The 57,671-nt window shown below is 53.4% G+C and carries 49 protein-coding genes and 1 pseudogene (2 of these 50 cut by a window edge); 13 read left to right on the plus strand and 37 right to left on the minus strand.

From position 1 onward, the window contains the following. Positions 1-1,501, plus strand: partial view of a PAS domain-containing sensor histidine kinase gene (locus A8O25_RS00235; protein ID WP_241498893.1) — the 3' portion only. 656 nt of this gene lie to the left of the window's left edge; 1,501 of the gene's 2,157 nt are visible here — the last part of the coding sequence; the start codon falls outside the window, past its left edge; the stop codon is at positions 1,499-1,501. Between the two features lie 52 nt (positions 1,502-1,553). Here the strand turns inward: A8O25_RS00235 and A8O25_RS00240 are convergent, their stop codons facing one another. From A8O25_RS00240 to A8O25_RS00260, 6 genes and pseudogenes are all read right to left on the minus strand, one after another. Continuing rightward, positions 1,554-2,285 (minus strand): YqjF family protein, encoded by a 732-nt coding sequence (locus A8O25_RS00240; protein WP_066829225.1) that lies wholly within the window; start codon positions 2,283-2,285, stop codon positions 1,554-1,556. Between the two features lie 15 nt (positions 2,286-2,300). Continuing rightward, positions 2,301-2,801 (minus strand): annotated as a pseudogene (locus A8O25_RS23445) (class I SAM-dependent methyltransferase); the annotation flags it as partial. A gap of 18 nt (positions 2,802-2,819) precedes the next feature. Then, the gene (locus A8O25_RS23450; RefSeq protein ID WP_206598632.1) at positions 2,820-2,963 is read right to left on the minus strand and encodes a class I SAM-dependent methyltransferase; all 144 of its coding nucleotides are present in this window, start codon (positions 2,961-2,963) and stop codon (positions 2,820-2,822) included. An 89-nt stretch (positions 2,964-3,052) separates the two neighbouring features. Further along, complete coding sequence (locus A8O25_RS00250) at positions 3,053-4,036, minus strand: SRPBCC family protein (protein ID WP_066829227.1); 984 nt, start codon at positions 4,034-4,036, stop codon at positions 3,053-3,055. A gap of 12 nt (positions 4,037-4,048) precedes the next feature. Then, on the minus strand, positions 4,049-5,062 hold the full coding sequence (locus tag A8O25_RS00255) for a TIGR01777 family oxidoreductase (protein ID WP_066829228.1): 1,014 nt from the start codon (positions 5,060-5,062) through the stop codon (positions 4,049-4,051). A 74-nt stretch (positions 5,063-5,136) separates the two neighbouring features. Then, complete coding sequence (locus tag A8O25_RS00260; protein ID WP_066829229.1) at positions 5,137-5,643, minus strand: GbsR/MarR family transcriptional regulator; 507 nt, start codon at positions 5,641-5,643, stop codon at positions 5,137-5,139. A 492-nt stretch (positions 5,644-6,135) separates the two neighbouring features. Between A8O25_RS00260 and A8O25_RS00265 the strand changes: the two genes are divergently transcribed. Then, the gene (locus A8O25_RS00265; RefSeq protein WP_066829231.1) at positions 6,136-6,936 is read left to right on the plus strand and encodes an SDR family NAD(P)-dependent oxidoreductase; all 801 of its coding nucleotides are present in this window, start codon (positions 6,136-6,138) and stop codon (positions 6,934-6,936) included. Between the two features lie 689 nt (positions 6,937-7,625). On the opposite strand, the gene A8O25_RS00270 is transcribed toward A8O25_RS00265, so the two are convergent. Then, complete coding sequence (locus A8O25_RS00270; RefSeq protein ID WP_066829233.1) at positions 7,626-8,162, minus strand: dihydrofolate reductase family protein; 537 nt, start codon at positions 8,160-8,162, stop codon at positions 7,626-7,628. Between the two features lie 225 nt (positions 8,163-8,387). On the opposite strand from A8O25_RS00270, the gene A8O25_RS00275 reads away from it, so the two are divergent. Both A8O25_RS00275 and A8O25_RS00280 read left to right on the plus strand, forming a co-directional pair. Next, positions 8,388-9,308, plus strand: coding sequence for a M90 family metallopeptidase (locus tag A8O25_RS00275; protein WP_066829237.1), 921 nt, complete (start codon positions 8,388-8,390; stop codon positions 9,306-9,308). A gap of 370 nt (positions 9,309-9,678) precedes the next feature. Next, positions 9,679-10,854 (plus strand): T9SS type A sorting domain-containing protein, encoded by a 1,176-nt coding sequence (locus A8O25_RS00280; RefSeq protein WP_066829241.1) that lies wholly within the window; start codon positions 9,679-9,681, stop codon positions 10,852-10,854. Between the two features lie 140 nt (positions 10,855-10,994). On the opposite strand, the gene A8O25_RS00285 is transcribed toward A8O25_RS00280, so the two are convergent. The 3 genes from A8O25_RS00285 to A8O25_RS00295 all read right to left on the minus strand — a co-directional run bounded on the left by A8O25_RS00285 (position 10,995) and on the right by A8O25_RS00295 (position 13,871). After that, positions 10,995-12,389, minus strand: coding sequence for an MATE family efflux transporter (locus A8O25_RS00285; protein ID WP_066829244.1), 1,395 nt, complete (start codon positions 12,387-12,389; stop codon positions 10,995-10,997). Between the two features lie 432 nt (positions 12,390-12,821). Beyond that, a complete protein-coding gene (locus A8O25_RS00290) occupies positions 12,822-13,313 on the minus strand; it encodes a VOC family protein (RefSeq protein WP_066829246.1) in 492 nt (163 codons plus the stop codon). Between the two features lie 153 nt (positions 13,314-13,466). Further along, the gene (locus tag A8O25_RS00295; protein WP_066829253.1) at positions 13,467-13,871 is read right to left on the minus strand and encodes a DUF1801 domain-containing protein; all 405 of its coding nucleotides are present in this window, start codon (positions 13,869-13,871) and stop codon (positions 13,467-13,469) included. A gap of 509 nt (positions 13,872-14,380) precedes the next feature. Here A8O25_RS00295 and A8O25_RS00305 point away from each other — a divergent pair. Then, a complete protein-coding gene (locus A8O25_RS00305) occupies positions 14,381-16,204 on the plus strand; it encodes a glycoside hydrolase family 15 protein (protein ID WP_066829259.1) in 1,824 nt (607 codons plus the stop codon). A gap of 24 nt (positions 16,205-16,228) precedes the next feature. After that, positions 16,229-17,032, plus strand: a complete 804-nt coding sequence (locus tag A8O25_RS00310; RefSeq protein ID WP_066829262.1) for an SDR family oxidoreductase — start codon at positions 16,229-16,231, stop codon at positions 17,030-17,032. A 166-nt stretch (positions 17,033-17,198) separates the two neighbouring features. Here the strand turns inward: A8O25_RS00310 and A8O25_RS24180 are convergent, their stop codons facing one another. The 18 genes from A8O25_RS24180 to A8O25_RS00400 form a co-directional block, all read right to left on the minus strand. Then, positions 17,199-17,435, minus strand: a complete 237-nt coding sequence (locus A8O25_RS24180) for a TM2 domain-containing protein (RefSeq protein ID WP_066829264.1) — start codon at positions 17,433-17,435, stop codon at positions 17,199-17,201. A gap of 314 nt (positions 17,436-17,749) precedes the next feature. Then, positions 17,750-18,325: a YdeI/OmpD-associated family protein gene (locus A8O25_RS00320; protein ID WP_066829267.1), complete on the minus strand. Its 576-nt coding sequence runs from the start codon at positions 18,323-18,325 to the stop codon at positions 17,750-17,752. After that, on the minus strand, positions 18,326-18,718 hold the full coding sequence (locus A8O25_RS00325) for a RidA family protein (protein WP_066829270.1): 393 nt from the start codon (positions 18,716-18,718) through the stop codon (positions 18,326-18,328). 77 nt (positions 18,719-18,795) lie between these two features. After that, complete coding sequence (locus A8O25_RS00330) at positions 18,796-19,488, minus strand: helix-turn-helix transcriptional regulator (RefSeq protein ID WP_066829273.1); 693 nt, start codon at positions 19,486-19,488, stop codon at positions 18,796-18,798. Positions 19,489-19,633: 145 nt separating this feature from the next. Continuing rightward, entirely contained in the window at positions 19,634-20,740 is a 1,107-nt protein-coding gene (locus A8O25_RS23455) for an SEC-C metal-binding domain-containing protein (RefSeq protein ID WP_206598633.1), read from the minus strand. Positions 20,741-20,777: 37 nt separating this feature from the next. Then, the gene (locus A8O25_RS23460) at positions 20,778-21,776 is read right to left on the minus strand and encodes a hypothetical protein (protein ID WP_206598634.1); all 999 of its coding nucleotides are present in this window, start codon (positions 21,774-21,776) and stop codon (positions 20,778-20,780) included. 265 nt (positions 21,777-22,041) lie between these two features. After that, entirely contained in the window at positions 22,042-22,899 is an 858-nt protein-coding gene (locus A8O25_RS00340; RefSeq protein WP_066829557.1) for an oxidoreductase, read from the minus strand. A gap of 248 nt (positions 22,900-23,147) precedes the next feature. Next, positions 23,148-24,041, minus strand: coding sequence for a helix-turn-helix domain-containing protein (locus A8O25_RS00345; protein WP_066829276.1), 894 nt, complete (start codon positions 24,039-24,041; stop codon positions 23,148-23,150). 677 nt (positions 24,042-24,718) lie between these two features. Continuing rightward, positions 24,719-24,967, minus strand: coding sequence for an Atu4866 domain-containing protein (locus A8O25_RS00350; RefSeq protein ID WP_066829279.1), 249 nt, complete (start codon positions 24,965-24,967; stop codon positions 24,719-24,721). Between the two features lie 271 nt (positions 24,968-25,238). After that, positions 25,239-25,691: a NanQ anomerase/TabA/YiaL family protein gene (locus tag A8O25_RS00355; RefSeq protein WP_066829282.1), complete on the minus strand. Its 453-nt coding sequence runs from the start codon at positions 25,689-25,691 to the stop codon at positions 25,239-25,241. A 175-nt stretch (positions 25,692-25,866) separates the two neighbouring features. Beyond that, positions 25,867-26,829, minus strand: coding sequence for a hypothetical protein (locus A8O25_RS00360; RefSeq protein WP_066829285.1), 963 nt, complete (start codon positions 26,827-26,829; stop codon positions 25,867-25,869). Positions 26,830-27,137: 308 nt separating this feature from the next. Then, positions 27,138-27,614 (minus strand): helix-turn-helix domain-containing protein, encoded by a 477-nt coding sequence (locus tag A8O25_RS00365; RefSeq protein ID WP_066829288.1) that lies wholly within the window; start codon positions 27,612-27,614, stop codon positions 27,138-27,140. Between the two features lie 238 nt (positions 27,615-27,852). Continuing rightward, on the minus strand, positions 27,853-28,845 hold the full coding sequence (locus tag A8O25_RS00370; RefSeq protein WP_066829558.1) for a PDDEXK nuclease domain-containing protein: 993 nt from the start codon (positions 28,843-28,845) through the stop codon (positions 27,853-27,855). Positions 28,846-29,153: 308 nt separating this feature from the next. Continuing rightward, a complete protein-coding gene (locus A8O25_RS00375) occupies positions 29,154-30,482 on the minus strand; it encodes an FG-GAP-like repeat-containing protein (RefSeq protein ID WP_338152719.1) in 1,329 nt (442 codons plus the stop codon). Next, positions 30,377-31,828, minus strand: a complete 1,452-nt coding sequence (locus A8O25_RS00380; protein ID WP_066829296.1) for a LamG-like jellyroll fold domain-containing protein — start codon at positions 31,826-31,828, stop codon at positions 30,377-30,379. The genes A8O25_RS00375 and A8O25_RS00380 overlap by 106 nt, the downstream gene beginning before the upstream one ends. Before the next feature lie 306 nt (positions 31,829-32,134). Continuing rightward, positions 32,135-33,538: an NAD(P)(+) transhydrogenase (Re/Si-specific) subunit beta gene (locus tag A8O25_RS00390; protein ID WP_066829302.1), complete on the minus strand. Its 1,404-nt coding sequence runs from the start codon at positions 33,536-33,538 to the stop codon at positions 32,135-32,137. A 12-nt stretch (positions 33,539-33,550) separates the two neighbouring features. Continuing rightward, the gene (locus A8O25_RS00395) at positions 33,551-33,838 is read right to left on the minus strand and encodes an NAD(P) transhydrogenase subunit alpha part 2 (protein ID WP_066829305.1); all 288 of its coding nucleotides are present in this window, start codon (positions 33,836-33,838) and stop codon (positions 33,551-33,553) included. 262 nt (positions 33,839-34,100) lie between these two features. Next, positions 34,101-35,234 (minus strand): Re/Si-specific NAD(P)(+) transhydrogenase subunit alpha, encoded by a 1,134-nt coding sequence (locus A8O25_RS00400; protein ID WP_066829308.1) that lies wholly within the window; start codon positions 35,232-35,234, stop codon positions 34,101-34,103. Positions 35,235-35,695: 461 nt separating this feature from the next. Here A8O25_RS00400 and A8O25_RS00405 point away from each other — a divergent pair, with 461 nt between their 5' ends. From A8O25_RS00405 to hemB, 3 genes are all read left to right on the plus strand, one after another. Beyond that, on the plus strand, positions 35,696-38,329 hold the full coding sequence (locus tag A8O25_RS00405; RefSeq protein WP_066829311.1) for a glycoside hydrolase family 3 protein: 2,634 nt from the start codon (positions 35,696-35,698) through the stop codon (positions 38,327-38,329). A 1,254-nt stretch (positions 38,330-39,583) separates the two neighbouring features. Further along, positions 39,584-40,825, plus strand: coding sequence for an ornithine--oxo-acid transaminase (gene rocD, locus A8O25_RS00410; RefSeq protein ID WP_066829314.1), 1,242 nt, complete (start codon positions 39,584-39,586; stop codon positions 40,823-40,825). Positions 40,826-41,645: 820 nt separating this feature from the next. Next, positions 41,646-42,626, plus strand: coding sequence for a porphobilinogen synthase (gene hemB, locus A8O25_RS00420; protein WP_066829320.1), 981 nt, complete (start codon positions 41,646-41,648; stop codon positions 42,624-42,626). Positions 42,627-42,722: 96 nt separating this feature from the next. Here the strand turns inward: hemB and A8O25_RS00425 are convergent, their stop codons facing one another. Beyond that, positions 42,723-45,596 carry a T9SS type A sorting domain-containing protein gene (locus A8O25_RS00425; protein WP_066829322.1) on the minus strand — a complete coding sequence of 958 codons (2,874 nt, stop codon included), beginning with the start codon at positions 45,594-45,596 and terminating at the stop codon, positions 42,723-42,725. A gap of 211 nt (positions 45,597-45,807) precedes the next feature. After that, a complete protein-coding gene (locus A8O25_RS00430; protein ID WP_153042534.1) occupies positions 45,808-46,140 on the minus strand; it encodes a hypothetical protein in 333 nt (110 codons plus the stop codon). 315 nt (positions 46,141-46,455) lie between these two features. Here A8O25_RS00430 and A8O25_RS00435 point away from each other — a divergent pair, with 315 nt between their 5' ends. The 3 genes from A8O25_RS00435 (at position 46,456) to A8O25_RS00445 (ending at position 48,562) form a co-directional block, all read left to right on the plus strand. Continuing rightward, the gene (locus A8O25_RS00435) at positions 46,456-47,268 is read left to right on the plus strand and encodes a metallophosphoesterase family protein (protein ID WP_082893366.1); all 813 of its coding nucleotides are present in this window, start codon (positions 46,456-46,458) and stop codon (positions 47,266-47,268) included. 5 nt (positions 47,269-47,273) lie between these two features. Beyond that, on the plus strand, positions 47,274-47,900 hold the full coding sequence (locus A8O25_RS00440) for a hypothetical protein (protein ID WP_066829326.1): 627 nt from the start codon (positions 47,274-47,276) through the stop codon (positions 47,898-47,900). A 134-nt stretch (positions 47,901-48,034) separates the two neighbouring features. Continuing rightward, entirely contained in the window at positions 48,035-48,562 is a 528-nt protein-coding gene (locus tag A8O25_RS00445; RefSeq protein ID WP_066829328.1) for a CopD family protein, read from the plus strand. 223 nt (positions 48,563-48,785) lie between these two features. Here the strand turns inward: A8O25_RS00445 and hemN are convergent, their stop codons facing one another. After that, positions 48,786-50,183: an oxygen-independent coproporphyrinogen III oxidase gene (hemN, locus tag A8O25_RS00450; protein ID WP_066829331.1), complete on the minus strand. Its 1,398-nt coding sequence runs from the start codon at positions 50,181-50,183 to the stop codon at positions 48,786-48,788. 98 nt (positions 50,184-50,281) lie between these two features. Here hemN and A8O25_RS22800 point away from each other — a divergent pair, with 98 nt between their 5' ends. After that, positions 50,282-50,629 (plus strand): hypothetical protein, encoded by a 348-nt coding sequence (locus A8O25_RS22800; RefSeq protein WP_153042535.1) that lies wholly within the window; start codon positions 50,282-50,284, stop codon positions 50,627-50,629. A gap of 459 nt (positions 50,630-51,088) precedes the next feature. Here A8O25_RS22800 and A8O25_RS00460 read toward each other — a convergent pair whose 3' ends face one another. The 6 genes from A8O25_RS00460 to A8O25_RS00490 all read right to left on the minus strand — a co-directional run. Further along, positions 51,089-51,469, minus strand: a complete 381-nt coding sequence (locus A8O25_RS00460; protein WP_066829336.1) for a co-chaperone GroES — start codon at positions 51,467-51,469, stop codon at positions 51,089-51,091. A 340-nt stretch (positions 51,470-51,809) separates the two neighbouring features. Beyond that, complete coding sequence (locus A8O25_RS00465; protein ID WP_066829339.1) at positions 51,810-53,009, minus strand: homogentisate 1,2-dioxygenase; 1,200 nt, start codon at positions 53,007-53,009, stop codon at positions 51,810-51,812. Positions 53,010-54,149: 1,140 nt separating this feature from the next. Continuing rightward, complete coding sequence (locus tag A8O25_RS00475) at positions 54,150-55,802, minus strand: S41 family peptidase (protein WP_066829568.1); 1,653 nt, start codon at positions 55,800-55,802, stop codon at positions 54,150-54,152. Between the two features lie 125 nt (positions 55,803-55,927). Next, positions 55,928-56,644 (minus strand): hypothetical protein, encoded by a 717-nt coding sequence (locus A8O25_RS00480; RefSeq protein WP_066829345.1) that lies wholly within the window; start codon positions 56,642-56,644, stop codon positions 55,928-55,930. Between the two features lie 72 nt (positions 56,645-56,716). Then, positions 56,717-57,445 (minus strand): hypothetical protein, encoded by a 729-nt coding sequence (locus tag A8O25_RS00485; RefSeq protein ID WP_066829348.1) that lies wholly within the window; start codon positions 57,443-57,445, stop codon positions 56,717-56,719. A 100-nt stretch (positions 57,446-57,545) separates the two neighbouring features. After that, positions 57,546-57,671 carry the end of a zinc dependent phospholipase C family protein gene (locus A8O25_RS00490; RefSeq protein WP_066829351.1) on the minus strand. 840 nt of this gene lie beyond the right edge of the window, so the window shows 126 of its 966 coding nt (coding positions 841-966); its start codon lies off the right edge, out of view — the gene reads right to left on this strand; it ends in the stop codon at positions 57,546-57,548.

Here is a 57,671-nt window from a genome sequence, read left to right on the forward strand (position 1 = left end):
TACCAAGGCCACGCTCTTCGGCCATTCGGGCCAGGTTGCCCGGCCGCTGGCGCAGGAAATTGAACTGCAGGGGCAAACGCCAACCCCTGAATGGCCGCTCTGGCAGGTGCTGCAGTCTAAAAGCATGCTCCTCACCGGTAACCAGCCGGGGGAGCCGCAGCGTGTACCAGAAACAGTGGCCGGTTCGCAGCAGCAGCAGCAGCAGCAGCAGCAGCAGCAGCAGCAGGCGGTGATTTTGCCCATCTTCCACCCGGGGCAGGAGCAGCTGTTGGGCTTTTTTGTTTCGGGCGTGAGCCCGAAGCTGGAATATGACCGGGATTACCAGAATTTTCATGAACTGGTAACTGGCCAGATTGCCACCTCTATTGCCAGCGTGCGGGCCCGGCAGGAAGCCCGGCGGCAGCAGGAGGAGCTGGAGAACCTCTTTGAGCAGGCCCCCGTGGCCATCTGCATTCTGCAGGGGCCGGAGCATGTGGTGGAGCTGGCAAACCCTGGTATCTGTGCCCTGTGGGGGAAAAAGCAGGAAGATGTGCTGGGGAAGCCCCTGCTGGCGGCTCTCCCTGAGGTAAAAGACCAGGGCATCAAAGAACTGCTGGACAGGGTGTTTCTCACGGGCGTACCGTATGTGAACAGTGAGATGGAAGTCCTGCTGGAGCACAACGGCAAGCTGGAACCTATTTTCTTCAGTTTTGTGTACCAGCCCATGCGTGACGCAAAAGGCACCATCACGGGGGTGATTGCCGTGGCCATCAGTGTCAACGCGCAGGTAGAGGCCCGGCAGGAGATTGAGGCCATGAACAGTGAGCTCCGGGCCATCAATGTGGATCTGGATAACTTTGTCTACTCCGCTTCGCATGACCTGAAAGCCCCCATCTCTAACATTGAAGGGCTGGTGGATACCCTGGTGGAACAGCTTCCCCCTGAAACGCGGCAACAGGAGGTGATACAGCGGGTGCTCAGCATGATTCAAACGTCTATCACCCGTTTCAAGCGGGCCGTGGCCGACCTGACGGAGGTGACCAAGATTCAGCGGGAGAACAATGAAGATGTGGCCGCCATTGATTTGAATGACGTGGTGGCAGATGTGCAGCTAGACCTGGAGAACATGATTCAAAGCGTGGGGGCCAAGGTGGTCACCGCGTTTACCCCGGCGTCAACGGTGAAATTCTCGGCCAAGAACGTGCGCAGCATTGTCTATAACCTGTTCAGCAACGCGCTCAAGTACCGCTCGCCAGAGCGGGCTCCGGTGGTCACCATCCAGACCCAGGCCGTGCCCGGGTTCCTGGTCTTCTCCGTGACAGACAACGGGCTGGGCATTGAGCCAGAGGCGCGGGGCAAGATCTTTACCATGTTCAAGCGGCTGCATGACCACGTAGAGGGTACCGGCATTGGGCTCTACATTGTAAAACGCATAGTAGAAAACGCCGGCGGACGTATTGTGGTGGAAAGCGAAGCCGGCAAAGGCTCTACCTTCAAAGTCTACTTTAAACAGGAGGGGTAAACAGGCACCAGGTACAGCCGGGCGTTTTAGAGCTGTTTTTCTGAAACCAGGCCTAAAACGCCTTGCTGCGCCAGGCAAGCGGAACGCCCTCCCTGACTTGCACAGGAGAGCCTTCGGCCAGAAAGACGGATTCCGGCGGCCTCTGGGTTAAAAAAGAGAAGGGTGCGCCGTAGACTTCCGCAAAATCAACCTGAACCTCAGCTTCCTGCACCGGATACACTTTCCACTGGGGGTGAACTACCTCATATGAGTTTGTTTTAGCGGCTGTAACCCGGGTGTAGCCCCAGTAATGTTCAGTGATAAACTCTTCTTCGCTGCCGGGGGCAATGGGCACCGGAGTATTGGCGGCAGTGGCTTGCAGGTGGTGCCAGATGTTCTTTTTCCAGCTGTACCGCACGGTGAGAGCATCTTTAGAGGTGTGCCAGGAGTGCCGCATGGGCAGCGCCTCATACGCTTCTTTATACACGGCATTGGCCACCTGCGCCAGGGCGGGCTTGGGAACAATTTCCTTAAGGAACACCACCCCGCGTTTACATTGGCCCTGCTCCAGGTACGTCACATAAAACCGCAGGTTGACTTCCTCAAAATTCCGGTGGAAAGGCACCGGGATGCCTTTGAGTCTGGTATTCATAAACATGAAGCCCACCAGGCTTACATAGCAGGTGCCGTTCCAGAGGTCAAGCTCCGTACCCGCCGGGAGGTAAGGGAGGAGGAGGTCCGGGGAAACGGCATAGTTGGCAATGAGAAGCTTGCGCCATTCAGCAGTGAGAAAAGTCTTTTTCATAAACGGGGTTGTGGCTTATGGTTTTGTGCCGTAGAAGCCCGTTGCGCAGCCTTTGAACAGTTGCTGGTACGTAACGGCAAGACCCTCAGACTTAAAAATCTCAGCGGCTTCTTCAGCGTTCCTGAAGGCGTGCGTATAGTAACTCAGCATCTGGTAGTGGTGGTAGTCTTGGGCGAAACAGTAGCCTATGAGGGGAATAAGGTGTTTTAGGTAAAACAGGTACAAAGCCTGTAGCCACCCTGGTGCCGGTTCTGAGATTTCAACAAACGCAAAATGACCCCCGGGCTTCAGCAGCCGCTTAGTTTCTCTGGCCAGGCAGAGGAGCTGCTCCCTGGAGAGGGTTTTCAACCCGAACGCGCAGGTGACCACATCATAAGACATAGAGGGCAGGGGAGACCGCAAGGCATCTGCCTTGATCAGCTGGACCCGGTTGGCAAACGTGCGCCTGTTCTTGCGGGCCGCGCACTGCAGCATGCCCTCAGAGAAATCCAGCGCCTCTACCTGGGCACGCGGCCACTTGGCAAAAAGATGGGGCTACATCTCGCCCATGCCGGTCATGAGGTCTGCCACTTTCACGGCACCTTGCAAAGACGGCAGAGGCTGGAGGAACTGCCTGCGCCAGACGTACGAAAAGCCAAACGAGGTGAGGTAGTTCATGCCCTCATACGAGCTCGCCATTCCGTTGAAGAGGCTGACCAAGTATGGCTGCTGGTAATAGCGGGCCTGTTGCTTGTCTGCTGGCCGGGGCAAAGGGACGGCGGGAAACGCTAACCTGCTGCACATAGGCGGCGAGATGAGAGGTGGGGGGCTTTTTCGCTTCGGGTTTTGATTATTTCTAAGATCATCTCGTGCAGGTCATCCATCAGAAAATCTGCCCACCAGATACAGTAGAAATTGAAGGTGGTGGTGACCCGGTAGGTAGAGGTGAGGGTGAGCAGGCTTTTTGCCGGGGACAGGGCTTTGATGCGGTAGCTGCCGCTCACCACGTCAAAAAACGCGCCGCCCACCATCACGTGCTCATCTAAGGTGTTGGGCGGAATAGAATGCCCGTCCAGGTTGACCCGGTAGGTGAAGCCTTCCCCTTCATGCCACTCCTGAATATCAAACCTGAACTGGATGCCTTTGTCCCAGGAGATGGAGCGGGTAGCGTCTGCGCCTTCTTTATCTAAATAGCCGTGCAGGGGTTTGGGCACGTGAATGAGGTGGGTAAAATGTGTCTGAATCTCTTCTGGCCGCACGTCTTTCACATGTTTCACGTGCTGCCAGACAGTTGCCTGCGGGGCGTTGACCTCAAGTGTAGTGGTAACGGTATGGAAGGCGTCTGCGGGCGTCATGTTCTGCTCCGCCACCATTATGATCAGGGGAAGCAGCAGGGAGGAATACAGCGGGGTTTTGGGCCCTTTGTAGTGCTGCCGAACCAACTGTACCACAAAGGCGGCCAGCGTGCCCAGCAGGATAAAGGGCGCCACAATAATCACCAGGCAGATGATCCCCTCCAGCTTCAGGGCGAAAGCCAGCAGCACAAACAAAAAAATACTGCCCCACGGAATTAAAATGAGGGACTTGAAGGAGAGCATTTGCTCCCGGGTGCTGAACAGGACCGGAATAGTGCCAATGAGGAGCGGCAGAATGAACACATAGGAAATAGAGACCAGCGTGTGGTGCTCAGAGATGATGCAGAGCGTGACAATGCCATACAGCGCGGCAAGCACAACGGCATAGGTTTTCCGGAGGTTGGGTTTGCTTTCCATGGGGCGGGTGGGCTACGCTTGCTGTTGAAACCGTTGGCCCAGGCCTTGAAAAGAACCAGACTGGGCGTTTCTGGCCTGTTTTTCAGAAAACGGCTCCAAAACAGGCGCGGCTTTGGGCGGAAGGCACAAGGCTACCGCCTCTTCAATGGTGTCCACCTGGAACCGGTAGCCCGCCTGCAACAGCCGGGCGGGGGCCACCCACCGGCTTTTCAGGAGCAGTTCCGTCTCGGTTCGCAGGAGCCAGGCCCCCACCTCCAGCATCCATTTTCTGGCCCGCAACCCAAAGCCCCGCCCCAAAGCGTTCCGGACGGTCTGCATGAAGAGGTGGTTGGGCACCGGCCGCGGGGCGGCGAGGTTGAAATCGCCTTCCAGCTCTTCGTGCTGAATCAGGAACTCCAGGCTGTTGATCAGGTCCTGGGCGTGAATCCAGCTGAAGCACTGCAGGCCGTTGCCCTGCCTTCCACCTAAACCAAAACGGGCCAGGTTCAGGTAGTACGGCATCACGCCGCCGCCTTGGGCCAGCACTATGGCCAGGCGCAGCCCAATCTTGCGGGTGCCGGGGGTATGCTGGGAGTAGAACGCGTTTTCCCATTTGGTGCAGACCTCCACAGAGAAACCGGTGCCCACTTCCCCGGTCAGTTCGTCCTGCGGACCGTCTAGGGCATGGCGGTAAATGGTGGCAGAGGCTGCGTTGACCCAGAGCGGGGGCGGGCTTTGCAGTTGCCGAACGGCCTCGCCCAGCACCTGCGTGGCATTTACCCGGGAAGAGATGATGGCGCGCCTGTTCTTCTGGGTATAGCGGCAGTTCACGCTCTTGCCGGTGAGGTTGATCAGGACATCTGCCTTCTCCAGATGCTGCACCCAGGGGCCCAGGTGGGTGGCATCCCACTGCACGTGCCGCGCCGGGGTCTGCCGGGCAGAGGGTTTTCTGGTGAGAAGGATGACCTCATCTCCTTTGCCGGTGAAATGCTGGGAGAGCAACTGACCTATAAAGCCGCTGCCGCCCGCTATTATGATCTTGGCCATACGGGTATGAATTAAGTGTTGTAATGTTTTGAACTTTCAGAAAACAATGAAACATAAAAGGCAAAAAAATAGCGCTACTTGAACAGCTTGAAAATAGACCCGAAGAACCAGTTCTCCTCGGCTTTCAGCATGGTCTCCAGGGTTTTGTCCACGTTGGTGGCTAGTTTGTTAATATCGGTCACAGAGGTTTTAAAGGTTTTGTATTCTGGGTCCTGCTCGTCACCCTCTACCGCCTGCAGCTGGTTCAGGAGCTTGAGCACCGGTTCCAGTTCGCGGCGCTTGCGCTCTTTGGCCACCTGGCGGGCAATGTACCACACGTCTTTCTCGGCGTAGAAATATTCCTTGCGCTCGCCGCTGCGGTGCTGCTTCTCCACCAGGCCCCAGTTTATCAGATCACGCAGGGTCATGTTGGCGTTGCCGCGCGAAATCTGCAGCTGCTCCATGACCTGCTCAGTGGTCAAGGCCTCCGGCGAAATCAGGAGCAGGGCGTGCACCTGGGCCATGGTGCGGTTAATACCCCACTCAGACCCCAGCTTGCCCCAGGCTTCAATGAATTTCTGTTTGGCCTCTGCTAATTCCATGGCCCAAAGGTATAGAAGTTTTTAAACTTTCAAAATTTATTGAAATATACTTTTGCAGTAAGTAAAAGGTTGCGGCTGCGCCGAATTTTTCCGGAACTATTTTATAAGCCGTTCCTGGCCTCATGCTTGTGCACGGGCGTTTTTAGGCTGTTTTCCGGAAAACAGCCTAAAAAAACGCAAAAGCGGTGTTCCTTCTCCATAGGGAGAAGGGTAGGATGAGGGAGAGGCGGTTCAAGTAGTAAGGGCTACGGCTACTGGCGCAGACCCTGGCAGGTCTGGGAGACACTGCGAAGTCTTGTGAGCGCGCTAGACAGCAGAGGCAAAAGCAACGGGGGCTACCTTCCCCCGGAGGGGGATCTCTGTTTTTTGCCTGTTTTTCTGAAAACAGCAAAAAGCGGCGCTAGGCGGTGAAAGCCGGTTTTTTAGAGGGAAAACAGAAAACCGCGCCCACCTCTTTCCGTTAGAAAGAACTCACCGTTAATAATTTACACAATGGCAGCTACTTCAAATTACGCACTCATCACGGGCGGAACCGTGGGCATTGGCTATGAGTTGGCCAATATCTTCGCCCAGAACGGGTACCACCTCATCTTGGTGGCCCGAGACCAAACCGAACTGGACCAGCGCGCGGCAGAGTTCCGGCAGAAGCACGGCGTGGAGGTGGTCACCCTGGCCAAGGACCTGTTCCAGCGGCAGGCGCCCTTTGAGGTCTATGACGAGGTAAAGGCGAAAGGTCTGCCGGTAGAGGTGCTGGTGAACAACGCCGGGCAAGGCCAGTACGGCGAGTTTGTAGACACTGACATCAACCGCGAGCTGGACATTGTGCAGCTGAACATTGGTGCCTACATCACCCTCACCAAACTCTACCTCCAAGAAATGGTGGCCCGCAACAGCGGAAAAATCCTGATGGTGTCTTCTATTGGGGGCGAGCTGCCGGGGCCGTTGCAGGCGGTGTACCACGCCACCAAAGCCTTTGTCTCTACTTTCACAGAAGCCCTGCAGAACGAAGTGAAAGATACCAACATCACCATCACCAAGCTGCTGCCCGGCCCTACTGAGACAGATTTCTTCCGCAAGGCAGACATGGAGAACGCCAAGATGATCAAAGAAGGCGACTTGGCAGATGCCGCCAAAGTAGCCCAAGATGGTTATGACGCCCTCATGGCGGGTAAGCTGGAAATCATTTCAGGTTTCAAGAACAAAGCCATGGTGGCCGCCAGCAAAGTCATGCCAGACAGCCTGGTAGCCGAAGCCATGCACCAACAAGCCAAACCCAGCGACGAAGGCAAGTAAGCCTTTAGATCAACCCCAAACTACCAATCCGTTTTTGGCCTGTTTTAAGAAAAACAGACCGAAAACGGATTTATTTTCATCTAAAGTTTCTTGCCAGAAGCTTCACCGTCTTTTCACCAATGGTGCAGCGATATGAATACAAACCACACCTCCTTTTCGTCACCTGCGGGAGCGGGCAACGCAGTGCCGCAAGGCACGAAGGCGCTTAGCGGGAGCACGGACAGACGGTTAAGGCTAGCAGTGGCCACGGTAGCTATGGAAGAAACAGCGGTTGCCAGGTGCTAAATTAACTGAAGCCCCTTTTGTCTGAGCGGCAGCGAGTCAGGGGCTTCTTGATTCTTTTGGTTACTTTTCTCATCAAGGAGAAAAGTGTCATACATGAATAGAAAGTAATGCAGCTGGAGGTTAGGCAGGAACGGCGGTGGGAGCAACTTTATCAATTTTCGTTAGATTCTAAGACAAGCTCAGAATGGCTATCAATGCGTAGAACCCACCCCAACCCCTCCCAGGAGGGGAATTATCTGGAATGCGTGGACTGGCATATGTAACCCCCTTCGCCCCCTTCAAAGGGGGAGTATCAGCAAGCATTAAAAAAAACACCAGCAAAACCAGCTGGTGTTTTTGGGCTGCTTTCTTGAAAACGGCTCTAAAACAGAAAGAAGAGCGCCTGTAAACGTCTGGGAGAAAGGCTACCGCACCCGGTCATACCACAGCTGCACCAGGCTGGAGGAGGGGAACGTCAACGTCTTTTTCAGGGAGAGATGCTGCTCCGGCCTGCCGTCCCGGAACAGCCGGATGCCGCTGCCCAGCAAATGCGGAATGATGGAGACAATGAGCCGGTCAATGAGGTCTTCCTGCAAGAGGGCCGCCACAATCTCGCCGCCGCCGTCACAGTAAATGTCTTTGCCGGGCTGCTGTTTGAGAGTAGCTATCAATTCTTTCAGGTTGCCGCCGTAGAACTGCACGTGGCCTTCCCGGCCGGTTTTGCTGCGCGAGAGCACGTACACGTTCTTGTCTTTGTGCAGGTACTGGGTGTCGCCAAAGGTTAACACTTTTTCATAGGTTCTGCGGCCCCAGATGAGGGTGTCAACGGTGTGCTGGAAATCGGCGTAGCCGAAGTCTTCGCCGGGGCGTTCTACCAAAGAAAGGAAATCCAGGTTGTCGTCTTCTTTGGCAATGTAGCCGTCAAGGCTCATGGCAATGTAGAGTACTACTTTTCTGCTCATTGGTTTGGGGATTATGTGTAGGGGACAGATACCGGGCAAAGGTAAAAAGTTGCACCACCTAGCCAAAAAGACAGAACCGCCCTGGCTACCAGGTACCCGTTAGATAGCTGTTTTGGCGGTATTTTCTGAAAAACAGGCCAAAAACGCAGCGGTTGGTGATTGCGCAGTATCTTTACCCATACAGCCGGCACATCTTTTGGCCAGCGCACACGTTAAGAAAGCCCCATGGGAGTTGCAGCGTTTCTTGTATTTGTGGCAGTCATTGCCTTTTCTTTCTACCGCTGGGCCACCCGCAAGGGCAGGCGGCGCAAACAGGTGCTGGCGCAGGAGTTTCCCGCCGTCTGGCGGAAAATATTAGAGGACCGGGTAGGCTTTTACCACACGCTGCAAACGCCATCTGAGAAACAGCGCTTTGAGAAAATGCTGCAGCTGTTCTTGTCTGAGAAACGCATCACGGGCATTGAGGTGGAAATTGATGACACCGTGAAAGTGCTGGTGGCGGCCAGCGCCATTATCCCCATCTTCGGCTTCGCCGACTGGGAGTACCCGCACCTGGGCGAGGTGCTGGTGTTCCCCGGCAGCCTGGAGCGGTTCCAGCATGAAGACTCTGAGGCCGTGTCTGAGGTGCTGGGCCGCGTGAATCCGTTCCAGAACGACCACTACGTGACCCTCTCCAAACCAGCGCTGGAACGCGGCTTCAACAACATGGCCGACCGCCAGAACGTGGGCATACACGAGTTCGCGCACCTACTGGACCAGGCCGACGGCGAGATTGACGGCAAGCCGCATGCGTATCTGCCCGAAGAGTTGTATAAGCCCTGGGAGGAACTCATGTACCGCAAAATAAAGCAGATCAGGCGCGGCGAAAGTGACATCAACCCCTACGGCGCCACCAATGAGGCTGAGTTCTTCGCGGTAGCTACTGAATATTTCTTTGAGAAGCCCGGCCAGTTGGCCGAAAAGCACCCCGGGCTGTACCAGATGCTCACCCAGATTTTCAAGCAGAACCCCAAACGCCGCTTCGGGCTTAATTTTCAGGAACTGCTCAACCCGTTTGGCAAGCACCTGGGCCGCAACGAGCCCTGCCCCTGCGGCAGCGGGCAAAAGTACAAGCACTGCTGCCTCCCCAAGAAAACCGCCGCCTGATCTGCCCCGCCAGAAACGGCACGGCCTCCTGTTTTGGGCCTGTTTTCCCAAAAACAGGCCCAAAACAGAAAAGATATCACCTGCTTCGCCGGGGGCTACTTGATTAGGTGCCAGATTTTCATGTATTTGAAACCAATAGTGAAGAAGTACCAGGGCAGAAATCCCTTCACCAGTTTTGTCATCCTGGCAAGGTCTTTTGGCCAAACCGGTACAGCGCCTGTTTTCCCGCTCCTGCCGTTCGCAACCAGGGTCCTTCAGGGTGACAATACCAAAGCAGAGCAAAGTAATTCTGCCCCCATATTTAGCTGTATACTGATTACATCATCCTCACAAGGAATACCAGATTCTATTATACCAAACCCGCCTTCGCATGAAATCCACCCTTCTTTTTTGTCTGTGTCTGTTGGTGGCCGTTGCCCCCAAGGTGCAGGCGCAGCCCGGTTCTCCGCAGAAAACGAACGCAGTCCACCGGCTGGCCCAGCTGGTAGACTCTTTTGATAAAATACAGTACCGGCACCTCTTCACCTATGACCGCCAGGGCCGGCCAGCGACCCACCAACTGGACTATTCTAAAGACGGGAAATTAGTCTCTACCGGAATCCTGAACTATGCCTATGACCCTGCCACAGGGAAACTACTCTCCAAAACCAGTGATAAAACCAAATATCTCTGTTTCTACAACAGCCAGGGGGCGTTAGAGAAAATTACGCAGGAAGTCCTGTTCAAAGACAAGTGGGTGCTGTGTGAAGAAACGCTCCTGCAGGAGAAGGCGCACCCCTCTGGTAACGGGAAAATGGTGCTGTTTACGCTGCTCAAAAGCACCCCCTTGCCCGGGAACAGCGGCAAGATGAGTGCCCTTGAACTCTACCTGCAGAAGGAGTACGTGCTTGACAAAAGCAACAATATTCAGCGGGCCAAGACGCTGGTGACCAATTACAAAACTCTGGAGCAACCTTACTGGACTGAGTTCTACCATGATGCTAAACCCAACCCGTTCCAGAACATGTTTGTGGAGCGGTGGTACCAGTTTGATCTGGAAAACGGCGGTCTTACCAACGTCAACCGGAAAAGGGTCAATGGCCAGATCATAGAAGACCGGGTCTATGACTACAATGAGCTGGGGTATCCGGTAAAGTGCACCATCAATGACAAGCGCACCAAAGTCTACTCGTATGAACTGGTAGAGGTGCCCGTGACAGAAAAGCCGGCAGAGGTGCTGGCCGCCGAAGAGAAAGCCTCTGCCGCAGTGGCGGGTAAAACCTCTGGGAGCATTGCCAAAACAGAGGGGCCAGACAAGCCTTTTGTGCTGCTGTACCCTAACCCGGCAACGGTCAACTTTACGGTAAAAGCCAACCAGTTAGGCAAAGGAGATGCTGTGCTGCGGGTGTATGACTACTTTAGTATGCGGGTGGTCTATGAAGTAAATTACCAGGTAGACGGCCAGATGGAGGCGCTCATCACCACAGATGCTATGCCGCCCAGTCTGTATATTGTGGAGCTAACATCTCCGGCGGGCAAGAACAGGCAACGGCTACTGGTGAAGTAAGCAGGCGCTTTCTGGGATACGGCAAACCGCAGAGGCAATGCCGCCGCCTGTCTTAGGGTCTGGCTGGTGTGTTCCCAACAGCTGTTTTGGGGCTGTTTTCCCAAAAACAGGCCCAAAACAGAAAAACCCAGAAGAAGGCCTTACACCTGCACCGTTTTCCATCTCCCTTTCCTGAACAGCCACCAGCTGATGAGGGCGTGCAGGGAATGGCTGCAGGCAATGGTGGCAAAGATGCCCGTGATGCCATAACCCAGGTGCAGCGCCAACAGGTACGCCAGCGGGATTTCAATGATCCAGAGCACCAGAATGTTGATCAGGGTAGGGGTTCTGGTGTCACCGGCCCCGTTAAAAGCCTGTACCATCACCATGCCCAGGCCAAAGAACACATAGCCCAGGGTTATGATCTTCAGCCCTTCAGAGGCAATGGCAACCACCTGTTGCTCCTGGGAGAAAAAGGCGGCCAGATGCTTGCCAAACAGAAAGAAGGCCACGGTGACCACACCCAGGAAAATCATGTTGTAACGCGCGGTGATCAAGACAGAGAGTTCAGCGCGGCGCGGTTTGCCCGCCCCCAGATTCTGGCCCACCAGGGTGGCTGCCGCCGAAGACAAGCCCCATGCCGGCAGGAGGGTGAACATGATCACCCGGAAGGCAATGGTGTAACCGGCCAGGGCACTGCTTCCAGACTCTGCCACAATCCGGGTCAGGAAGATCCAGCTGGCAGACTCAATCATGAACTGGCCCATGCCGCCCGCAGAAACCTTCAGAATCTTTGCCACCGTCTTGAGGCGTAACACCAGGTTTTCCTGCGTGATTTTGAGCAGGTGCCTGCCGTTGAACAAGTGGTAGAGCTGGTAGAGAACGCCAATGCTTCTGCCGGTGGTGGTGGCCCAGGCAGCCCCCTCCAGCCCCAGGCCGGTAAAATTCCCCACCCCGAAGATCAGGAGCGGGTCCAGTACTAAATTGGCCGCGTTGGAGATCCAGAGCGCCCGCATGGCCAGGTGCGGCTGACCGGCCCCCCTAAAGGCGCCGTTGATCAGGAACAGCAGAATAATCACCAGGTTGCCCGCAAAGATGATGCGCGCGTACCCAACCCCTGTCTGGATAATCTCTGGCGTGGCCCCCATGAGGCGCAGGATTTCCTCTGCAAACAGGAACGTCACCAGCCCCATGAGCAGGGCCAGAACCGTGCCTGTGGCCAGCAGCTGAAAGGTGGTGCTCCCGGCCTGTTTAAACTTCTTTTCGCCCACCCGCCGCGCCACCATGGCGGTACCGGCCATGCTAATGCCCATGCCCACTGAGTACACAATCATGAGCACAGATTCAGTCAAACCCACGGTAGCCAGCGCCGCCGGGCCCAGCCTGCCCACAAAGAAAATGTCTACCACCGCAAAGAGCGACTCCATGAGCATCTCCAGAATCATAGGCGTGGCCAGCAGCACAATAGATCTCTTCAGGCTCAGGCGGGTATAGTCCTGCTCCTGTCCTTTCACAGCAGCCCAGATCAGGCGGAGCAGTTTACGTTGCGAACGCATGGTTTTAAAGGTAAAAGCTGGTGGTTGATGAGGCAAAATATTGAAAAAAACGCAGTAGGTGGTAGCTGTTTTCGCATTAATCTCCCTTGGAGGCCTGCATTTTGAACCGGGGGCGGGGCCAAAGAGACACCCGGCAGGGGCTGCTGTCCCCCTTGTTTGGTCAAGGGGCGAGGCCGGGGAGCCATGGTGGCAAGGGGCCAAACCTGTGAGAGCACAGCGGCAGTTTGCAACCGTAATCTGTTCTGCTTGGCTTGCGGTCCTTCCCCGTTCTGGTGCAGATGCTTTGTGCCTCAGCGGGAAATGCCGGAAGGAGAGACGTTTCATCCCTCCCCCTCCGCAAGAGCAATGTCTGGTTTCGGCCTGCTTTTAGAAAAACAGGTCAAAAACGGCAGGCGCTGAAAATCTATTGGTGCTACTCCAGTGCAACCGGGGCTATCCCGCATGCGCCCGCTCCAGGGTGGCAATGTCAATCTTTGTCATCTGGAGCATGGCATGCAGCACGCGGCCTGCTTTATCTGGGTCTGGGGTGTGCAGGAGCTGGGCCAGCTGTCTGGGAATAATCTGCCAGGAAAGGCCGTATCGGTCCTGCAACCAGCCGCACTGGTCTTCGCGGCCGCCGGCCGAAAGTTTATCCCACAGCTCATCTACCTCGGCCTGGTCTTCACAGTGCACAAAAAAGGAGACGGCTGGCGTGAAAGAAGGGGCGGGGCTACCGTTCAGGGCCATAAATTTCTGCCCTTCCAGCTCAAAGGTGCAGGACAGGACGGTTCCCGCGGGCATAGTGCCGTTGGCGGGGTAGCGCTGCACGCTGCCTATGCGGGAGTGCTTAAAGATGGATGTGTAGAAGAGCATGGCCTCTTCGGCGGTGCCATTGAACCAGAGAAAGGGCGTGATTTTGGGCTGGGCGTTTGGCGTGATTTCCATAGGTTGAAACTGAACATTGACGTGCCCAAAGGTACCGGAGCCAGCGCAAACCCAGGCGGTGCCGCTCCGACAATAACGGGGGGATTTGCGACGGTGCTCTCTCCCGTTGCGGCGCGGGCAACTTTTAATGGACCAGCCTGTCTGCTTGAACTGTTACGGAGCGGGCTGGGTGACCGCCAGCCACTGTTGCACCAGTGCCGTAAGCACGGCTTCCCTGGCCCGTACATCTGCCATCTCCCCAAACGTGGCTACTGCCCTGTCATTGGCCGGCCAGGAAAGCCAACCGCTGGGGTCATGCAGTAGAGGTGCCTGCGGAGGGATTGGATTGCCTTTGGCGCCGCAATGGAAGATGAGCCGGAAGCCTTTTTCCCCTGCCAGCTGGAAGGTGATCCGGTCCTGGTGGTGTTGGCAAAAACTGGGGGCGTTCCATTTGATGTGCTCAGTGAGAGAAGGTGCCGCCTGCAGAACCAGGCGGCGTACTTCTTCTATCTCAGGCTTGAACGGGTGGTTCAGTTGCCGTAAGAAATCTTCAACTTGTTGGGTACCGGTAGGTTTCATCTTGGAGAGGGCACAGTGGGTAGAACTGATCCAGCAAAGCAGGAGAACTGCTATAAATGTAAACAACCCTCAGCAGAATGACGGTAAAATTTTCAGTGAAAGGTTTCCACGGAGCCGTAGTGGGGGGGAGAAGTTTTACACAAGAAGAAGCTTATTTTTCCTGCTGTTCCGGGTTTATCAGTGGTACATCTCTCTGTACAGACTTTTTACGGGCCAACAGCAGGGGGCGGCAAAAGCGGCAGACGTCATCACCTGCCTCTGTTTTTGGGCTGTTTTCAGAAAAACAGGCCGAAAACAGCTTTTGTAGAAGGTCTCCTCTGCCCCGGTGTAAAGCCGGAGCTTACAGGCTGGCGCAGGGGGCTTATCACGTGGGCGGCAGAACACTTCCTGCGGTTTGGCAGTACTATTGAACAGGAAAAGACGGCGCGGGGAACAGGAGAGGATAGCAACGGCTGCCCGTTCAGCTGCCCGCCGCCTGCTTTTCTGAGGTGACTTCTAAACGAGCAGGCATGCGGTATCAGCCCATTGAGAATTACGGAATTGTTGGAGATTTAAACACCGTGGCCTTGATTGGCTTAGACGGGGGCATTGATTTTATGTGTTTCCCCAACTTTGACTCGCCCAGCATCTTTGCGGCCCTGCTGGATAAGGAAAAAGGCGGCAGTTTTCAGCTAAGCCCGGTGTTTGAGGAGCAGAAAACAAAGCAGCTGTACTTGCCAGACACCAATGTGCTGCTCACGCGGTTCCTTTCGCCGGAAGGCGTGGGCGAGATCACTGATTTCATGCCCGTAGAGGAGCTGTACAGCGGCAAAGAGCTGATCAGGCGGGTCACCACCATCAGGGGCGAGGTGCAGTACCAGATGCGGTGCAGCCCCCGCTTCAACTATGGCCAAAGCGCGCACGTGGTGCAGCGGGTGTCAGAGAACGAGGTGCTTTTTGCCTGCAGTGACGCTGCCAGAACGGTGTTGCGTTTTGTGAGTTCGGTGCCGCTGCACATAGAGGGGCCAGATGTGGTGGCAGCCTTCAGCCTGGGGCCCACCCAAACCGCAGATTTCCTGCTGGAGCACGTAGAGAAGGAGCATGACCGGGACCGGGATTTTGCCGCCTTTGTGACGCAGAGCCTGTTTGAAACCGTTAATTACTGGAAGAACTGGATAGGCCAGTCTACCTACACCGGCCGCTGGCTGGACATGGTGAACCGCTCAGCGTTGGTGCTGAAACTGCTCACCTCGCACCAATACGGCTCTATTATTGCCGCCCCCACGTTCAGCCTGCCTGAGAGCATTGGTGCCGGCCGCAATTTTGACTACCGCTTCACCTGGATCAGAGACGCCTCGTTCTCTATGTACGCGTTGATCAGGCTGGGGTATACCAAAGAGGCGGGCGCGTTCATGCACTGGGTGGAACGGCTGTGCCACGGCATTAAAAACGAAGACCGGCTGGGGATCATGTACTCCATCAACGGGCACCGGCAGCTGGAGGAGAAGGTGCTGCCGCATTTTGAAGGCTATAAAGAATCTTCTCCGGTCCGGATTGGGAATGACGCCTACGGGCAGCTGCAGCTGGACATCTACGGCGAGCTGCTGGACTCTGTGTACCTCTATGACAAGTACGGCGAGCCCATCTCGTATGACTTCTGGAAAGACCTGGAGAACCACATAGACTGGCTCGCCGACCACTGGAACCAGCCAGACGAAGGCATCTGGGAGGTGCGCGGCGGCCGGAAGGATTTCCTCTATTCGCGGCTGCTGTGCTGGGTGGCGTTTGACCGTGCCATCAAAATCAGTGAGACCCGTTCTTTCCCATTGAGCAGCCGCTGGCGCGAAGAGCGGGACAAGATCTTCAACAGCATCTTCACTGATTACTGGGATGCCGAAAAGCAGGCGTTCATGCAGTACCCCGGCGCCCAGACCGTAGACGCCAGTACGCTGCTCATGCCGCTGGTGCGGTTTATCAGCCCCAAAGACCCACGGTGGCTGTCTACCCTCAGCAGAATTGAAGAGGAACTGGTCTCAGACTCGCTGGTGTACCGCTACCGCCAGGACCTGGCCGCCCCAGATGGGTTTGTGAGCCATGAAGGCACCTTCTCTATGTGCTCTTTCTGGTACGTAGAGTGCCTGTCACGGGCGGGGCAGCTGGAAAAGGCGCGGTTTTACTTTGAGAAAATGCTGGGGTACGCCAACCACCTGGGTTTGTACGCCGAGCAGCTGGGGTTTCAGGGCGAGCATTTGGGCAATTTTCCGCAGGCGTTCACGCACCTGGGCCTGATCAGTGCCGCGTATAACCTGAACAAGCAGCTCAATGACAGCCGCAACAAAGACGTCAACCACTAATAAGAACCAACTAACCATACAAATATGTCAACACAGATAGCAAATCAAACGGTACTGGTCACCGGGGCCAGCTCTGGCATTGGGCAGGGCATTGCCATTGCGTTTGGCCAGCAGGGCGCCAACGTCATCATCAACTACCACAGTGATGAAGAGGGTGCCCGGCATACGTTGAGCGAAGTAGAAAAGGGTGGGGGCAAAGGTTTTGTCTGCCAGGCAGATGTAGGGAAAGAGGAAGACGTGACCCGCCTGTTTCAGGCAGCCGTAGACACCTACGGCACCATAGATGTGGTGGTGAGCAACGCCGGCATCCAGAAAGACAGCGCCTTCTCAGACATGACCCTTGACCAGTGGAACAAGGTGATGACTACCAACCTCACCGGCTATTTTCTCTGCGCCCGCGAAGCCATCAAAATCTTCAGCCAGAAAGGCGAAGCGGGGCCCGGGGACAAAGCCAAGGGCAACATCATCTTCATGAGCTCGGTGCATGATATTATTCCGTGGGCGGGGCACGTGAATTATGCCTCGTCTAAAGGGGGTATTCTCATGCTCATGAAATCTTTGGCGCTGGAGGTGGCCCCTAAGAAAATAAGGGTGAATGCGATTTCGCCGGGCGCCATTGCCACTGATATTAATGACGATGTCTGGAAGGACGAGGAGAAGATGAAGGAGCTGCTGAAGCTGATCCCGTACCAGCGCATAGGGCAGCCCGAGGACGTGGCCAAGGTGGCTACCTGGCTGGCCTCTGAAGACAGCGACTACGTGACCGGCACCACCATCTACGTAGACGGCGGCATGACCCTATACCCCGGCTTCGTAGATAATGGGTGAGAAGGCAGTTAGCCTATCCTGAGAAGCGGGAAAAGAAAAGCGCTCCCTCGGTTTGGCCGGTGGGGCGCTCTTCTTCTTAATTTTTGGTATGAATACGAATGCTGTTTTGCTGTTTTCCTGAAAACAGGCCGAAAACAGGAATTGATGTAAAGCCGGGCGCTTGCTGTTACCGCCGGGGCTGGTGACCGCGCACCTCACGGCGCAGGTCCTGTATCTCCACCTTGTTGTTGTAGTTATCTACCATGCTGCTGGTCAGGAACAGATCTACCAGCCAGCCAATGCCCAGCAACTGCCCCGTGAGCAGGTACAGGATGCCAGACCCTATTTTGCCCAGGTAAAACCGGTGCATAGACAACCAGCCCAAAAAGAACCACAAGAGATACGCTGCCAGTTTTGATTTCATACAGAATGGGTTTAATAGTTAAATATAGGTTGTACGGGAAAGCTGCCACAGTGCGTTTTTCTCTTATTGCTGCTAAGACATGGCAGAATGTGTGCTACCCCACTCATATTCCTGAAAGGGGAGCGTGCGTTGGGTAAAGTTGAGCGCCTTTCTTAGAGCTTGTTTACCTTTTGATTTTGCAAGCGAAAATGCTAGAGTAGGGTTCTGCAGAAGCGGTTTTTTGAGATGCGTAGTGGAGCTACGGGACAAGAAAGCGTGACCGCAGGTTCTGGCAAGGGCGTTTGGCAGCGCAAAAGATAAATGTAAAGAAGCGCCTAAGGCCGAGGCTTCTGTTTCTGGTCAGCGAGGGCCAATAGTTCCGTAATCCGTTTTTGCCGGGTCTCGGGGCGTTTGGCCAGCACCAGCCCCTGCAACAGTACTTTTCTGGCGGATTTGCTCAGGCGCAGGAAAAAATCTCTCGCCGTGGGGTGCGTGGCAAAGGCCGCCTCCAGATCATCCGGAATGATCAATTCTTCCACGCTATCTAAAATAGTCCAGGAGCCATTTTGTTTCGCAATTTCAATGCTTTGGTAGCCAGCGGCGGTCATGAGGCCTTCTGCTATAAGGCGTTGCACATGCGTTTTGTTGATTTTAGACCAGGTGCTGTAGGGTTTCCGTTTGCTGAAGAACTGGTGCGCTTTTTCTTCGTCTATCTTAACTTTCTTGCTGTCTATCCAGCCAAAGCAGAGTGCTTCCGCCACGGCTTCGGCCCAGGTGAGGGTGCTTTTGCCTGATTTCTTGGTATAGAAAACAAGCCACACCGCCTGGCGGGAAAGATGGTTGGTTTCTAACCACTTCCGCCAGGCGGCACGGGTTGCCGGGTAAAAGATTTCTACTTCCTTTTGCTGCATTTATTTCACTACGGTGGCTTCCAGTTCTACGGTCAAGGTAGCGAAAAGTCCTTTCACCTCCAGCAGGGTAGTGGCCTGCTGAATACTGTGCTTCTGCAGGAACGGCACGTACACATCTAGGCAGGTCATGAAAAATTCCTGGGTAGAGGTGGTGTACACGTTCAGCCGGACTATGTTCTTACAGTCATAACCCGATTCGCTGATCAGGTGCTCCAGGTTGGCAATGGTCTGCAGGAGCTGCGACCGCATGTCGGCCTCGCTCGGGATGCCGTTGGCGTCCAGGGCTACCTGCCCCGAACAGTACAGCGTACCGGTTACGTTTTTTACTTCCACCGCTTGTACCGAGTTGGTGTTCTTGCCCCAGGCCCAGGGGTCTACTGTGTGCTTTTCCATTTCTTTGTGGTTTTAGGTTTACCCTGCAAAGGTGGAGTGGCCTGGTGACAGCGGTATGTCAGGGGTACAATAAGCGCTTAATGATATTGATCGAAATATTCCTGCAGGGTCATGTGGTGGGGAGTGAACTTCTCAGGAAGCACTTTCAGGTGCGTGATTCTGTCTAACCGGAAATACCTGTACTGGGTGCGTAACCGGCACCAGGCAATGAGCAGCCAATTCTCAGTAGTGCTTACCAACGCGAAGGGCTCAATGGTGCGGCTGGTGGCGGTGCCTTGCTCGTTCGTGTACTCCAGGTGGGCCAGGTAAAAGTTAGTAAGGGCGTTCTGCAGCTGCGAGAGATGGTGGTTGTTCCGGTCTCGGGTCAGGTTCTGCTCAAAGCGGGTCCGGTCGGACAGCAGGTTGGCTTTGTCTTTTTCGGCGGGCCGGAGCACGGCTTTTATTTTGTCAATGGCCTCGGTGTAATCTTTGATAAAAGAGGTGTCTTTGTTCTTCAGTACCAGTTGCTCGGCCAGAATCAAGGCGTTGGCCTGGCTTTCAGAAAACATGACCGGCGGAATCCGGTACCCTTCCAGCAAGGTATAGCCTTTGCCGTCTTCGGTGACTATAGGCACGCCCGCCTGCTCCAAGGCCCGCATGTCGCGGTATATAGTCCGGACGCTTACCCTGAACTTCTCTGCCAGATCAGGCGCCGTGGTGAGCCGCTTGGTTTGCAGCTGCGTCAGAATGGCCGTCAGGCGGGAAAGCCGGGTGGTGTCGTTGTTGGTCATGTGTTGGCTGGTTGTACTAGACCCAGTCTTTTTTGTGAGGTGAATTGAGCTGGGTAGAAATAAATGTGTCTAATAAGCATTTATATAATATTCTAAATTAGGTTTTTTGAACTAATCTAGGTTGGTAGTATTCAAAAAAAGTAATTTACTCTAAGCAACAATTTTTGTATTTTTTTCCACTGCCACAAAGACACTTTTCGTTTCTCTTGATTTTTTTATGTTTAATGAAATTTGGTTTGCTATTACTAGCGTGGTAATTAGGTAGATATTTTACTAAATTATCAAGTTCTGCTGATTGCTCCCATTTATATTCTAGCTTTGTTCCAAATCTTATATTCGGAAATAAAGTACCAATGCAAATGCCAAACCAAGATTTTGCTTTTTGTTTGTACTTCCTTTGTCTGCAGTGATTATCTAAGCGGGCTGTGGATTTAGATAGATTATCATTATTGCAATGAATTGTTAATCCTGATTGCATAGATCCAAATGCAAGTGTAATATCATGGTTTAGACCATCTTCTCTTGTTTGCTTTTTAATATAGTTTATTCCTTTGTTTATCGAATCAATGGTTTCTCCACTCAAAGAAAGAAGCAAGAATCCTAAGTCAACAATTGTAGGGTGCTCTAGTTTGTTGATATCTGTAATAATATTGTCAAAATAGCTACCTTTATAAAGAGTTAGTATACCATCTGGAGTATCTAATCCTGGTACTCCATCTCTTCTAGATAACATTGCTAAGTCAAGACCTGCTCCTATATCATCTTCAAAATACATCATAGAATATTCATCATCCATCCATAGATTTTTTTTCAAGTGATAAGCTAAAATTGTTAGTTCATGGGTTGAATGAATTTTGTTTCCATACGATGTTCGTCTGTTGATATAGCTTAAGAAGTATAAAGGAGACTGTAGCAATTCTGTCATAACATCAAGAAGAAAAACGTTCATGACAAATGGAGGCATAATAGTATTAGTTTCTTTAAAATCTAGAAATTGCCTTGCTTGAAATGAAAGTGCAGGATATTGTTCTGATACTATACAGATTGGATAAATCTCTTTAAAATTTCTATTTACTTTTAGTTCTAAGCCACTTTTGTCTATGAATTTATAGTTTATATCATTTAAAAATGTTGAGCATAAATATGCTTGATCATAAGCTTCCTGAACAGCCTTCTTAAAGTCAGATCTAAGGCTATTGTCATTTCCTTTACGTGCTGCTATTGTAAGCTTTTTAGATTTAGCCTGTATCACAATTGCTCTATTTGCAAATATTACAAGAACATCTATCTCACCAGCTGGATCCTTTATTGAAGAATAGATTTCTATATTGGTAAAAACGTTTTTTTTCGCCGAATACCAATTTCAAGCGCTCTGTAGAAAATCCTTCAGTAAACTCACCTCTATGCTGCATCGCTGTTTGGCGATATTTTTCGTCACTATGTAACCAAAAGAAAGGAGTTTCATATAATGCTTGCATTAATGAATAATTCTGAAATAATAGATAATTATCATTTGATAGCTTTATTATAGGATAAGCATTAATGGGATTGTAATCATCAAGATTGAGAAAGTTCGTTATTTCTTTTCTCAATGTAAATGACTTAATCACATTCGTAATAATCTCAACTTTGCATTCTAATACATTCTTAATTTCCTCTATTGAAAATATGAATCCAGGTAAAAAGGTTCTTTTCTGCGGTTTTAATACTTTGATGTTGGATAGAACATTATTTAATTTATTATTTTGAAGTTTATGTATAGCGTGGATGACTTCTATGGCCTGTTCTATGGAATATCCCTTATTATTTATAAACCAAGAATCATCCTTTATGTATTTTAATTTAGAGAATTCTCTATACTGAAAATGATATGCTCCTTCACCGCTATAAAAGATGGGTTCTCTTAAGAATGTGCCATGCCGAAACGGATTGAAATCTTCATCTTTAATAACTCCTTGTTTGAGAATATCTGCCATTGCTGGCATCATAGAATGGTGAAGCTCTTCTAAAAGCTCTTCAGTTCTTTGTAAATAATTTTCAAATGTTTTAATAGCAGGTAACTCTGTATTTAATTTTTTTGTACATGCTAAGCCTATGATGGTCGATATTTCTGTTCGTATCAGTCTGTTAGGAGTGAATTGTTGTAATACCTCATTAGTTGTAATTCTTTCTCTATACTTAATTGTGTTATCACGAAAGCAAAAGTATGCTATTGCATGTATATACCCTGGTGAAGTACATATTTTAGCTAAGTCTGAAAATATTTCTGATTCTTTTCTTGGATTCATTTGGCAGGATATAGTTATTGATTTTTTTGTTATATAAATTTGTGCTTTTTAAATATTCATCAATATGAAATGTGGGAGTGAAGCATATTTATTATCTGTAATTTTATCGAAAATTTTCATTTTATAACAATTATCATTCTTGTGTAGCCTAAATATATTAAATATTATCTATACAGTCTTTCTTAAAAAAAGTGCTCACCCGCCTCTCCAGACAGGTAAACACCTTTCCCAATCCTACAAAGCAGGAAACGCTAAATTTCTTCCTTTACACCTCCACCTCAAACCCCACCGACTGACTCACCTCCGCCCACTGCGCAAACTCTTGTCCTAAGTTGTCCAGTTTAGCGTTGGCAATGTCATAGGCATCGGAGCCTAAGAGCAAATGCACGGGTGGGTTTTCAGAAGCGGCGGTTTGGATGAGGGCGGCGGCTACTTTCTCGGGGTCGCCGGGTTGGTTGCCGTTGATCTGCTCCTGGTGCAGGGTCTGCATTTCGCGGGCGTTGGCGTACTCGGCCATAGGGGCTTGCGGCGTGACCAGGGAGCTGTCGGTTAAGAAGTTGGTGCGTATGTAGCCGGGCATCACCAGCGTCACCTTAATCCCGAAGGGTGCTACCTCCGTAGCCAGGGCCTCGGTGAAGCCGTTCACGGCAAACTTGGTGGCGCAGTACACCCCGAAGCCCGGGAAGCTCCCGCTCAGGCCGGCAATAGACGAGATGTTGAAAATATGCCCACTGCCTTGTTGGCGCAGGTACGGCAGCGCTTTCCTGATCACGTTCAAAGACCCGAATACGTTCACCTCAAAGTTCTGCCGCGCCTCCTGGTCAGAGAGTTCTTCCAGGCTGCCAATGAGGCCGTACCCGGCATTGTTCACCACCACATCTACCCGCCCGAAGGTGGCTATGGTTTTGGCCAGGGCCTGCGCCACGCTTTCCTCATGGGTCAAGTTCATGGGCAGGGCCAGGAACTGTTCTGAAGAAACCCCCACGGCTTCCTGCAACTGGGCTACGTTTCTGGAGGTGGCCGCTACCGCATGCCCCTGCTGCAACAGCTGGCGGGTGAGAGTAAGGCCAATGCCTTTAGAGGCTCCGGTAATGAACCACACTTTTTTGGTTTGATTTTCCATGGTTTCCAAGGTTTTAAGTTTCGAGCATGTTTGCATTTGTCTTTTGCGCTGCAAAACGGCATATAAAGAACCTGCCTTCGTGCTTTTTTCTCACCATAGCGCTGCTATGCTGCTCAAAAACCACATCGGCAGAACCTTTCTCTGCCATTTTTCGCTAGCAAAATCAAAATGTAAACAAGCTCTTAAAACAAAGGTAGGGCAGGGGCGGGCGGCGGGGTTAGCGCCGTTCAAACCATCACTTGCGAAAATCAAACATGCCGGAACTGCGAGGGCGGCAAGGAGGTGTGTTTCTTGAAGAAGTTGTTGAAATGCGCGGGTTCTTCAAAGCCCAGGCTGTAGCCAATCTCTGAGATGTTCCAGTTCGTGTGCTTGAGCAGGGCCATGGCCTCGCTCACCAGTCGGGAGGAAATAAGTTCGGTGGTGGTTTTGCCGGTGGTTTTCTTGATGGCGCGGTTCAGGTGGTTCACGTGCACGGCCAGCTGCTCGGCAAAGTCCTTTGCTGACCGCAGCTGGCACCGCTGGCTGGGTGATTCAATGGGGAACTGGCGCTCCAGCAGCTCACTGAACACGGCGGTGATACGGGCATTGGCGTCTGGGTGCTCGTACAGCGCCTCGGCGGGCTGGGTTTTCAGCGCGAAGTGCGTCATCTCGGTCACGTAGTTGCGCAGCAGGTCGTACTTGTAGAGGTAGTCTGAGGTGATCTCAGCCAGCATTTTCTCAAAAATGGCACTCACCTGCTGCTCCTGCGCTGGGGTCAAGGCGTAAAACGGCTTTCCGCCCGTGGCGAACATAGGCAGATCCTGCAGGCCGCCCCTGATCTTCTCAGTAAAAAAAGCCTCTTTGAAAATGCAGAAGTACCCGCTGGGTTCGCCTGTGACCGCCTCCCAGGTGTAGGGCACCTTGGGGTTGAAAAACATGAGCGTGGTGCCCGTGACCTCCACGCTTCTGTCAGCGTAATGGTAGCGCAGATGGCCCCTGATCAGGGAGATTTTGTAGAAGTCGCGGCGGCTGTAGTTGGCAGGGGTGAGGGCGCAGTCTTCCAGCCGGAACACGTTGAAGTGGCCAACGTCTTTTTTCAGGTTCTCAGGAAGCCCGTTGAATTTGTGCTGGTAAAACTCTTCTAAGGTTTCAGTGGGTGCCATAATGGAAGATAGGTGATTTCCGGGGGAATTTCATGTTGCGTTTTTCGGGCTGTTTTCTGAAAAACAGCCCGAAAACAGGAAATTCTGTTTTATAACTGCGCGTATCACTGAGATATTTTACGCATTCCGTCCTCCTTTGAAGGGGGTAGGGGGATGATGACTCGTGCAGATTAGGTATTCCTGAGAATCGTTTTCTTACTCTTTTAGTGTTTTTTATTGGTTCTACTGCTGCCTTTTGTCATTCCCCTACCCCCTTCAAAGGAGGACGATCAGATAGCGTGTTTTCCTGTTGCGCGGAAGTTACTTCCGTGGTTTCTCTTCTGTTGATCATAAGCTGCGCTCTTCCGGATTTGCAATCCGGAAGCAGGTAACCCGGGGATTTGTAATCCCCGTTGCGGCCCGCTAGGGTTCTCTCTCTGGCGCGAAAGGTACGTCTGTGACTCACCGTTTTAAGATAAGCCAGTCATGGGCGTAATTTACGCGCCCTAGAGAGCCGCCCTTTTGATCTGAAAGTGCCGCGGCGGATTGCAAAGCCGGGGGTATTCTAGCCCGGGCTTATAAATCCCGTACAGCCGGTGAACTGCAAATCCTGAACAGCCGGGATACGAACTGCCGAACAAACTGCCCGTGTTTCCGTTTTGGGCCTGTTTTCAAGAAAACAGCCCTAAAACACAAAACTACCGCTCTTGTTGGTACAACACCATACCGGCGTGGTAGAGAATGCCGTCTCTGAAGTCGCCGTCGGCGGTGAAGCCGGTGTCGTCTTGGTAGTCTATATGGTCGCCGGTGAGGGTGTAGGAGCCTTGGTAGGCGCTCTGGCGGGAGCCGCGGGCCTCGTCATAGCGGCCGTTGGGCAGGAGTTCGTGCCTGATGTAGCCATCGGCGGTGACCCAAAGGCCCACGTAAGGGTTTGTTTTTGCCTGCATCTGTGCTGTCTGTGATGGGCGAAGGTTGTCTGGTCTTCGCCGTTTTCATTAGTTAGAATGAACAGGGCAAATGTAGGGGCAGGGGAGGCGGTGCCGTTTGCGTCTTCCAAACCATTGCTTGCAAAATTCAAACAATACGGGGCGTATCAGCAACTGGGGCCAGGTCAGAGGGCGAGCTGGGGGAAATTGCGTTTCTGGCCTGTTTTTCAGAAAACAGGCCAGAAACGCAGCCAGTAGTAAACGTTCAGGAAAAGGTTGGCTGCCGTGGCTGCTACGGTTGCACCGCAATCTTCAAAACCACCTTGCGCACCACCTCCTGCGTGGCCAGGGGGGCGTGCACGTCATTGGGGAAGAAGACGGTGAAGAAGCCGGCGGGCACGTCAAACCAGCTGGTGGGCTTCACGGCAAAGAAAGACACATCGCGCTCCGCGGAATAAGGGTCAATAGAAGCTCCGCAGGCCGAAAGGTCCTGCCAGCCCATGTGGTCTACGCCCGAGACAATGTACTGAATGTCAATGTAGCGCTGGTGCGCCTCCATTTTGGCATCGGCCTTGGCCACGCCCGGGCCTTCTGAGAGAATGGCAAACAGGACTTCCCCCGCCAACTCGTGTTTACCCGTGGGCAGGTTCTGAACGTCTGCCTCCTGCAGAAACTGGAAAGCCTGCTTAAACAACGGGTGCAAAGAATAGTAGCGTTCCGCGTGCTGGAGGGAGTCTAGGATCATGGTTTTCTGGTTGAAGGGATACTTTCAAGGTGACTAACTGAATCTCCCGGTTGAACATCTTCCTTGGGTACGGCTTGTAAGTTGCAAGAATTTATGCCAAGTGTCAACTTAGAAAAGCTGTTTTGGGGCTGTTTTCACAAAAACAGCCCCAAAACAGGAGTAGCATGAAGTAGAGCTACTTCAGTACCGCAAACTTCTGTTGTTTCATGTCTAGCAGCAAGGTGTGGCCCAGGAACAGTTTATTGCCCGTCATGCCGCCCAAGCCTGAGAAACGCATGAGCATGCTGTTCATGAAACCCATTCCTTCCATGTAGGTGGCTTTTTTGAGCGGCAGCTGAACCGCCCCAAAGCGGGCCGTAGCCTTTGTGGTGGTGGTGTAGGCCGTTAAGGTTTTGCCCCAAGAATTCACCCTTGCGGTGTCAATGGTCTGGCCCGGCTGCGCAAACTCTTCCCAGGTGCTTTTGTTTGTGAGCAGTTCATAGGTGCTGGAACCCGTGTCAAACAGCAGGTCGGTTTCTTCCCCGTTTATGCGCGAGGGCAACAGAATGCGGCGGCTGTCAAAGGTAAAGTCCTGAAAAGCGGTGGCGGGAATACTAGCCGGCAATAGGTCAGAGACGGTGAGCCCCATGCGCTGATAATCTAGCGTGATGATTCTGCCTTCCAGGAAATCAGTACCCAGTGAACCGATAATATGAACAGATGAAGCGTCATTCCAGCTGATGACAGAATCACCGTAGGCCAGCACTTTTACCTCTGGCGCAGTCACGGGCAGCCCCCCTACTTGAAAGGTTGTATTTACCAGATTCATCTGGTTGCCGGCTTGCTTCAATGTGAGGGCATAGCCTTTCTGCTGAATCGCCTCCAGCTTGCCTTTATAGAATACCGTAGAGGGGGTGCCCGTGTCAAACTGGAGGTAGAACGTTTTGGGGCAGCCAGCCAAAGTCACCGGAAGGAGAAGGCCAGCGTACGGGTCATTGCCAGATGTAAACCACGTAAACGGAATGGTAACTGGTTGCGCTGCTACTTTTAACTGGTTGGCGGCAGGTTTAAATTTTGCTTTAAAATAGAAGCCGCCGCCCACAGAGCTAAGCACCAAAAGGAACAAAAAAGAGAGGCCAATGCGTTTTGCTGATTTCATTGCGGTGTTTGTTAAATGACACTGCAAGATTAGGCACCAAACCGGCTGCGGCTTACGCCATTTGCCCGCCAAAAGGCCGCCAATTGCCTGCCAAGGCAGTTGTGACGTAAGAATGGCTGGTTTTTACCGCTGCTAGGAAAGGGGGGCGCGCTAAGAAATAAACAGATTTCCCCACTTGGCAAAGACCTGCCGGTGGCCGCTGCGCAACTGAATAGCCGCCCTTAGAATTGCCGCAATATTGAGGAAATATAGGAAGAAGAAGGTGCCCACAAGGAGGAAAGAAGGCCTGGCCTTAAAGTAATAGGCGCTCACCATCTGCACCAGAAATGCCAGGAGCAACGCCAGGTGCATGCCAATGCACCACATGATCTGGAAGTTGATGATACGGGCGCCGCCGCGTGGCCGGGTAACCCTTTCTGCTTTTTCCAGAGCCACAGCGGCAGCAGAAACCCCAGGTACGGCAGCAGCAGAAATGCAAAGGCCGCCAAATTGATTTGCTGCAGGTTGGCGGCAGGAACGGCTTCTGGGGCGGTGGGGGGAGGCACGGGCGCTACGGCGGCGGGCGGTTCTGCCTGCGCCACATCTGGAGCTGTGCTCGGCGTCAGTTCTTCCAGCGGAATGGCTAACGCCTGAGCCAAAGCTTTCAAGGTATAGCCCCGGGGTAGGCTCTCTTCCCGCTCAATGCGCTGAATAGTCCGGAGGCTGATCTGGGAGAGGTCTGCGAGTTCTTCCTGTGACAAGCCTTTGCGCTTCCGTTCCCCAACAATCTTCTGGGCTAAGGTCATGTTCTGTGGTGCTGGCTTTTTTTCCTCATGGGTCCCGGCCGAAAGAAGGGGCCGTAAACACGAAGGTACTGGTTTTGCCGGAATAGCCGCGTCTTAATGGGGTGCTACCTGCATAGAAAACGGGTGTCAGTGTCTGGGTGTGCAATGCCTGCAGCTCAACCGGGCGCGGGCGGTACAGGAGAGGCACCGTCTGCCGTAGTTGCCGCTGCCAGTTATTTTTCTTTCACCCGCTCATAGCTTACAGCAGTTTTTCCAGTTCAGCAGAAAGTGCCGCCTTGTCTGGGAGGTAGAGCTGGTATTTACTCACGAAAAGCTGGTTGCTGATGTTTTCAGTGGCGTACTCCACCAGAACCTGGTCTTTGTACGCACCCAGCACAATGCCAATGGGCGGATTGTCGCCTTCCACGTTTTCTTCTTTGGCGAAGTAGTTCAGGTACAGGTTCATCTGGCCAATGTCCTGGTGTTCAATTTCGCCGCGCTTCAGGTCTATCAACACAAAGCACTTCAGAATGCGGTGGTAGAAAACCAGGTCCACAAAGAAGTGCCTATTGGCCAGGCTGATTTTATATTGCCGGCCAATAAACGCGAAGCCCTTGCCCAGTTCCAGCAGAAACTGCTCTAAGTTCTGGATCAGTTTTTCTTCCAGTTCGCCTTCTTTGTAGTGGTATTGCTGCGGAATACCTAAAAATTCAAACACGTACGGGTCTTTGAGAATATCAGCGGGCTTTTGAACATCCGCCCCTTGTTCGGCTATCTGCAAAATGCCGGCCTTGTCTTTGCTCAGCGCTAACCGCTGGAACAACAGACTTTTCATCTGGCGCTTCAGCTCCCGAACACTCCAGTCTTCCTTTTCGCACTGTCTGGTGTAGAAGCTGACTTCTAAGTCAGTATCAGCTTTTAGTATTTCATTGTAATGGCTCCAGCTTAATTGTCCAGACTGTGTCTGGATTTTTGGAAACCGGGTGTAGAATTGTCTTATTTGGAACAAGTTAGATCGGCTAAATCCCTTCCCGTAGGCCAAGGTAAGTTCTTTTGAAAGGCGGTCAAGCAAATTAGCGCCATATTCGGCTTTTGCGTTTCCGCCTTGCTCAAATTCTACTATGTGCCGGCCTATCTGCCAGTAGGTTTGCACCAGAATGGTATTGATGGCGCGCCCCGCCTGCGCCCGCCCGGCGTCCAGCAGGGAGCCAATTTGCTGCACCAGCCCATTGTATGGTGGTACTTCTTTCATGCAGTTCCTTTCCCAAGTATTAGAAGCCAGGCTTGGCTTTCTTTCACAAGATACCGAAACTACCTCACCGCCCCAAAACAAAAGGAGCCCTGAAATTTCCATTTCCGGGCTCCTTTTTCAAAAACAGGTCAAAAACGCCAATGCCTCACAGTGCTTTGTCATTCTTAATTCCTAATTGGAGCATAGCTACCCTAACGCCATCTCCTTATCAAAGGAAACAGGGAGAGGTAAGTGTTCTTGGGCTGAGCAATTATTCAAAAAGAATTCAAGGAGCTGGTGCGCCTCAACTCCTTAAAACGGAGCAGATGTTACTCACCGCTCTTTATTAGCTTGAAGGTACTAGTGCCGCTCTCGGTTTCTATTTTCAGCAGGAACAGCTGGTTGGCCTGTTTACCTAAGTCAAAGGTAAAGGTCAGGGTGCCTGCTTTCCGGAAGGTCTTTTTCTGCACTACTTTGCCGCTAGTGGTAACTACGGTGGCGGTAAGTTTGCCCGTGTATGGCCCGTCTACCTGCACCTGCACTTTGCCAGAGGTAGGGTTAGGGAATACCCGCGTGTGTTTTACAATAACCTCATCTTGCGCCGCCGTAAGGGTAAAGGCAAAAGCAGCCGAAGTGGCTTTGCAACCAGCCGCGTTGCTGACTTCTACTTTGTACTGGCCAGAAGCAGTTGGGGTGATAGACCGAGTGGTTTCGGTTAAGGGTACATCATTTCTAAACCACTTGTAAGAAGCCCCTTCTGTAGAAATAAGTTGGTTTCCGTTCTGGGTAATACTGGCTTGTGGAAGGGGGGCTACCACTACATTGGCCACTAAGCTGGTATCGGCGGGGTACTCACCGTTCTTCACTACAACGCGGTATCTGCCAGGAATGGTGACCGTGTAACTGGGGTTTGTGGCATTGCTAATTGCCTCTCCGTCTTTAAGCCAGAGGTAGGTGTTATTGGGCTTAGCAGGGGTGTTCAACTGCAGCCCGTTGGCAGCGTCTTGGCAAAGGGCCTGCTCCCCAATAAGGTTAAGCGGAGCGGTGGAATACGCCAGAAGCTGTACGTTTTCTCCCACGTAAGCGACATTCCCTTTCACAGACACAATGTCCTGGTCACCGTCGCCGTCCACATCGGCGGCGCGCATGGGGCCATCTGAGGGTGGCAAACTCACTGGCGCCTGCTTGAACCGGGCATTGCCCACCCCAATGAAAAGATTGTTGTTGACTGCGCCGTTGCTGCTCAAAAGCAGGTCAAGAATTCCGTCTTTGTTGAAATCTACAGTGTCTACCCACTTAATCCAGCCCTCTGAGGAAAACTCTTGGGTGATGCGGCTAGAGGCGTCTGTGAAGCTAGCGTTACCGTTGTTCAGCAAGAGTTGCAGGAACGCTCCTTTGTAAAACGGCTGCCCTGGGGTGTTGGAGGAGATAACATCCAAGTCGCCGTCTTTATCGAAATCAGCGACGGCAAAAGCCACGGTAATCCAGTTATTGCCCGGCACTTTCCGGTCAATGGCGTTTTCCTTGATGGTGAACACGCCGCTGCCGTTGTTCAGCAGCACCAGGTTACCAGCAGTGTTTTCGTCGCCGCCCAGGAATAGGTCTTGGTCACCGTCGCCGTCAAAATCTGCGAAAGCGCTGGAGGTAAACGCCCCCAGGTGCTTGCCGCCACAGCCACCGGCAAATTGTTAGTGCCCACAGAGAACACGCCGCTGCCGTTGTTCAGGTAAATGAGCGGTCCATTAGTGCCCCCGCCAATGTTGGCCATGTACAGGTCTACATCGTTGTCGCCGTCAATGTCGGCGGCAGATACGTGGTGGGTAAAGTCAATAGACTGCGGAAAGTGCGTGGAGGTGACGTTGCGGAGCGTGCCATCGGCCTGGCCAAACAAGAGCTGGCTCTGCTCACCCGGAAATGGATGGGTATCGGTACCGTGGCCAATCATCACCAAATCTTTAAAACCGTCTTTGTTGAAGTCGGCTACGGCAATGTGGCGGGGGTGCACCATTTCCAACCCAGCCGGAATGAAAGTGGCGGTTTGATTGGTAACCGTCAGGTTCTGGTGCGTGGCCAATACCTGAATAGGTCTGAACGTGCCCGGAAACGGGGTAGGCGGCCAGGCTATGGAAACACCCAGAAACTCCAGGCGGCCGTCTTGGTTAATATCCATTGGGTAGATGTCTTCCAGGCCATGCGGCAACGCCGGCGAGATGGTGGTGGCCCTTGAGGCAAAAAAAGGTTCTTTCTCAGTATAAAACGTGCTGTGCCAGATAGGATCCTGTGGATCAGCAGTTGCGGTCATGCCCAGCGTGGCATGTAGGTTGTTTCCTGATCTGTCTTGCGCCATTTGGCCAGAACCCTCGTCCAGCATCCAGAAAGCCACCAAGCCATTGGCATTAGCGGCGGGAACGGCTTGCGCCACCGCCTGCACCTCTGCCGCTGAGAGCGCTCTGCTCCACACCCCCACCTGCTTAATGTAGGCATTGGAGCCGCAGCAGTAATTGCCTTTGTTAATGCCGCCGCCAATGCCGAAGGGCACGTTGTTGCTCTGGGGAAGGCCGGGGCTTTGGATAGAACCTGCCAGCTGCCCGTTGATGTACAGCTGCATGGTGCCACCAGACAAGGTAGCGGCCATGTGGGTCCAGGTGTTTAGCGGTATGTCATTTGGTGAGGCAATGCTTCTGTAAGTACCCGCCGCCCCGGTGGTTTGGACAAACTCCACCCGGTTGCCGGTGTTGTTCCAGCCCAGCACGTACGTCATCCAGGGATCGGTGTCACGGTCGGTAGCTGGTTTGCCCACTATAAGGCTGTGGGGGGTGCGGGCGGTGGGGTTTACCCAAGCCGAAAAAGTAAACTCGCCTCCCAATTTAAGACGGTCATCTACTGGCGCAAAGACACCGCTGTTGTTGAATTTAAGTATGTTGCTCTGGCCAGGGGCAGTGATCTGAGCGCTTCCTATTAAAGAAACACAGCACAAGAGGAAGGTGAGTATAGATTTCTGCATATATAACTTTAAATAAAAATACGGTGGTGCTTAACTTAATCAAAGTTAATGGATTACATGTATGGTAGATGCTGAAAGTAAGAAGATTTTTATTAGGAAACAGAGCCAGAAGAGCCTTGGGTTGCACAAGTAAATGAAGTAGACGCTTAAGGCTGCTACTTCATTTACTTGGTTATTTAAACCTAAACCAAAAGGAGCCCGGAAATTTCTATTTCCGGGCTCCTTTTCCAAAAACAGGTCAAAAACAGCTTTGGTCTGCCACGCCTTGTGTTGCACGGCAAGACCCATTCCTACTTCCCCATGAACTCACGCGGTGGCCATCTCCTTCAGTTCGCTCACCACCTTGGTCATTGAGGCTTTGGCATCGCCAAACAGCATGAGGCAGTTGGGGTACCCGAAAAGCTCGTTCTCAATACCGGCGTACCCGGCGGCCATGCCGCGCTTGCAGACAATGACGGTGCGGGCCTTGTCTGCGTTGAGCACGGGCATGCCGTAGATGGGGCTGCCGGGGTTGGTGCGGGCGGCAGGGTTCACCACGTCATTCGCGCCAATGATGAGGCAGATGTCAGTGTTGGCGAACTCGTCGTTGATGTGGTCCATCTCAATGAGCTTGTCATAGGGAATATTGGCCTCGGCCAGGAGCACGTTCATGTGGCCCGGCATACGGCCCGCCACCGGGTGAATGGCAAATTTCACGCTGGTGCCGCGTTTCTCCAGCAGGTCAGTAAGCTCACGCACTACGTGCTGGGCCTGCGCCACCGCCATGCCGTACCCCGGCACAATGATCACGCTGCTGGCGGAGTCAAAGAGCATGGCGCTTTCTTCCACGCCCACCTCTTTCACCACAATTTCTTCGCCGCCCCCGCTAGCTGCCGCGCCGCCCGTCTGCCCGAAGCCGCCCAGTAGCACGTTCACCAGCGACCGGTTCATGGCTTTGCACATAATCTGCGTGAGAATAATGCCTGAGGCGCCCACCAGCGCGCCCGTGATAATGAGTACCTGGTTGTTCAGCACAAAGCCCGTGGCACAGGCCGCAATGCCAGAATACGAGTTCAGGAGCGAAATCACCACCGGCATATCGGCGCCGCCAATAGGAATCACCGTGAGTACGCCCAGCAGCAGCGCAATGGCCAGCACGGCAATCATCCAGAGCTCAAAGTTAGGGTCCAGCACCACCAGCACGCTGAACGCCAGTACCGCCAGAAACAGCAACGCATTCAGCGCGTGCTGCCCCGTGAACGTAATGGCGCGGCCGTTGATGAGGCCCTTCAGCTTCCCAAACGCCACCAACGAGCCCGTGAACGTGACCGCCCCAATAAGGATACTGATCACCACTGTCACCGCTACCACCACCGGCATGGTCAGGCTGGCCTCGTGCGCCTGCCGCCAGTATTCAGAAGCCGCCACCAAAACGCTTGACGCCCCCCCGAACCCGTTGAAAATAGCCACCATCTCGGGCATATTGGTCATCTCCACGCGCTGCGCCGCAAACCAGCCCACCGCCGAGGCGATCAGAATCGTCACAAAAATCTCTGTGAAGCTCAATACCTGGCTGTTCAGCAGCGTAGCCACCACCGCAATAAACATGGCTACCGCCGAAAGTGTGTTCCCTTTTCGGGCCGAACTGGTTTTGCCCAGCATCTTTATGCCCATGATAAACAGCACCGACGCCACCAGATAGGCGATTTGAATCAATAAGTCAGTAGTCATGTCTGCGCCGCGTTATTTCTTCTTCTTAAACATTTTAAGCATGCGGTCAGTGACCACGTAGCCGCCCACCACGTTGAGCGTGGCCAGGAACAAGGCCGCCACCCCCAGCCATTTGCTCACACTGTGGTCCAGCGGACCCGCCGCCACAATGGCCCCCACAATGGTAATCCCAGAGATAGCGTTAGACCCAGACATGAGGGGGGTGTGCAGCGTGGGCGGCACCTTAGAAATCAGCTCAAACCCCACAAAGCTGGCCAACACCAGCACGTAGAGGAGCACAATTAAAGCTTCTGCGTTCATATTTTTAATTGTTGATCGTTCAATAGTTGATTGTTTTTGATACTCCCCCCTTTGCAGGGGGGAGGGGGATGTTTACACCTGCCGGTCCACGCATTTCTGCTGAGGTAGAGACCAGCACGCTGTCTCTCTGCTCTGCGATGGCCGTTACAGAACATACCTGCTGACAAACAGTCTTCCACTATACCTCCCTCCAAAGAAGGGAATAACCAGCAGTGCGGGGGAGACAAGGCGGTGCCTGGTCTCTACATGGTCAAATCCCCCCTTACACCGTCTTTGCCAGAATATCTTTGGTGAATTGGTGCACCAGCGCACCTTGGTGCGTGATGAGCGACCCCTTGGTGACTTCCTCGTCCAGCTCCCATTTAAAACCGTCTTTGGTGGCCAGGTGCAACAGCAGCGTGCTGATGTTCTTGGCGTAGAGTTCGCTGGCGTTGGTAGAAACCATGGCGGGCAAATTGGCTTCCCCAATAATGGTGACACCGTGCCGTACCACCGTCTGGTTAAATTCGCTGAGGGCGCAGTTCCCGCCTGACTCCACGGCCATGTCTACAATCACCGAGCCCGGTTTCATGCTCTGCACCATCTCCGCAGTGACCAGCAGGGGCGCTTTCTTGCCAATGACCAGGGCGGTCGTGATCACAATATCGGCCTCGGCAATATGTTTGGAGATAAGTTCTTTCTGCTTCTGCAGGTACTCGGCAGAAACTTCTTTGGCGTAACCGCCTTCGGTTTGTACGCCCTCGGCCTGCACTTCCAGGAACCGGCCGCCCAGAGACTCTACCTGTTCTTTGGTTTCTGGCCTCACATCTGTGACCTCTACCACGGCGCCCAGGCGTTTGGCGGTGGCAATGGCCTGCAAACCGGCCACGCCCGCGCCAAAAATGAGCACGCGCGCCGGGGTGATGGTGCCCGCCGCCGTCATCATGAGCGGGAAAATCTTGCCCAGCGCGTTGGCACCCAGCAGCACTGATTTATACCCCGCCAGGTTGGCCTGCGAGCTCAGCGCGTCCATCTTCTGCGCCCGGGAGATACGGGGCACGGCGTCCATGGCGAACGCGGAGATGCGTTTCTGCACCAGCGCCTCTACTATGTCTGGAATGGTGTAGGCGTACAGGAAAGAGAGCACGGCGCTGCCTTCGCGCAGCAGGTGCACCTCTTCAACGGTAGGCGCGTTGACTTTCAGGAGCACATCAGCGTCAGCCAGCAGGGCGGTCCTGTCTGGGAAAATGAGGCCCCCGGCCTGCTCATAGGCGCTGTCATAGAAGCCGGTGGCTTCGCCCGCGCCGCTCTCTATGCCACAGCTGAAGCCCGCTTTGGTCAGCGACTTCACCACGTCTGGGCTCAGCGCCACCCGCCGTTCAGGTACTTTGGTTTCTTTGAGTACTGCTACTTTCAAGGTTCTTGGGTTAACGTGAGATAGCAAAGTAAGGGGCAGAATTACCCCATAAATGCCACAAAGTCAAGGAAGTTCTTAAATATTAGTATAAGCTAATGTTTGGTAGGGAAAGGCGGCAGGGCAGGTAGTAAGGAGAGTGGGAAAGCTGTTTTGGAGCTGTTTTTCTGAAAACAGCCCCAAAACAGGTCTTGGGGTTCAGGGGCTTTAACCAGCCGAAAGCCCGGGAGGGCCAGGTTCCTGTTTTTGGCCTATTTTCCTGAAAACAAGCCGAAAACAGGAAAGCGGCGAAGCTGCCTGATGCCAGGGTTTCTCTGCTCAGGCGCCGGGTTTACCCGCGCGGTCAACGGCTTGCCCGGGGTTCAGGCAGAACCCGCAGAGAGCTGGGTTTATATTTTTGCAACCGATTTCATATATCCAGAAACATTCCCCAACTTAGGAGGCGCAACCGTTCAGCAGAGCCTATGAAAAGAGTCTTAACGTTTCTCCTTTTAGCTGTGGCGCTGGGGGCCGTCTCATTTACCCCCGCCCAGGAAGATGCCTTTCAATATCCGTTCCAGAACCCCAACCTGACTATTGAAGCGCGGGTGAATGATCTGGTGTCGCGCCTGACCTTAGAGGAGAAGGTGGCGCAGATGCTGAACGCGGCCCCCGCCATTGACCGCCTGGGCATTCCCAGCTATGACTGGTGGAACGAGGTGCTGCACGGCGTGGCCCGTACGCCGTATAAAGTAACCGTTTATCCGCAGGCCATAGGCATGGCGGCTACGTTTGATACCACCTCGCTGCAGGTCATGGCAGATTACTCGGCCTTAGAGGGGCGGGCAATTTATAACAAGGCTATCGCCGAAGGCAAATCTGGCCAGCGCTACGTGGGCTTAACCTACTGGACACCCAACATCAACATCTTCCGGGACCCGCGCTGGGGACGGGGGCAGGAAACCTACGGCGAAGACCCGTTCCTCACCGCCATGCTGGGCCGGGCGTTTGTGCGCGGCCTGCAGGGCGATGACCCCAAATACCTGAAAGCGGCGGCCTGCGCCAAACACTACGCCGTGCACAGCGGGCCTGAGCCTGAGCGCCACGTGTTCAACGCCCAAGCCACCAACTATGACCTTTGGGATACGTATCTGCCCGCCTTTGAGGAGCTGGTGGTGAACGCCAAGGTGGCGGGCGTGATGTGCGCCTACAACGCGTTCAGGGGCCAGCCCTGCTGCGGCTCAGACGTACTCATGAATGACATTCTGCGCAACCAGTGGCAGTTCACGGGCTATGTGACCTCAGACTGCTGGGCCGTTGACGACTTCTTCAAAAACCATAAAACCCACCCAGACGCGGCCTCGGCCTCAGCCGATGCCGTGATGCACGGCACTGATATTGACTGCGGCACTGATGCTTACAAAGCGCTGGTGCAGGCCGTGAAAGACGGTAAAATCACCGAGCGCATGATTGATGTGTCTGTGAAGCGGTTGTTCACCATCCGGTTCCGGTTGGGTATGTTTGATCCCGTGGCGCTGGTGAAATATGCCCAGACCTCGCCTGAGGTTTTAGAAAGTGCGCCGCACAAAGCTCACTCGCTCAAGATGGCGCAGCAGTCTATGGTGCTGTTGAAGAATGACAAAAACACGCTCCCACTCAAGAAAAACCTGAAGAAAATTGCCGTGATTGGCCCTAACGCCAACAACCCCATTGCGGTGCTGGGCAACTACAACGGTACGCCGTCTACCATTGTCACGGCGTTGCAGGGCATCAAAAACAAAGTGGGGTCGGGCACCGAAGTGGTCTACGAGCAGGCCACTACCTTCACCAAAGACACGCTGCTGGTGTACACCAACATCAGCTCCCAGCTGAGCTTTGACGGCAAAGCAGGTGTGCGCGCCGAATATTTTAACAACAGAGACCTGAAAGGCGAGCCCGTGGCCACCCGTCAGGAGCCTGCCATCAACAATGCGTGGCAGGAGGGCGAAACCGTGGTGGGCAGCATGAAAGCTTACAACTTCTCGGCCCGCTATACCACAGACTATACCGCCAGCGCCACCGGCTCCATCACCCTGGAACTGGAAGGCGACGACGGCTACCGTTTACTGGTAGACGGCAAGGAAACGCTCAACGCCTGGGAGCGCAACCGCTGGGGGGCCAAGAATTTTAAACTGCCTACCAAACAAGGCCAGAAATACCGGCTGGTGCTGGAGTATGTGCAGCGCGAAGGCAAGGCTTCTGTGCAGCTGCGCGCGGGCAACTTCGCCAAAACCGACTTCAAAGCCCTGGCCAACCGGGTGAAAGATGCAGACGTCCTCATCTACGTAGGCGGTATCTCCCCGCAACTGGAGGGCGAGGAAATGCAGGTGAACGAACCTGGCTTCAACGGCGGCGACCGTACCTCTATTCTGCTGCCCCGTGTGCAGACCGAGGTGATGAAGGCGCTCAAAGCCACGGGCAAGCCGGTAGTGTTTGTGATGATGACGGGCAGCGCCATTGCCATTCCGTGGGAGGCCCAGAACCTTCCCGCCATTGTGAACGCGTGGTACGCGGGGCAGTCAGCGGGTACGGCTATCGCCGATGTGCTGTTTGGCGACTACAACCCCGCGGGCCGCCTGCCCGTGACCTTCTACAAGAGCGACAGCGACCTTCCGCCGTTTGGCGACTACACCATGGACAACCGCACGTACCGCTATTTCAAAGGGCAACCGCTGTACGGCTTCGGGCACGGTCTGAGCTACACCACCTTTCAATATGACCAGCTGGAGGTGCCAAAGAGCAGCCGCGTGAATTCGCCTGTCCCTGTGCGGGTGCGGGTCACCAACTCGGGCAAACTAGACGGCGAGGAAGTGGTGCAGCTGTACGTGAGCAAGCAGGTGCCCGGCTATAAAACGCCTATCAGGGCCTTGAAAGGTTTCAAACGTATTTCCCTGAAACGCGGCGAGAGCCAGGTAGTCACCTTTGAACTTCGACCGCAGGATTTGGCGGTTATTTCCCAAGACGGCTCCGCCGAATATGAGGCGGGCACGGTGCAGATCAGCGTGGGCGGCAGTCAGCCAGATGCGCAGAGCAAGAAGAGTAGGAAGACTGTTGAGGGGCGTATGGCGTTGGTGAAGTAGGGTTGTTTGCATTTTAGGAAACCTGTTTTTGGCTTGTTTTTCAGAAAACAGGTCAGAAACGGGTTTTTATTTTAGGTGTCTTGTGGTCATGCTGCTGCAGGGGCCATGCGTAGTTTGCTGCTCCCTTGGCGTTGCCGCTTGATGCGTTGTTTTAGTAGCTGTGTTGTTTCATCTTTTCCGGTAAGCGCTCACGGCCGCGGGGCCCCGTCCTGCCGGTTCGCACTGCTGTTAAAACTAGGCCCTCCGGCCTTGCCGCTGGAGCGGCACCGTATTAACAGAGGCGCTCACCGCCAAGACTGGTTTGGGTTCCCCTCCTGATCAGCTTCTCTGGTTATATCTGTACCAGTAGGTAACTGCTGCTGATCCGCTAGCCTGGGGCGAGCCCGTGCTGCGCACATCAGCCAGGGGCAGAAGTGCTAATTAACAGAGGTGCCACTAGCAGAAGTGTTGATTGTTCATTGTTGTTTCTTTACTTACTTATTGCTGCTTGTTTGTCACAATCTCTGGTTCAAGTTTCCAACTTGGACCTATAATGGCGGAAGCTTTCAGCTTCCATGAGGCGGCAGCCTCACATTACCTCTGCCCTCTATAGCTCCCTCTTCTGCCCCTCTATGGCGCGGAAGTTACTTCCGTGCCTTCTAACTCCAGCTGATACTCCCGCTTGCGCGAGTCCCCAGACGCGTGCCTACTGATGACGGGCGGTCTCAGCCTGCCCTCGCGGCGCGGCTGCGAAACCAGGCATTGCTGCTTCATTCGTATTGAATTGCCTAAAGAAAAAAGGAAGGACTCAAGACTCAGGACTCAGAACTCACTCTGATGCTCCCCCTTTGAAGAGGGCGAAGGGGGAGGTTGACACAGGAGGACACACATTGCTGAGGTACGGTCACCCGCCATTTGTCCTACGCATTCTAGATCAATCCCCTCCCGGGAGGGGTTGGGGTGGGTCTCACGCATGGCAAGTTGTTTCACAACCGAAGCCAAGATCACATGCTTGACTCAGAACTCAAGACTCAGGAGTTCTACCAGGCCCCGTACCGTCCTGATGAGGCCTGCGGGCGTCTGTGCCCATTTCCTGTTTTCGGCCTGTTTTTCTAAAAACAGCCCCAAAACGGGTTTCCCTCTGCAGTGGGTTCTAAAGCCGCTTCTGAAATAAAGTGTTTTCGTTACTTTTATCTTGCAAGGCAGAACATCCGTATCTAAATAGAAAAGGAGAGTCTTGCCTGATTCTTACACCCACACAAAACTGATCGCTGCATGAACACCTCAACCATTACCTCAAGCCAACAAGCCATTGCGCTGGAAGACAAATACGGTGCCCACAATTACCACCCGTTGCCCGTGGTCTTGAGCCGCGGCGAAGGCGTCTTTCTCTGGGATGTGGAGGGAAAACGGTACTATGATTTTCTTTCGGCCTACAGTGCCGTGAACCAGGGGCACTGCCACCCGCGCATTATTGGGGCACTCACGCAGCAGGCGCAGCAGCTCACCCTCACCTCCCGCGCCTTCTACAATGACAAACTCGGCCCCGCCGAAAAGTACCTGTCTGAGCTGTTTGGCTATGACAAGGCGCTGTTGATGAACTCGGGCGCTGAAGCCGTGGAGACTGCCCTAAAGCTGGCCCGCAAGTGGGGGTACACCCAGAAAGGGATTCCGCCGCATGAGGCTGAGGTGGTAGTGGTGGAGCACAATTTTCACGGCCGTACCACGGGAATTATCTCTTTCAGCACTGACCCCAGCAGTACCAGAGGGTTTGGGCCTTACATGCCGGGCTACAAGGTGATCCCGTATGACAACCTGGCCGCGCTGGAGCAAACCCTGAAAGAGAACGCCCACGTCTGTGCCTTCCTGCTGGAACCCATTCAGGGCGAAGCGGGCGTAGTAGTTCCCTCAGAAGGGTATCTGGCGGGCGCCAAGGCGCTGTGCGAACAATACAACGTGCTCCTGATCATTGACGAGATCCAGACCGGCATTGGCCGCACGGGTAAAATGCTGGCCTCTGAGTATGAAGGCGTGAAACCAGACATCCTTATCCTGGGCAAGGCCCTGTCTGGCGGCGTGCTCCCTGTTTCTGCGGCACTGGCCAATGATGAGGTCATGCTCTGCATCCAGCCCGGTGAGCACGGCTCTACCTTTGGCGGCAACCCCTTGGCCTGTGCCGTGACGGTGGCCGCGTTAGAAGTAATAGAAGAGGAGCATCTGGTAGAAAATGCCCGCCGCCTGGGAGAAGTCTTCCGGGCCCGCATGAACCAACTCAAAGAAAAGCACCCCGAGCTGGTGTCACTGGTACGCGGCCGGGGCCTTCTGAACGCTGTGATTATCAAGCCCACAGCAGACGGGCGCACCGCCTGGGATGTATGCGTGAAACTGATGGAGAACGGCCTGCTCGCCAAGCCCACCCACGGCGACATTATCCGGTTCGCGCCGCCGCTGGTGATTACCCAGGAGCAGTTGCACACCTGCTGTGATATCATTGCCCAAACGCTTGAGGAGTTTTAACTTTTTGCTGCAACCTATTCTCGGCCTTTGGCCATGGCATAATAACCTGTTTTTGGCCTGTTTTGCAGAAAACAGGTCAAAACAGGTTATAACTTTTGCTTCAGGTTGCGTTCAGTTGAACCTCACTTCTTTGGCCAAAGGCCGAAGACAGCTCCCCCTTTCTTAGGGCAAGGGAAGACACCCGCCGCAGCGAAAGACAGAAATCCAGTTGCTTTTCTAGCTTATCATTCTGAAAGAATCTTGGGGGCGATCTAGAAAAGCCTCTGCCGTTTGCCACCAAGCTCTCATCAGAAAGGCAGAAGCATGCTTAGCAACAGACTTTCCAGAAAATTTGAATTAGGTTTTAAAATATTCAGAATCAGATGATTTTAATTTAAAATGCTGAAACACGCATTCCGTCCCCCTTTGAAGGGGGTAGGGGGATGACCAAGGCCGTTGAAGAACAGCCAGCTTTAGAGTAGCGAAATGAAAAGATGCTTCCCGGGAATGCGTACTTCCGCATGAGTAATTCAGCACGAATAATCACTCCCCTACCCCCTTCAAAGGGGGACGGAATGCGTGAAAATTCCCAATTTTACGGTAGAAAACTGTTTTGCAAGAAAGAAGCGGCCCCAAGTGGGGTAGATTTCCGTTTCCAGCCTGTTTTTCTGAAAACTGGCCAAAACAGCCTTCGCCTGAATGGGCAGAAACCCTACCTTTGCCGGGAGTACCTAAACATAATCGGTTTTTGGGCGCGCCCGTACACTATTCTACGCGTTCTTTTGTTGTAGAACAGCAGGTCTGCCCACTTAGCGGCTCACCCGCCTTATTTGTAACAGCTATGGATCATTTAACCCGTCGGCCCCGCCGAAACCGTAAATCTGAAGTGATCAGGAACATGGTGCAGGAAAACCATGTGGCCGTACATGACCTCATTTTCCCAGTCTTCATGATGGAAGGCACCAACCTGGCCGTTGAGATTGCCTCTATGCCGGGCATTTACCGCTACTCCCCAGACCGTTTACTGGAAGAAATTGCCCAATGCGTAGACCTGGGCATTAAAACCTTTGCGCCGTTCCCGCAGATTGACGAAAGCAAGAAAGACCGCTTCGCGTCTGAAAGCAAGAACCCAGAGGGGCTTTACCTGCGCACCATTGCTGAGATCAAGCGCAATTTCCCAGACGTGGTCCTGATGACTGATGTGGCCATGGACCCGTACAGCTCAGATGGCCATGACGGCATTGTAGACAACGGTGAGATTCTCAATGACGCTACGCTGGAAGTGCTAGGCCAGATGGCGTTGGCCCAGGCCCAGGCCGGTGCCGATATCATTGGCCCCTCAGACATGATGGACGGCCGGGTGGCCCACATCCGTCAGGTCCTGGACAGCCACGCGTTCACCAACGTCTCCATCATGAGTTACACCGCCAAGTACGCCAGCGGTTTCTACGGTCCGTTCAGAGACGCCCTGGGCTCAGCGCCCAAGCACGGCGACAAGAAAACCTACCAGATGAACCCCGCCAACAGCCGCGAAGCCTTGATTGAGGCAGAACTGGACATCGCCGAGGGCGCTGACTTCCTGATGGTAAAACCCGCCCTGGCGTACCTGGACGTGATTAAACTTCTGAAAGACAACACTAACCTGCCCGTGGCTGCCTACAACATCAGCGGCGAGTACGCCATGGTAAAAGCCGCCGCGCAGAACGGCTGGCTAGACGGTGAGAAGATCATGCTGGAAGTGCTATTGAGCATGAAACGCGCCGGTGCTGATATTATTCTCACGTACTTTGCCAAAGAATTTGCGCAGTACATGAAAAAGTAGGCCTGTTTTTGACCTGTTTTCTGAAAAACAGGTCAAAAACAGAAACAGGAAAGGGAGCCCACGGGCTCCCTTTCCTGTTTCTGTACAGCTCCAGCTTTACTTTAGCTGAACCATGCGTTTGGTAAAGCGCTTCCCGTCAACCATGAGCTGGTAGAGGTAGGTGCCACTCGCCAGGCCGCTGCCCCGCCAGGTCACCAGGTGTTTACCGGCTTGCAGGCTGCCATTTACCAGGGAAGCCACCTTTCTGCCCGTCATATCAAACACCTGCAACTGCACCTGGGCCGCACTCTCTAATTGGAAAGGAATGGTAACCGTTGTCCCTTGAACGTATGGGTTAGGATAGCTCAGGCCAAGCCCTGTCTGCAAAGGGTTGGGGTCCTCAACGTTGGGGATCAACGGCCCTGAGTACCTAAGGCTGAACACCCCGTTCCCGTGGGTGCCCACTACAACCAGATCATCTGTGGTTCTGCTGAGCACCATGTCAACCGGCACCTGCCCAATAGAGCTATTGCCTTCGCGCAGCCAGGTGGTACCGGCCCCTTCTAAAACGCCGGTAGAGTACAAGCCGGTACTGGTACCTACAAAGTACTTATTGGTGCCGTCTGGGTTGGGGAGAATAGTCACCCACCTGGCAGAAGGGCCGTTACCGCTACCATCAGGGTTCTCCTCCAGGTTTCCGGCAACGGCGGTCCAGGTAGCCCCGCCATCTGTGGTGTAGAACAGACTCTGCACTTTATAGTTAGAAAATACCACTACGGCTTTGTTGGCGTCTTTGGGGTCAATGGCAATACAGTTGATATAGCCGGTGGGAGCCCCAGATGCACTCTTGGGGAAATTAGCCCCTGTGATCTCAGTTCTGGTGGGCGAAGCTGCGTTGCCGTTCTGGAGCTTGTACAACCGGCCTCCGCTGGTTCCAAAATAGACCACATTGGCCGGCACTTTACTGACTGAGACAGCAGAAATGGTTTCAGAAATACCCAGATTGGCCACCACCTCCCAGCCCAGGTTTGATTGTTCCCCGCCCAGGGGGATCTGGGCAATGTTTTTATTGCGCCATAGCGTGTCACCGGCCGGTAGAAACATGGTGTACTCATTGTTAGGATCAATGGTGTACGGGTTCACAAACAGGTAGCCCGTGGTTTTGGGCGGGTCAATTCTGGCATACCCAATATCTTCACCCTTATCATTGAACGCGATTCTATATACTGTACCGTTCTGCACAGACACCAACAGGGAGTGGGTGGTCACAGCGGCAAAAGCCCCGTCTCCCCCTACAACCTCGTTCCACTCTGTGGTGGCGTTGATGTTGTCTACCGCCCAGCTGCCATTGTCCTGCATACCGCCCACCACAAAGTCATCTGTGGTGTTCAGGTCCATGGCCACTGTATAGAACTGAGTGGTCTGATACCCCCTGTTCAGAGACTCCCATACCACAGAGGCAGCTGCGTTATTGTTGGTCCGGCTCACGCCCCCGTCATGCGCAGACAGCATTCTGTTGGGGTTAGAACGGTAGAAGATGACCTCATGCTGGTCAGGGTGATGGTTGTTGTATAAGGCAAAGCTGGAGTTATCAGGCACGTAGCCGCCTATTTTACGCGTAGAGGTGGTATTGGTAAAGCCACTGAGGGACCGGTAAAGGTTGGTGCCGCCCAGCACCACAAAGTTAGGATCATCTGGTTTGACTTTGACCACCATGTTGTACCCACCCTGCAGGTCTAAATCACCAGATTTCCCACCCAGCATGGGCAGATTGGCGCTGAGGTTCGTCCACCGGCCACCTGCCCCGGCCCCACTCCCAGAGAGGTACTCGTACTTCCAGAGATTGGCCTCAGCGGCAGCATTGGTGGCTGTGTACACAAAGAAATATACTATGTTCTCATTAGAAGGCGCAATATCCATGACAATGCGCTCATAGGAAGCCGGAAAGGTACCCGGTGTGATGTCTGTCCAGGTGACGCCGTCTGTAGAGCGGTGAATGCCTCGTTTAGTGGCAGATCTTCCTCCGCTGGCATACTGGCTTAAAGCTGCGTACATGTTGCCGCTATTCCCAATGGCAATATCTGTAAAGTAGGGGCTGGCGTTGAAGTCATTTACCCCGGCCTCATACCCCAGCACACTCTGCCAGGTACCCCCCCCGTCAGTAGACCTTCTGACAGAGCCTACGGTAGCCGCAAAAACTTCATCCTGCGCCGCATTGGCCGGATTGGTAGCCACCCGGTAGATAAACTGGAAGACATTGGTGAAGGCTGTGAAATTGGCCGTCTGGGTAGAGACCAGCGGGCTCCAGGTGACGCCGTTGTCAATTGACTTGTAGATACCATTCCCATAGTAGGTAGCCCCCGGAGCAGAGGCAGAGTTCCCAAACATTTCACCGGTGCCATAGTACCAGACATTCTGCTTGCCCACTCTCTTGTCCTGGCTGATGGTTGTCACACTCTGCAACTGGTCTAACCCGGTCACTTTGGCCCAGGAGGCACCGCCGTTGCTGCTGCGCCACATGCCCCCAGACACGCCACCGGCCAAAAGAACGTTTTCATTGGCTATGTCCAGCGCCATGGCGCGGGTACGCCCACCCACATTATAAGGCCCGCGGCTATTCCAGTTCTCTGTTGCAAACTTGGCATGGGGGTCTAACTGGCGCAGCACCTGCTCTTTGGTAGGGATTGTCTCAGAAAAAGCCAGCTCCAGCTCCCGTATTCCCTCCGGAACCTTTCCTGTAGCCGGATCTTTAAGCCGTTCAACCTCATACTCAAGCCGTGCCTGCGGCTTGTCTTTAGACCCAATGGCGCCCTTCTTATGCAACCGCTCCACCCTGGACCTGTAGCCGGCCTTCTTCATCTCATCTGCTGAGATACGCCCCTGGCGGTCTTCACCGGCGGGACCAGAGGCAGAAAAATAAAGGAGCGCCCCAAAAACAAGGAGCAAGAGGCAAGACATCCAGTTCTGGCGCTGCTGGTGAATAGGTTTCATGGAGCTATTGGTAAAGTGTGCGTTAGAGCCTACTTACATTTTGTCTATTGTGCGGCAAAGGGGGAAGAGATAGTCACGCTTTTATTGCCTTGGTAGCGCTGCTACAGGGCTCTAAAACCGCTATACAAGTACCTCACGTTGCCCTTCTTCGCATATATGTCTAAAACTAAACATGCTCTTTTTATGAATGTTTTCGTCACTTACATTCAGGTTAATGTAAGATTTTATACTTTCTAACAGTGTAGGGGACACCCTCCGTAAGCGGTACTTGCAGGTCTGCCTCCAGCTTTGTGCCTGCTTTTACCTCAGGGGTGCCTTCGCCGGCCCTGACCGTTAAAGGGAAATACAAAAGGATGCTGCCCCCTCCCGCCAAGGGTACATGCACGCCAGAGCCATAGCCCACCACTTGCCCTACCTGCGCCTCTACTTTACAGGGAGCCTGCCGGCAGGGGCCACTGCCAGCGGTGTCCAGTTCAGGAAGCACCTTCTGCACTGAAAGCACGGCCCTCACCTGCCCAGGCGCTACAGGTTCTTGAGAAGCCACTGGCAAGGGTTTCTGCAAGGCCGCACTCTTAGTGACCTGGTGAACAGCATTTTGCTCTTTAGAATTCCCTGACTCTTCCATTCGTTTACACGCCAACCCGGTTGTTAACAGCATTGATACCCAAAACCATACAGAAGCACCTTTTACCATAGTAGCAAGATAGACGAAGTTCCTGAGTAAGTACAGGCAGAAGGCAAAATAGTTTAAACCTGCAGAAATGGTTGCCCGTACCGGCGCGGCATCTTTAGACAAAACCACAACCCTATCAGCTAGAATTGGTATAGGGAGTAATTATTCTGTTTTACCTATATTCACATGAAACATACATACCTGCGCCTGTTGTGTGGGTGGCTTCTCAGCGTTTCTCTGCTTTCATTCTCCAGTTGTGATCTTTTTGAATACCACCCCTATGAGGGGAACATTGAGTTCAAAAACCTGACAGCCGAACATGTGGCAAGAATCAAAGCCACTGAATCTTCCCTCTCTCCTCTCACGCCCCTGCGCTTCGCCTTTATCTCAGACACCCAGGGTTTCTTTGCTGAGACCAAAGACATGGTGAATGACATCAACCGGCGAGACGTGGCCTTTGTCCTGCACGGCGGAGACCTGACCAATTATGCCTTTACAGATGAATTTGAGCGCATGCACCGGGAACTGGCCAAACTAAAGGTACCGTACGTGACGGTGATTGGCAACCATGACTGCCTGGGCGAAGGCACCAAGCTGTACCAGCGCATGTACGGGCCGCTCAACCACAGCTTCACCTACGGGAAGAACAAATTCATTTTCCTGAACACCAATTTCCTGGAATTCAATGAGTCAGTGCCTGATGTGAACTGGCTACAGCAGGAACTGCAGAATGCCCCCGGCACACCTAACAAATTTGTAATTTCCCATATTTCGCCAGACAACGGCGAGGCCAACCCGCACAAAGAACGCGCTTATTCCCTTTTAATGCGGCAGTATGACGTGAAACTATCTCTGCACGGCCACACCCACAATTACCGGGCAGACCAGTTGTATGATGACGGCATCCTGTACGTGACCACGGCCTCAGCTGACAAGAGAAGCTACGTGCTGGTAACGGTCCTGGGGGATCAGGTAACTTATGAAAAAATAGATTTTTAGCCGCTATGCGTTCTCTCCATACCTTTTGCCTTCTGGTCTGCCTGGTGGTATCCCCCCTGGCGCAGGCGCAGGGCCAGCCAACCCCTGAACAACCGGCCAAAGCTGACCGGCCCAAGAACAGCCGGTTTGCCCCAGACTATGTGGTACTCCAGCACGCGGGTCTCATAGGCTTGCTTTCTGCAGGGCTGGGCTATGACTTTGGGCGCCATGACAGAACCAACGTAGAGCTGCTGTACGGCTTCACCCCGGGGTATGACATTAAGCACACCAACCACACCTTCACCACTAAAATCTACTACCAGTCACACCCCAAGCCGCTGTTCAGGGACTACAAAATCAGCTGGATCAAGGTTGGGGCGGGCATCAGCATGACCATTGGGGAGCAGTTTGAGACCTTCTTCCCTAAGAAATACCCTAACGGCTACTACCTCTGGCCCACCGCCACCAGGCTGCTTCCGTTCATTGGTTCGGCCATTGGCAGGGAGTTCAAAGGCAACAAGCGCCCCCTGTACGGGGAGTTCTACGGCGAGCTGGGCACCAGTGACGTCATGATCATTGACAAGTACCGCAATGAGGGAATTGCCGTGACAGACATTCTCAACCTGGCCGTGGGGCTTAGGCTGAAACTCTAGCCTGTTTTGGGGCTGTTTTTCTGAAAACAGCCCCAAAACGCCTGCCACAAAGGGGCCGCTAGGTTTCTTACCCACAATCAGCCATTTTTGCGGCGGGAACCTGAACAGGCTCCCCCTTCACTATTTCTGCACCTATGAGCTTTCTGCACCTGAAATCCCTGCACATCATCTTTGTGGTGACCTGGTTTGCCGGCCTTTTCTACATTGTCAGGCTGTTTGTGTATTACGCTGAAACAGAGCAGAAGCCAGAACCGGAGAAGTCAATACTGCAGACCCAGTTTGCCCTTATGCAGAAGCGGCTCTGGTACGGCATTACGTGGCCCAGCGCAATACTCACCGTCATCATGGGGTTGAGCCTGCTGCACTACTACACCCCCATTCCTACCTGGCTCTGGATTAAACTTGGTTTTGTGGCGGGCCTGTTGGCCTACCATCTCTACTGCCACCGCATTTTCAAGCAGCACCAGAAAGGACTTATCAGGCAAAGCTCTACCCAGCTGCGCATCTGGAACGAGGTAGCCACTCTGTTTCTGGTGAGCATTGTCTTTTTGGTGGTGGTGAAGAATGCGCTAGACGCTACGTGGGGCGTACTGGGTTTTATAGGCCTCTCTGTGCTCCTCATGCTTGCCATCATGTTGTATAAAAAGCTGAGGAAAGCTTAAGAGCCCCGCGGGAGGAAAAACTCTCCGCCCCAACTCCGCCCCCCACATAGCCTGGCCTTCTGTACACCAAAAGGTTTCTACAAGACGCCCCGGTCAGGTGGCCCCCACCGGAGCCATGTTATTCAAATATTTCATATCATCTGGTATTAAAATATATCTTACTCTTTGGCAGGGGGTGAGGCGTTTTTCGCTGTTTTTGGGAAAACAGGCCGAAAACAGCAGACTACACCGCCTTGCTGAACATCGGCTTCGCCGATGGCTCTTTCTGGGCACCCACCAGGTACAGGTCAAAAGCGGCGCAGACAGAGCGCAGGAAGCGGTGGCCCACAGCTGTCAGTTGCAGGCTCTCCGGCTGCAGGTCAATGAGGCCGTCTGCGGCCAGCTCTTCCAACGCAGGCCATACCTTCTCCTGCAGCAGTGACAGTTCAGGGCTTTGGCTCCAGCCGGTGCGGCCCTGGCAGGCAATGTCCAGAATATGGCGGCGCATGCACACATCGGTTTCTGAAAGCAAGGTACCTTTCAGGAGTGGCCATTCGCCCATGGCCAGCAGGGCATAATATTCTTCTACGGTTTTCACGTTCTGGATGTAGCCGCGGTACAGGTCACTGATGGCAGAGACGCCCAGGCCAATCATGAGTTGGCTCTGCGTGGTGGTGTACCCCATGAAATTGCGGTGCAACCGGGCTTGGCGCTGGGCCACACACAACTCTTCCTCCGGAAACGCAAAATGGTCCATGCCCACGTCCTGGTACCCCGCCTCTAAGAGCATCTGCTGCCCCAGCTGGTAGAGCGACAGTTTGTAGGCATCAGTGGGCAGATCAGCCTCAGAATACGCCCGCTGTGATTTTTCTTTCCACGGAACGTGGGCATAGCTGTAGTAGGCAATGCGGTCTGGCTTGAGGGTGATTACCTGCCGGAACGTATCTTCAATGCTTTGGGTGGTCTGGAAAGGCAGCCCGTAAATGAGGTCATAGTTCACAGAGGTGTAACCAATGCGCCGGGCATCTTCAGTGGCCCTCACCAGGTTCTCCAGCGGCTGCAGGCGGTTAATCGCTTTCTGCACCTTCTCTGAAAGATCCTGTACGCCGTAGCTCACACGTCTGAACCCCACCTCATACAGTGCCTGCAGGTGCTCATACGTGGTGTTGTTGGGGTGCCCCTCAAAGCTGAACTCGTGGTGGGGGTGCACTTCGGCGCCAGCCAACAGACCGTTGATCAGGTACCGGAGGTTTTCCGGGCTGAAGAACGTGGGGGTGCCGCCGCCCAGGTGAATTTCCCTGATCACGGGTCTCTCTGGCAGCAGGGCTTTGTATTTGTCCCATTCCTGCAGCACTGCTTTCAGGTAGATGGGCTCTACACCGTGGTTTTTAGTGATGCGCTTGTTGCAGCCGCAGTAAGTGCAAAGGCTCTCGCAGAACGGGAGGTGCACGTACAGGCTGATGCCTTCCTGCTGGTTGGTGGCCTCAAACGTATTTAAAAGCACCCGTTGCCAGTCTGCCTCTTTAGGAAGTTCATTTCCCCAGAAGGGTACGGTGGGGTAGCTGGTATATCTGGGCACCGGCACGTTGTACTTCTTCACTAAGTCAACAGACGGGGTGCTGGGGGCAAAAGTCGTTTCCATGGTGCAAAGATGGGGCAAGGCGGCCGCCCAAATTGATAGGCCGCGTCATGGAGGGGCATGATCTTCATCAGTTTTGCAGATTGTTGCTCCCCGTATGTATGGCGGAAGCCTTTAATGCGTTTTGGCGCTGTTTTTCTGAAAACAGGCCGAAAACAGGCGTTCCCCAGGTGGCGATTTGTTCGAGCGGAGCTAAAAAAGAAATGACCCCAGAAGGGCCACCTCAAACAACCATTAAACAAAATCTTACAGGTATTCACTGCTCAAAAGCCGCTGTTCCCTTTTTATACTTTTATATAGAAGACACCGTCATCGTGATCAAATTAGTGGGTCAGGCTCCTGCCGGAGAGGGAGTGCAGCTCATGGGCAATAAAACCGGCTCCCTTTGTTGGCAACTGCAGCAGGAGGCTGTTCCCCTGTGTCTTGCGGCGGCAGGTCTGGTCCTTTAAGTGGCGGCACGCCCAGGTGACCTGGGCAACATTGGCCGGGTGATGGCTGGCCTTTTCCTCACCCAGGTTCTCTACCGGGAAGCACAGCACGCTACACCCGTACGTCAGCATTGAGGAAAGCAAAAAAGACCGCATCACAACAGAAATAAGGTGGAACTACAGTATTACCCAAACCAATCAGCCTGCATCTGCCCTATAGATGAATAATCGCTCCTGAGGGTCGCTTGGTGGCTGAACTTTAATTCCTCCCCCTGTACAAGCGCCATGCCAAGACCTACGCACGCTCATTTACAACATGTTAGCAAGACCTGTAAAAACAAAACTGTCCGGTTCTGCACAAATTTTGTACAGAACCGGACAGTTCTGTTTTTGGCCAGTTTTTTGAAAAACAGGCCAAAAACGCACAGGTACTGCTAGGGGTACACCAACCGCACCTGCTCTAAACGGGGCGTAGCGGGCTTAATCCTCTTCGCGCTCCAGCAGCAGCACCGCGCTCTGGGGTACAATGAAATACTTCTCGCCGTGGTAGTTGATCTCCACCGCATCACGCTGCAGGTAAATAGCCAGATCCCCCTCCTTCGCCTGCAGCGGAATGTACCGCACGGCCTCCTTTTCGTCTTGGTTCCAGATCTCATCATCCAGTCCGTAATCGGCGGGAATGGGATAGCCGGGGCCCGCCTTCATCACGTAGCCCTCCTGTACTTTCTCTTTCTCCTGCACGCCCGGCGGCAGAAACAAGCCGCTCTTGGTCTGCTCCCGCTGTGACTTGGGTTTAATGAGCAGGCGGTCTCCTACAACTATCAGCTTCTGCAACTTGCTTTGGTGGCTCTCTTTGGGCATGGCGGTATTTGTTCTTTGATACTTCTGCCGCAAAGATAAGAAAGGGAGGAGGTTTGGGGAAAGATGGTGGGGAATGTTGGTTTGGAGCAGTTTTGGAAAAAGGAGGCGGGAAACGGAAAGTTGAAAAGGGTACGTTTATAAATTTACACTATTGAAAACCACACGTTACGCTGGCGCTAAACTTGCGGGAGAAAAAGAACTATCGCAAGTTTAGCGCCAGCGTAACTGGTGATAATCATAGTGGAAGTTTATAAACTCCCGTCTCCCATAATACATAAAAGTCCTTCTTCCCGAGAGACTTCCGTTTTCGGCCTGTTTTTCCAAAAACAGGCCGAAAACGCTAATCCATCATATCTGCGGGCCTGGGCGCAGCCGGAGCCACGTCTGGGTTCCAGCTCATGGGGTAGTTCTGGTCCAGGAACTCCAGGGCCTCTACGGTCAGGTACAGCGGCTTGAACGTGTCAATCATCACGGCCAGCTCGTGGGTTTCTTTCTTGCCGATGCTGGCCTCTACGGTGCCGGGGTGCGGACCGTGCGGCAGGCCACTGGGGTGAATGGTGAACGACCCAATGTCAATGCCTTTCCTGCTCATGAAGTTGCCCGCCACGTAGTACAGAATCTCATCTGAGTCTACATTGGAGTGGTTGTACGGCGCCGGAATGGCCTGCGGGTGGTAATCAAACAGCCTGGGCACGAACGAGCACACCACAAAGCCCTGCGTCTCAAAGGTCTGGTGCACGGGCGGTGGCTGGTGAATGCGGCCGGTAATGGGCTCAAAGTCATGAATAGAGAAGGCGTACGGGTAAAAATAGCCGTCCCAACCTATCACGTCCAGCGGGGAGAAATCATAATAATACTGGTGCAGGAAACCTTCTTTCTTAATCTGTACCAGATACTCGCCGGGGGCGTTATCTACCAGAATCTCATGCGGCGGCCTGATGTCCCGCTCACAGTACGGGCTGTGCTCCAGCAGTTGCCCAAAGTGGTTGCGGTAACGGCGCACCGTCTCTACCGGGCTAAAACTCTCGGTGATGAGCAGGCGCACGGGGCCATCATTCCACTTCCACTGGTGAATAATGGTGCGCGGGATCACCACGTAATCTCCGGCCTCTACCTCCAGGCGGCCCATCTGCGACAGCAGCTCACCTGAGCCTTCATGAATGAACACAATCTCATCTGCCAGGGCATTTTTGTAGAAATAGTCCATTTCGCGCTGGCGCGGAAGGCAGATGGAGATGGTGCAGTCTTTGTTCATCAAAACCGTCTTGCGGGCGCTCAGGTAATCCTGGCCGGTACTCTCGTCTTTGAAAGGCCGCAGGTGGTAGGGCGCCAGGGGCACATCTGACTTTACCGGCCCGTACGGTACGGGCTCACCAATGCGGGTGATACGGGTGGGCGGGTGGTTGTGGTACAGCAAAGAGGAGACGCCTGAAAAGCCCAGCGTGCCCACCAGCTGCTCATGGTACAGGCTGCCGTCTGGTTTCCTGAACTGCGTGTGCCGCTTCTTGGGAATGTTGCCTAGTCTATGATAGTATGCCATTTTTTCAATGCGTAAATGCGTGATGGAGTGAATGAGTGAATAAGGATAATGTGCTGTTTCTTTTAAAGCCGTTTCTGGCCTGTTTTTCAGAAATTAACCCGAAAACAGAAGCCTTTGCTTATGCTTTGCAGAAGATTTTTCTCTTTTAGACTAAAATACGCCAAATCTCTTAAGGTGGAAAATTCCTCATGTAAGAAATAGGTCACCGCGATTCAGTAATACCATACCTAGAGACCAGGCAGTGCCTGGTCTCTTACGCATTGCGGGTAAATGTTCTTTCCGCCTTTCCCCCCACCGTTGTTGCGTGTTCTCACCAACCACCTAAACTGCCTTTGCTCCCGCTGCTTTATTTAACAAACCTCTAGCTGAATTACTTTCTATTCCTGTTTGTCACGTTGATCCTTGATGCTCAACCTAACCAAAAGAATCAAGAAGGGAAGAACTCGCTGCCGCTCAGACTGTGAGGCTTCATTAAACTTCGCCTCTGGCTGATGCTATCTGTTCCATCGCTATAGTAGCCATTACGGGCTTGGACCGTTCCTGCTTGCTCCCGCTAAGCGCCTGCGTGCCTGGCGCCACTGCGTTGCCCGCTCCCGCAGGATAGGCTAAGTAGATTCTGCGTTTCCGGCCTGTTTTCATGAAAGTAGCCCGGAAACGCACAGCGGATGGAAGAGCTTTACTTGTGAGCCAACTCCTTCTTTATCATTCTTTGCAATGGCGCGGAAGTTACTTCCGTGACTTATAACTCAAGCAGATAATTCCCTCCTCTGAGAGGTCGGGGTGGGTTTTACGCATTGCCAATCTTCTCACAGTTCCCAACGAGTTTGGACACAGCATAAGTGGCACGAGCTGCAAACTCGCGCCAGCGATCACATAAACCATCAACAATAAACCAGCAGCCATTTCAAAAGACCTCGTAGCGTGCGCAGCACCTGCGAGCGTCTTTGCCAAAACTTCAACCATTATCACTTCATCTGTCTCGCCCCCTCATCCTAACCTTCTCCCCTGGTGGAGAAGGAACACCTTTTTCGTGTTTTTGGCCTATTTTCCCAAAAACAGGCCAAAAAACAGCGTTCGGCGCGGCCGAAGGATAGAAACAAAAAAGCGTGGCAGGTTTGTCTCCTGCCACGCTTTTTACGGTTATTTTCCCAGGCTCAACTGCCGGGCCTGCCCAAACAGCCCAAGGGCCCGCTGGAAATCAGGGTCATTCTCGTTCAGCACCGGATAAAAACCTTCGGCTTGGTACCGGTTACGGGCAATGAAGGCTTTCAGGTTGTTCCTGATGGTTTTCTCTGAGCGCTTCAGGTCTGCCTCCTTCACCTTGATCCCTGACCGTTTCGCCTCTGAAAGCAGGCCCTGGAACATGGCATCTGTGATTTTGAAGTTGGCTTTGAACTCTGCCAGAGACATGTTGTCCAGCTGTTTCTTATGGTCACGGGAGTAGTTCATGGCATACTCGCGCAAGAGGTTGCTGCGGTACAGCTCAGTTAACAACTCAGTGTTGTCCAGGGTGTCCTGGGGTACAAACACGTCTGGCATGATGCCGCCGCCACCGTACACGGTACGCCCTTTGGCGGTCTTGTACTTCAGGTTCTCGTCAAACTTGATGCTGTCCTGGCTAAAGAACTCACCGTGTTTGTAGCGGTTCAGAATGTCATTCTCATACTGGTTAGACGAGTCTGGGTCATACGGTTTCTGAATGGAACGCCCGCTGGGGGTATAGTACCGTGAAATGGTCAACCTAAGCTCAGACCCGTCACTCAGCGAGATGGGCACCTGCACCAGCCCTTTGCCAAACGAGCGGCGGCCCACAATCAAGGCCCGGTCATGGTCTTGCAGGGCTCCCGCCAGAATCTCAGAGGCAGACGCGCTGCCTTCGTTGATGAGCACGATCAGCTCACCACTCTCAAAGTCGCCTTTCTGGCGGGCGTAATAATCTGCGTCATACTTGGTGCCTTTGCCGTCTGTGTACACCAGTTTCTTGTTGCCCGCCAGGAACTCATCTGCCATGCGGGTGGCGTGGTCCAGATACCCGCCCGGGTTGTCGCGCAAATCCAGGATCAGGCGCTGCAGCCCTTGCTTGCGCAGGGCGGAAAGCTTGTTTTTAAACTCGTCATAGGTGCCGTTAGAGAAGCGGCTCACTTTGATGTAACCGGTGTGGTCATCTACCATGTAGCCCGCGTCTACAGACACAGACGGTATTTTCTTACGGGTCACTGAGAACTGGAGCGGCTTGCTCTCGTTCCGGCGAAGCACGGTTAAGTTCACTTTTGAGTTTCTTGGCCCGCGCAGCTTTTTGAACACCATTTCATTGGTCAGCTTCACGCCCGCCATGTTCTCTCCGTTCACCTTGATGATCTTGTCACCGGCCTGTATGCCCACCTGCTCAGACGGCCCGTCATGTATAGGCGCAATCACGTAAAGCGTATCCCTGAAGATATTGAACTCCACGCCAATGCCGTCAAAGTCGCTCTCCAGGTAAGACTTGGCCAGTGCCAGGTCTTTGGCCGGAATGTAAGACGAGTGCGGGTCCAGCTTCTCCAGCATTTTGTTGATGGCGTACTCAGAAAGCTCCTCAGTGTTCACGGTGTCTACATACTCACGGTCAATGTAGCTCAAAATCTCCCTGAACTTAAGGTAGCCGCGAGCCGTGCCCTGCGGATTATTACTGCTGGGTTGGAACAACGTAGCGCCCAACAACACGCCCAGCGCCACTGCCAACCCTAAAAAGAAAGGCAGCCGCACCTGGTTGGGTGAATTCTTTATTTTTTGATTCTCTGTCTGTCCTGCCATTTTATACTTTCGTGCTATTTTATTCAACACCTCTTCCAGTGCAATTACCATTTCAAACAGGCAAACATCTGCAAAGGTTTTCCTATCTATAATACAAATCTACCCGCAGAAAAGTTGCTTTCTCCCTAAGACTCTCCATTGAGTTTTTTGGCCATCTTTTTCAGCTCGCGGGCATAGATTTGGCGGTAGCTCCCGTTGCGGGTGGTGGTGTCTGCCGCCGAGGTAATGGGCCGCGCCAGGGCCCGCTCTGCTGTTACCCGCGCCGCGGCTGCCAGCCTGTCTTCTGGCCAGTGGCCCTGCAGCGCCCGCAGGCACTTGTACACCAGTTCTGAGTCTTCTGTCTTAGCCTCCAGCAGATGCTCTGTATACAGACCAATGGCATTCAGCATTCTAACGTTGTTCTGGTCCTGGTAATAATGGGGGAACAGCTCATGCCGCAGCATCTCATTGGCCGCCTGCTGCTGCAGTATGGGGTAATAGTCTTTGCCTTTGCTCTGCAGCAGCAACCCGTTCAGGTCAGCGTGCTTGTCAGCCCAGTTGGGGTTTCCCTCATACTGCTCAGCAATGCGCTGCACCTCAGTAAAAGGATTGGTTTTGGCCCCTTTGGGGGCGGCCAGATCTTTGTACGGGGAGTTTTCAGGAAACGTAAGCTCAAACTCCGGCTCTTTGGGCCTGGCTGGTTCAGCGGGAGCTGTGGCCGTTTGCGCCGTATCAGCCTGGGCCACCTGGCCAGGGGTTTCTTTGGTGGCCATATCCCGTAGTATTTTCTCACAGGAACTCAGCCCCAGCAGGCTGCAGAACAAGATGGAGTACGTGGCGCTTTTACCTAATTTTAATTTCATGTATCCCTTCAGAAATAATCAAAGGAAGCCGCCTTTGGGGCTTCTGCTTAAACAAGACTACTAGTTAACTATCTATCTGGAAACGGCCAAACTTTGGGAATGATTCGCCAGCAGGGCGTTCACCCCTCCCACCCGGGCCAACTCCCGGGCGTACACCTGCCGGTAATACCCTGGGGCAGTAGTGGTATCTGGGGCCGAAGCTTTATTTCTCTCTGCCACCCGCTCCAGCGTGAGGCCGGCCACCCTGGCTTTCTTCTCTTTGGGCCAGTGGTTCTGCAATGCCCTCAGGCACATATACAGCAGTTTGGTGTCTTCAGACCTGGCTTCTATCAGCAGTTCAGTGTAAAAGGCAATGCCCTCCAACATATTCTCATCAGTGGGGTCCTGGTAGTAGTGGAAGAACAGCTCACGCCGCAGCATTTCATTCGCCACCTGCTGCTGCAACACAAACAGGTAGTCTTTGCCCGCGTGCTGCGCCAACAGTGCATCCAGTGCCCGCTCCTTGTCTGCCCAGTTATAGTTTCCGGCAAAGCCGATGGAAATATTACGGACCTCCAGAAACGGGTTGTACCTGAGGCCGGCGGGTGTCTGCAGGCGTTGATAAGGGGAGTCCTCCGGGAAGGTAATCTCCCACTCAGGCGCTACCGGCTGCTCTATCACCTGCCCGGCAATTTTCAGGTTCTCTGGTACCAGACTCTTTTCTGAGGCGTCTGTCTCTTGCCAGCGCCACTGCACCACCAGCGTAGCCAGGCCCAGCGTGATCATACACGTATCAAAGTCAAAGATCTCTTTCAGTCGCATAGGCCTTTTGTTTAGGTATACCAGAGACACTACCAAATACTTGCTTTCTTACAAGATGCGTTTTTCGCCTGATTTTCACAAACCAGCGCCAAAACAGTTTTTACCCGTGCCCCCGTTCATCATGTTCACCCACTTCAAAAGAGGGCTTTTCTGCCTCCAGCTGCTGTTTCTGCTGCGGCGTGAGCGGGGCCAGGTTGCGCAGATCAGGCTGGCCGGCGTCTACCCA

It is taken from the genome of Rufibacter ruber (genome assembly GCF_001647275.1).
GTDB lineage: Bacteria > Bacteroidota > Bacteroidia > Cytophagales > Hymenobacteraceae > Nibribacter > Nibribacter ruber_C.

What these genes read in the sequence shown, in the direction of transcription:
- A8O25_RS00360 (WP_066829285.1), bottom strand. Translation starts at nt 26,829, where the DNA reads ATGAAATCAGCAAAACGCATTGGCCTCTCTTTTTTGTTCCTTTTGGTG.
- A8O25_RS00440 (WP_066829326.1), top strand. Translation starts at nt 47,274, where the DNA reads ATGCGTTCTCTCCATACCTTTTGCCTTCTGGTCTGCCTGGTGGTATCC.
- A8O25_RS00345 (WP_066829276.1), bottom strand. Translation starts at nt 24,041, where the DNA reads ATGGCACCCACTGAAACCTTAGAAGAGTTTTACCAGCACAAATTCAAC.
- A8O25_RS00330 (WP_066829273.1), bottom strand. Translation starts at nt 19,488, where the DNA reads ATGACCAACAACGACACCACCCGGCTTTCCCGCCTGACGGCCATTCTG.
- A8O25_RS00485 (WP_066829348.1), bottom strand. Translation starts at nt 57,445, where the DNA reads ATGCGACTGAAAGAGATCTTTGACTTTGATACGTGTATGATCACGCTG.
- A8O25_RS00445 (WP_066829328.1), top strand. Translation starts at nt 48,035, where the DNA reads ATGAGCTTTCTGCACCTGAAATCCCTGCACATCATCTTTGTGGTGACC.
- A8O25_RS00480 (WP_066829345.1), bottom strand. Translation starts at nt 56,644, where the DNA reads ATGAAATTAAAATTAGGTAAAAGCGCCACGTACTCCATCTTGTTCTGC.
- A8O25_RS00340 (WP_066829557.1), bottom strand. Translation starts at nt 22,899, where the DNA reads ATGGAAAATCAAACCAAAAAAGTGTGGTTCATTACCGGAGCCTCTAAA.
- A8O25_RS00280 (WP_066829241.1), top strand. Translation starts at nt 9,679, where the DNA reads ATGAAATCCACCCTTCTTTTTTGTCTGTGTCTGTTGGTGGCCGTTGCC.
- A8O25_RS00435 (WP_082893366.1), top strand. Translation starts at nt 46,456, where the DNA reads ATGAAACATACATACCTGCGCCTGTTGTGTGGGTGGCTTCTCAGCGTT.
- A8O25_RS00460 (WP_066829336.1), bottom strand. Translation starts at nt 51,469, where the DNA reads ATGCCCAAAGAGAGCCACCAAAGCAAGTTGCAGAAGCTGATAGTTGTA.
- A8O25_RS00370 (WP_066829558.1), bottom strand. Translation starts at nt 28,845, where the DNA reads ATGAAAGAAGTACCACCATACAATGGGCTGGTGCAGCAAATTGGCTCC.
- rocD (WP_066829314.1), top strand. Translation starts at nt 39,584, where the DNA reads ATGAACACCTCAACCATTACCTCAAGCCAACAAGCCATTGCGCTGGAA.
- A8O25_RS00465 (WP_066829339.1), bottom strand. Translation starts at nt 53,009, where the DNA reads ATGGCATACTATCATAGACTAGGCAACATTCCCAAGAAGCGGCACACG.
- A8O25_RS00285 (WP_066829244.1), bottom strand. Translation starts at nt 12,389, where the DNA reads ATGCGTTCGCAACGTAAACTGCTCCGCCTGATCTGGGCTGCTGTGAAA.
- A8O25_RS00320 (WP_066829267.1), bottom strand. Translation starts at nt 18,325, where the DNA reads ATGCAGCAAAAGGAAGTAGAAATCTTTTACCCGGCAACCCGTGCCGCC.
- A8O25_RS24180 (WP_066829264.1), bottom strand. Translation starts at nt 17,435, where the DNA reads ATGAAATCAAAACTGGCAGCGTATCTCTTGTGGTTCTTTTTGGGCTGG.
- A8O25_RS00270 (WP_066829233.1), bottom strand. Translation starts at nt 8,162, where the DNA reads ATGAGCAGAAAAGTAGTACTCTACATTGCCATGAGCCTTGACGGCTAC.
- A8O25_RS00390 (WP_066829302.1), bottom strand. Translation starts at nt 33,538, where the DNA reads ATGACTACTGACTTATTGATTCAAATCGCCTATCTGGTGGCGTCGGTG.
- A8O25_RS23450 (WP_206598632.1), bottom strand. Translation starts at nt 2,963, where the DNA reads ATGGCGAGCTCGTATGAGGGCATGAACTACCTCACCTCGTTTGGCTTT.
- A8O25_RS00260 (WP_066829229.1), bottom strand. Translation starts at nt 5,643, where the DNA reads ATGGAATTAGCAGAGGCCAAACAGAAATTCATTGAAGCCTGGGGCAAG.
- A8O25_RS00380 (WP_066829296.1), bottom strand. Translation starts at nt 31,828, where the DNA reads ATGCAGAAATCTATACTCACCTTCCTCTTGTGCTGTGTTTCTTTAATA.
- A8O25_RS00310 (WP_066829262.1), top strand. Translation starts at nt 16,229, where the DNA reads ATGTCAACACAGATAGCAAATCAAACGGTACTGGTCACCGGGGCCAGC.
- A8O25_RS00305 (WP_066829259.1), top strand. Translation starts at nt 14,381, where the DNA reads ATGCGGTATCAGCCCATTGAGAATTACGGAATTGTTGGAGATTTAAAC.
- A8O25_RS00355 (WP_066829282.1), bottom strand. Translation starts at nt 25,691, where the DNA reads ATGATCCTAGACTCCCTCCAGCACGCGGAACGCTACTATTCTTTGCAC.
- A8O25_RS00350 (WP_066829279.1), bottom strand. Translation starts at nt 24,967, where the DNA reads ATGCAGGCAAAAACAAACCCTTACGTGGGCCTTTGGGTCACCGCCGAT.
- A8O25_RS00290 (WP_066829246.1), bottom strand. Translation starts at nt 13,313, where the DNA reads ATGGAAATCACGCCAAACGCCCAGCCCAAAATCACGCCCTTTCTCTGG.
- A8O25_RS00425 (WP_066829322.1), bottom strand. Translation starts at nt 45,596, where the DNA reads ATGAAACCTATTCACCAGCAGCGCCAGAACTGGATGTCTTGCCTCTTG.
- A8O25_RS00405 (WP_066829311.1), top strand. Translation starts at nt 35,696, where the DNA reads ATGAAAAGAGTCTTAACGTTTCTCCTTTTAGCTGTGGCGCTGGGGGCC.
- A8O25_RS00325 (WP_066829270.1), bottom strand. Translation starts at nt 18,718, where the DNA reads ATGGAAAAGCACACAGTAGACCCCTGGGCCTGGGGCAAGAACACCAAC.
- A8O25_RS22800 (WP_153042535.1), top strand. Translation starts at nt 50,282, where the DNA reads ATGGCGGAAGCCTTTAATGCGTTTTGGCGCTGTTTTTCTGAAAACAGG.
- A8O25_RS00295 (WP_066829253.1), bottom strand. Translation starts at nt 13,871, where the DNA reads ATGAAACCTACCGGTACCCAACAAGTTGAAGATTTCTTACGGCAACTG.
- A8O25_RS00255 (WP_066829228.1), bottom strand. Translation starts at nt 5,062, where the DNA reads ATGGCCAAGATCATAATAGCGGGCGGCAGCGGCTTTATAGGTCAGTTG.
- A8O25_RS00365 (WP_066829288.1), bottom strand. Translation starts at nt 27,614, where the DNA reads ATGACCTTAGCCCAGAAGATTGTTGGGGAACGGAAGCGCAAAGGCTTG.
- A8O25_RS00275 (WP_066829237.1), top strand. Translation starts at nt 8,388, where the DNA reads ATGGGAGTTGCAGCGTTTCTTGTATTTGTGGCAGTCATTGCCTTTTCT.
- A8O25_RS00395 (WP_066829305.1), bottom strand. Translation starts at nt 33,838, where the DNA reads ATGAACGCAGAAGCTTTAATTGTGCTCCTCTACGTGCTGGTGTTGGCC.
- hemN (WP_066829331.1), bottom strand. Translation starts at nt 50,183, where the DNA reads ATGGAAACGACTTTTGCCCCCAGCACCCCGTCTGTTGACTTAGTGAAG.
- A8O25_RS00265 (WP_066829231.1), top strand. Translation starts at nt 6,136, where the DNA reads ATGGCAGCTACTTCAAATTACGCACTCATCACGGGCGGAACCGTGGGC.
- A8O25_RS00475 (WP_066829568.1), bottom strand. Translation starts at nt 55,802, where the DNA reads ATGGCAGGACAGACAGAGAATCAAAAAATAAAGAATTCACCCAACCAG.
- A8O25_RS00250 (WP_066829227.1), bottom strand. Translation starts at nt 4,036, where the DNA reads ATGGAAAGCAAACCCAACCTCCGGAAAACCTATGCCGTTGTGCTTGCC.
- hemB (WP_066829320.1), top strand. Translation starts at nt 41,646, where the DNA reads ATGGATCATTTAACCCGTCGGCCCCGCCGAAACCGTAAATCTGAAGTG.
- A8O25_RS00240 (WP_066829225.1), bottom strand. Translation starts at nt 2,285, where the DNA reads ATGAAAAAGACTTTTCTCACTGCTGAATGGCGCAAGCTTCTCATTGCC.
- A8O25_RS23460 (WP_206598634.1), bottom strand. Translation starts at nt 21,776, where the DNA reads ATGAATCCAAGAAAAGAATCAGAAATATTTTCAGACTTAGCTAAAATA.